We start from the raw sequence: 57,671 nt of genomic DNA on the forward strand, positions 1-57,671 counted from the left end.
CCAGGTGTCGACCATGGTGCCAGCTCCCACGAAGGCGCCGATGTTGACGTAGCCTGGCATGACCACGACCCCGGGTTCGCAATGGGCACCAAAACGGATCGCTCCCGGGGGCACCAGTCGGACCCCTTGCTGCTCAAGGCCTTTCTTGAGCGGGATCTTGTCGAAGTACTCGACCGCCCCGATCTAAAGTTTCAATCCGCGCCCCTGCGCGAGGGGCGAGGGCCAGTGTTTACGTTGACTTCCTGAAAATCACAAGGTTTCAATCCGCGCCCCTGCGCGAGGGGCGAGGGCGATCACCTGCGCCTCGGCAGCCGGCGCAGGCAGTTTCAATCCGCGCCCCTGCGCGAGGGGCGAGGGCGGCGAAGGCGGATAACGCCGAGCAGCTTGCCGAGTTTCAATCCGCGCCCCTGCGCGAGGGGCGAGTCGTCCCACAGCCCGGTTGCCTCGCTAAGCTGCTCGTTTCAATCCGCGCCCCTGCGCGAGGGGCGAGCCGCCACCGGAGCCATCACCATGCTGCAGCTCCAGTTTCAATCCGCGCCCCTGCGCGAGGGGCGAGCCAGGCGGTGCTCGATGTGGCCGCCGCCTGGTGGCGGTTTCAATCGGCGCCCCTGCGCGAGGGGCGAGCTGGAGGTGCTTGAGGTGTGCCCGGAGCGTCTCCAGTTTCAATCCGCGCCCCTGCGCGAGGGGCGAGGGCCCCATCGCCGACAAGGCCTTCGGAGTCAGCGTGTTTCAATCCGCGCCCCTGCGCGAGGGGCGAGGGACGTCGACTCCAAGATGGGCCCACCGGCAAGCGGGTTTCAATCCGCGCCCCTGCGCGAGGGGCGAGGTCGCCTTCGCCTATAAGGCGTTCTGAGTCAGGGTGTTTCAATCCGCGCCCCTGCGCGAGGGGCGAGAGGGTCCTTATAAGTGGCTTCTTTTCAGTGGCTTGCAGGGGCGTTTCCGCGAACCCCTGGTTGCCGTGCCTGACACGAAGGAGCCCAACGATGTCAGTCTAGCGTAAGTCTTCGGTTTTCAATGAGCTGGAGTGACCGCGAACCTCCCGGGGATTCTGTGGGCACTTCCGGTTCGCGCAAGGGTCAGACGATGAGCGGGGCGTCCGGATCCCGGGTCGGTTTGGCGCCATGATGCTCGACTCGCCGGCGCCAGTTCGAACCGAGGAAGTAGAAGCGCAGGCTGTCTTCCTTTGTCTCGATTTCGCTGAGCAAGTGGTGTTTGAGTTGAGCCCATTGGGCGGGATCGACGACGCACTCGAAGACCGAGTTCTGAACCCGCTGGCCGTAGTCGAGGCAACGCTTGGCGACGCGACGGAGGCGGCGGCGCCCGGCACGGTCGACGGTTGAGACGTCGTAGCTCACCACCACGAGCACGGCTTCAGCTCACTTCCAGATAAAGGGTGGATAGGCATCAAGATCTCCCCGCAGGTGGCGGGCGAGCAGTCGAGCCTGGAGATGGGGGACGAGGCCTATGGTGGTTCTCTCACCGAGGAATGGATGGGTGACTGCGGTGTTCTTACGTTCCTGGTAAGCGACGAGAAAGGCCTTGCGGATATCTTCGTCCATGACGACGCGGCCGGTTTCTTCGCGGCGGAAACCGCGTTCGTTGATCTGACGCCGGTTGATGAGGCTCAGGACAAGTCGATCCGCAACGATGGGGCGAAGCTCTTCAACGAGATCTAGGGCGAGACCGAAACGACCCGGTCGGTCGCGATGGAGGAAGCCGACGGCTGGGTCGAGGCCGACACCTTCGAGGGCGGCGGCGACGTCGTGGGTGAGGAGAGTGTAGGCGAAGGAGAGCAGCGCGTTGATCGGATCAAGGGGCGGTCTGCGAGAGCGACTGGAGAATCGGAAAGTGTCTCCACGGCTCAGAACGAGATGGTCTAGAACCGAGAAGTAGAGCCGGGCGCCCTCTCCCTCGAGGCCTCGTATCTGGTCGAGGTCGTGGGTGTTACTGAGTCGCTTCAGGAGGCTGCCGAGAGTGCCGGCGACCTGCTCGATATCAGCATTTCCCGTGGTCTGGGGGCGCTCGCGGAGAGCGCGTCGAAGGACCGTTCGAGCGTTGACTAGTTTGCCACCGATGAAGGTTGCCGCGAGGGCGGCGCAATGCTCGGGCTCGTCGGCGCGCCGGTACTGCTCCCGACGCAGAAGTACGTTGCCGGATACAGGTCCTTCGACTCGAGCCAGGAAGCGGCCGTAGGTTGACAGGAGGGAGAGAGTGACGCCATGGCGGCCGCACAGGCCGGCTAGGGATGGGCTGAATCCGATGCGGCCGAAGAGCACGATCGCGCCGAGCTGCAGAATGGGGACGCGTAACGGAGGCTGTTCTTCGCGGCGCACGATGACCTGCTCACCTTCACGGCCTACGTAGGCGCCCTCGCTGGTTACGAAGAGGGTATTGAGGTGACGTTTCATGGTGCTTTCGAGGAGTTCTCGGTTCTGAAGGCCGATCGAGCGCTGCCGAAGATCTCGCGTTTCAAATAGTCGGTGGCGGAGCGGTCTGCTGATATCGCGTGAGGCATGCAAAGCTCGAATAGCGAGCAGCGGTCGCATTTCGGCTCACGAGCAGCGGTCGGCGTGAGTCCGAGGTCGATCAATTCGTGAAGCCGGGAAGCTGCGGCCTCGACCTCGATCCGCAAGGGGGAATCGAAATCGACGTGCAGGCGGCGGCGAGTCTTGCCGTAGGTCAGAGCACCGGCCGGAACAGGGATACCGAAGGTCTCTTCGAGGCACATGCCTTGAGCGCAGAGCTGAACGCGGTCGGCATTGTGCTTCTTCGGGCGTCCGCGCTTGGCTTCGACCGGGAAAGGTCGCCAAAGACCGGTGGCGCCTGGCAGTTGCACTCCGGCTGAGGGATTGTCCTCGACGGGTAGGAACTCGACCAGATCGGCGCGACCGACGAGCCCTAACCGAGCCGAGCGTAGCCCAATGCCGCGCGCCAGTCGTGTCCCGTCGCGCACTTCCGTGCGCCGTCCGGTTTCGTCGAGGGATTGATGCATCAGGGTGCCCTCGACGGTGAGTCGGTTATCCGCCCACAGGCCTTCGATATGGATCAGGGCCGCCTGGCGCTCACAGAAGGCCAGGTGTTGCAAGGCAGATAACGGCAGCAAGCTGTCTTCGTCATACACCGCCGAATTCTTGGGTCAGACCATCTCGTGAAGCGTGACGCCCGAAGGTAGTCCTTCGCGCACGACCTCGATCGAGTAGTCCTCGAACTGGCGCGCCGGTTTCGACTCGTCGATGCGTTGGGCCTTGATGCGGCGGAAAAGAGCCTGGGCCGGAGCATTACCGAGGTGACTTTCGTGCTCGAAGACGAACAGTTTGCAAGTGGACATCTCGCCACGAGTGGCGGAACGGTCGTGCTCGAACATCAACGTGAGGGCTTGCCAGAGAAGCTCCATGTCGGAGTCCGAGAAGCCCGTGTCGCGGGCCAAGCTCGGCGAGTAGAAGCCGTGAGCGACATAGAGGGCGTAAGGCACGATCTCTTTGCGTCCCATGGTGCCGGTGACCTGACCATGATTGGTGAGCTGTTTCTCAGCGTCCTTCTCGGTGGTGACCGCCTTGCGCACGATCGATTGCTCGAGGGAGGCGATCGGGTCGACGGAGCGCGAGAAGGTGAGCTGTACCGGGCCGCGCACCTGGCCGCAGTTGATGCCGGTGGACATCACGGCCCCGAAGGTGCGGACGTCGAAGTACGTTTGGCACATCCAGGCGCGGGTGCGGTCGACGTTGCTGGCGTTCTCCTTACCCTTGGCCTTGGGGTCGAGGCCGAGGGCTTCGTAGGCCTGCCGGTGGTAGCGCTCGAGAACGCCGCGATGTCGAACGTAGATGTCGTATCCGGATTCCGGTTCGCCGGTTTCAGGATGGGTCTTGGCGAGGGTGACGAAGTCACGGATCTTGCGCTTCAGTGCGACGTCCGAAACCAGGCCGTGTCCGGTTTCGGGGTCGGTACGCGGGGCATTGCCGGCATCCGGGTCACCGTTGGGGTTGCCATGGGCGACGTCGAACAGCAGGACAAAGTCGTGGCGATGGTCGATTTGATTGGGAGTGTGGCTCATCTCATCTCTCCTCGTCTCGCAGCTGGTCTGAGAATGCGAGACGGATCATGCGATTCAAGGGTCGCAGAAACTCGTGCCTTGGGCGCTCGTTGTTGGGTCAGGTAGCTTTGCTGGCGGACGCTTCGAGCGCTTCGCGCTCTGCCTTGGGGAGGCGCAGCCAGTGGCGCTGCTGGTGGTAACCGAGTACGAAAAGGCCCTGCTGCTCGAGGTCCAAGTGGGCGGGAAAGCCGTTTTGCTTGGGGTCGAAGCTGGCAACCAGAGTGTCGATTTGGCGGTCGAGCCAAACGGCGAGACCTCCTTTGTCGGCCTCGTCCCGCAGCTTACGAACGTGGTGGCGAGCGCCCTTCAGGAGGCGTGTAAAGACCGCCTGTGGGGTTGCTGAAGCAGCGCCAAAGTAGCGGTCCACGACGCTGGCGTTGACGTCGCCCAGAGCGGCGGCTTGCAGGTTTTCGAGGACGGCCATCAAGCGACCGAGGAGGTAGCCGGGTTGGTGGTTGTTGGGATCCATGGCGGGGGTAATCTCCTGGTCGAGGGAAGAATTCTTGGCACGGCGTTGGCGGTTGAGAACCGCCTTGATGATGGCGGCGCGGGCGTCGCGGCGGGTGAAGGCGACCCAGTCATCGTCACCGATCTCGGCGCGAGTTCGAATCAAGGCGCGCTGCAAGAGAGACAGGGGAAAGGGCGTGCCCTGGAGGGCAGCCACCGCGAGTTGCGCCGCGAGTGGTCCGGGAACTCCTTCTCTTCCCTTGGGAGCGAGGGCGCTCAGCAGACTGCGTATCCCGAGGGCCGGAGGAAGCTGTCCCTTCTTCGGCGGAGGCGTGACGCGCACCATCTTGAGGTCGGCGAAGTGACGAGCGACGTTCTTCTGTGCTTGGTTGACGGTCGTTTCGATCCAATCTCGAACGCTCGCTCGCCCTTGGGCGCCGGCGAGAATGAGACCGTAAAATTGGACTTCGTCGCCGAGAGGGGTTGGGGGTTTTCCGGACCAGATCGAGTGATAGACCTCGGCGACGCCTTCGGGATTGGCATCGAGCACATCGCCGAAGGCGTCGGCGAAGCCTTGGTCGCCGGCATCGGCCCAGTAGCAGAGCACCGTGTCGTCGGCGAGTCGGCGATTTCGTCGCGCCAGGGTGGAGCCTGGCTCCTTGGGGTCGGGATAGGCCGGATGCAGGAGGCGATTGAGGGCGACGCCGTAGGTTTCGGCTGCCTCTTGGGAAACCGGGGCATTGTCGTTGCCCTTCCAGCCGTAAGACTCAAAGGCCGAATTGTTGAAGGACACGAGCGCGACGCCGGAGGTCGAGCCGCCGGGGACGTTCTTGAGTGAGGTGTGCTTCTTGGCCGGTGCCGACAGGGTACCGGTGACCAGGCAGCGAATCTGCTCATCCGCTTGGTCCTTGGTACGCAGCTGCCGCCAGTGGGCCTCGATCGCCGGCCGCTGGGTGACCAGACGTTCGGCTTCCCCTTGATAGATGAAGGCGAACAGGTCATTGCCGGCGCAGTCCTCGGGGAGCGACACGGCTTGCGAGCCGTCGGCGAGGTTGTCGAGCAGCTGCAGAACCGCTCGGGCGGCCGCATCGCCGGTGCTCTCGGCACAGGCGGACACTTTGTCGCGAAACAGGCTCGCGCGTTCCGCAAGTTGAGCCGCGGCGCGTTTCCCTTCGGGGTCGATGCCGAATACGTACTCGGCCTTGTCGTAGAAGAAGAAGGCTCGGGCACCGCTGGTGCGGGTCGGTTCACGCGGAACCGGAAAGCTCTTGGCGATGGCCTTGCCGGCCCTTTTGCCGGGTGCGGCCGGTGGTGCGGTCTTCGTGCTCACGAGGTTGAGCAGGCGACCTTCGTCGTCGACGAAAATCAAGTATGTGATCGGCTTGGGCTGAAAATCGAGATCCTGGCTCAGGCCCTCGGTTTGGGCCATCTCGTAAAGAGCTTGCAAGATCATGCGCTGGCTCCAAGCATGGCGAGAGTCGACTCCGGATCGTCCGGTACTTCCAGCACGCCGGCCTCGAGCCGAGCGGCGAAGAAACGCGGCCGATTCACTTTGCCGAAGTCGATGTCCCACAGCATCAGGCCGAGGTCGCGGCTGTCGTCGATGGGCTCGGGGGCGCCTTCCGGCGACAGGATCTCGGCGGCGAATTCGCGGCAGCCGAGGTATGGTTGCTGGAAGGCCTGCCCTTGCCGGACCCGACGGCGGAACATGTCGAGGAATTTGCCCATGTTGTCGTCCGCTCCCGCTTTGGCGGTGAATGAAAAGCGTGCCTCGATGACGTAGTCGACGTCCCGTAGAGCGATGGTGTTGCGCTGGGCGCGGTCTTGGTCGGCGTATAGGTGGGGTGCCGTACCGCCCTGGGCGATCACTTTGGCTGCCGGCGCGACAGCGCGGCTGTTGACCTCGTTGCGGCGGAAAGCGATCGAGCGAATTGGGGCCAGGACGCGGATGCGCTCGATGTGCCAGCGAATCGCCGGTTTCCAGAGGACGGCTTCGATCAGGCCGCGGGCGGCCGACGGCGTCGGAACGACGTACGAGACTCGCTCGGCTTTGAGCTCAGGCCTTGTGAAGCAGGCGAACGGTCCGCGAGCGCGCAGGGCGACGATCGGGCTACGGCCATCTCGTGTCATGCAATTTCCTCCCGAATGAATGACTCCTATTGGGGTAGATGCGTTTTCTGGTGAAACGTGCAAGATCGAGGACAAGAATCTTGCTTCTCGTCGCATCAACCGACCAGCGATGATGGATCTGGCTGGGGATTGTTCTGCGGTTGAAGACCGAAGTCCCTGTGGTATTGGCTGCGGAAGAACGGCTCGCTGAGCACCGGCAGCGTGTCGTGGAGATTGCGCAGGGCGCCGGCGTTCTCGAGGCGCCGAAAGATCCTGGGGGGCACCTGGACCAGAAAGGGGGCCAGGGCTCGAAAAGCTTTGCGCGAGGGCAAGCCGTACTCAAAGGCGTTGAGCCGTTGGCGGGCGGTTTCGTCGAAGGGAATCGCCACCGCCTGCATGAATTCGGGAATCATCTGGAACTGCTGGTCGACGGTCTGGAAGTCGAGCTGGCCGCGGTGGAGGAGGATCTGCCGCGGGTCGAGATCCTCGACCATGTACAGATCACGGAAGAACTGCTCGCAGCTCGCCGGGTCGAAAGGGTCGAATCCTTCGCCGTGCTGCTGCAAGATTTTCTCGGTGATTTTGAGCCCCTTCCGGGGCGTCCCCGGAGGCGGCTGGGTCGGTGCTCGGAAGACGACGACGCGGCCAACGTCGCGGCGTCCTTCGCGGTTGGCTCGGCCAGCTGCTTGGATGATGCTGTCCAGCCCGCCGAGGGCGCGGTAGACGACGGGAAAGTCGATGTCGACGCCGGCTTCGATGAGCTGGGTCGAGACCAGACGGCAGGCCTCGCCGTTCTGGAGCGCCTTGCGCGCTTGGTCGAGGACGGTGAGGCGGTGGGCACCACACATGGCGGCGGAGAGGTGGTAAGTGCCGTCCTGTGGGAGGAGCGAGGCCAACTCGACGGCGTCCCTGCGAAGATGAGTCACCACCAGGACCTGGTCGAGCTCGGCAACCTCATCGGCGAGCGCTTCCCAGGTGATTGGAGGCGCCGCGGGGTCGGGCCACTCGATGCGGCAGCGCCGCAAACCGAGAGAGAGGCCGGTTGGATCGGGCACGATCTCGCGCACCCCTTCGAGGCCGTGGGGCAGCGCCGGGCGGTGGCGCAGAGCGGGCGGGGTGGCGGTTGACAGGACCACCGAGCAGCCGTAGTGGTCGACAAGCTCGCGCAGCCCCTCGAGGCAGGCGAGCAGGAGCTCCGGCGGGAGCGCCTGGATCTCGTCCAGGATGATCACGCTCTGGGCGATATTGTGGAGCTTGCGGCAACGGGACGGTCGGCTAGCGAAGAGAGATTCGAAGAATTGAACGTTGGTCGTCAGCACGACCGGGGCGTCCCAGTTCTCGCAGGCCAGGAGCCGGCGGCGCTCCGCCTTCTGGGCATCCTCATCATGCTCTTCGGCCGGCTCGACCGCCGAGTGGTGTTCGATGACCTGATCTTCGCCGAGGGCTTGGCGATAGGCACGGGCGTTTTGATCGAGGATGGTGGTGAAGGGAATGGCAACGATCACTCGTCGCAGGCCGTGCTTCGCGGCGTGCCGAAGAGCGAAGGACATTCCCGAGAGAGTCTTGCCGCCGCCGGTTGGCACGGTGAGGGAGAAGATTCCGAGTGGTTCCTTGGCGCGCTCGCGGCAGGCGGTGAGGATGGCGGCACGTTGCTGGTTGACGCGGGTTGCATCGGCCCTGGTGGTGAGCTCGTCGATAGCTTCGTCTAGTCGGCCACCTAGGGCGGGAATGGGCTCGTAGGCGCCGCGCTCCGGCTGGCCACGGCCCTCCGCCTGGACGTAAAAAGCCTCCGTGTCGAGAAAGTCGGCATCTACGAGCGCAGAGAAGACAAAGCGAATCCACATCTCGAAGGAGCGGAGGAGCGGCTTGGTGCCTTCAGCTCGTGGCTGCAGGGTGCCATCGAATAGGGCGGTGAAGCGCTCCGGCAGGGGCGGTAGGGGATGATCTTTGAGCCAGCGAGGAATCGTGCGCTCGGCTTCGCTCAGCAGCGACTGGCGGGTGCGCTCGCGCTCTGTCCACGCGGTTCGACCGTCTCCCGGATTCCTGAGGTTGGGAAGTCCGCCGTGATGGCCCGCGATCGACAGACTCAAAGCGAAGGCTTGGCGCTCTCCGCGCTTCGCCGCCAACATTGCTCCCACCGTCGAGTGGTCCGAAGACGGCGCCTCGCCGCGCAGGTACTGCTGGAAGGCCGGCCGGTACTTGCCGACGTCGTGCCACAAGCCGGCGAGGTAGGCCCAATCTTCGGCGCCGAAGGCCCTTCCGCGCTCGGCGGCGAGAGTGGCGACGCCCTTCAGGTGCTGCTCGAGATCCTGCCAGTCGTCGGTGGGGCGATCTGGCAGGGAGTGGGCGAAGAAAGTCTTCGGCGTTCGAGGTTCCATCGCCCTCCGGATGATTCGATAATTCTCAGATGCTAGAGGGTTCCGGTTTTATCACGAGATATCGAATTGCCGAAGATTCTGTCGCCTCGAACTTGTCCCGTCGACGTCGCCAAACTCGAGTCCCCTTCCGCCCTCCTCAGCCGCCGATGTAGGACATTTCGATGCGTTCCCGCGGAGCGGTGGCTTCGGAGCGTTGTTCGGAGTAGCGGTCGGTGCGGCGGGTCCAGAGGGCGCGCAGGAAGTTGGCGATGTGGTCGTCGCTGGAGCCGTCCCGCAGCAGGCGCCGGAGGTCGGTGCCTTTGGTGGCGAAGAGGCAGGTGAAGAGCTTGCCTTCGGCGGAGAGGCGGGCGCGGGTGCAGGCGCCGCAGAAGGGTTCGGTGACGGAGGTGATGACGCCGATCTCACCGCCGCCGTCGCGGTAGCGCCAGCGCCTCGCGACTTCACCGCGGTAGGAGGGTGAGACCGCTTCGAGGGGCAGCTCGGCGGAGATGCGCTCGACGATCTCGCGGCCCGGCACGACTTCGTCGAGGCGCCAGCCGTTGGTGTTGCCGACGTCCATGAATTCGATGAAGCGCAGGATGTGCCCGGAGCCGTGGAAGTGGCGCGCCAGCGGCAGGATGGCGTCGGCGTTGACGCTTTTCTGGATGACGGCGTTGATTTTGACCGGGGTGAGGCCGGCGTCGGCCGCGGCGTCGATGCCGGTGAGCACCCGGGCGACCGGGAAGCCGACGTCGTTGACCGCCTGGAACTGGGCTTCGTCGAGGGCGTCGAGGCTGACCGTGACGCGGTCGAGGCCGGCTTGCGCCAAGCTCGGCGCCCAGCGCTCGAGGAGCGCCCCGTTGGTGGTGAGGGTGATCTCGAGATCGTCGATGGTGGCGAGCTGGCGGATGAGCTGGTCGAGGTCGCGGCGCAGTAGGGGCTCGCCGCCGGTGAGGCGAACTTTGCGCACCCCGAGGCGATGGAAGATCCGCACCAATCGCACGATCTCCTCGTAGTCGAGGATCGCCGTGCGGGGCAGGAAGGGAAAGTCCTTGCCGAAAATCTCCTTCGGCATGCAGTAGCTGCAGCGGAAGTTGCAGCGGTCGGTCACCGAGATGCGCAGGTCTCGGGGAGCACGGCCGAAGCGGTCCCGGGGGCTCTCCACAGCGAAGGTCATGGGGAGATGCTAGCAGTCGTGGGAGTCGCGGCGCCGGCGGAGGGCAAGGTGGCGAGGCGGGCGCGCGCCTCGCGGACCCGCGGCGCTTCGGGGCCGAGTCGGTGCTCCAGGTTTTGAATCGCCGTCGACAGCCACTGTCGGGCTTGCTCGGTTTCGCCGAGCTCGGCGAGCACCCGGCCGAGATCGTGCTGCATCTCGGCGACGAAGGTCACCTCTTCGGGCAGGGCACCGGCGGCGAGGCGGAGCCCGGCTTCGAGTCGCTGCCGGGCGGTGGCGAAGTCGCCCCGCTTGGCGGCGACCACCGCCAGTTGGCGCAGCGGCAGGGCTTGGCTGTGGTGGTCCGGATGGGTGGTGCGCAGGCGTCGCAGGCTGCGGTCGAGAAGTTCCTCGGCGCGGTCGAGGTTGTCGAGGGCGAGCTCGATTTGACCCAGGCCGAGAAGGCAGGCGGCGGTGTCGCGATGCTGCGGCCCGCGGGCGACGGTGAGAATCGAGCAGCCTTGCTCGAGGGTTTCCCGGGAAGTCGTCAGGTCGCCTTCGGCATGCAGCCATCGTGAGTACTCGAGGAGCGTTTCGCCAAGCAAAGGGCTGTGCTCGCCGTAGGCCTCGCGGCGTAGCTTTAGAGCCTGTTGCAGGCTTTCGCCGGCTTCTCGTCGCGCGCCGCGATCTTCCTGGACGCGGGCGAGGAAGATGAGGGTCTGGGCGAGGGCGGGATGGTCGCCGCCGAGGGCTTGCTGCTGTGCGGCGAGGGCTTGCCGGTGGAATGGCTCGGCGGCCGGTGCTCCGTCTCGCAGGGAGGCGACCAGGCCGAGCCGATTGAGGGTGAGGGCCCGGAGCTCGGCTGCCTGCGAATCTCGAGCCAGTAGGTTCAGGGCCCGCTCCAGGGGCAGGGTGGCGGCCTCGAGGTTGCCGGCATAGAGGTGGGTGACACCCAGTCCGCTGAGGTTCCGGGCGCGCTCGCGCGGCGCCAGTCGTGGGTCGGCGAGAGCGTTGCGATAGAGCTCCTCGGCGCGCCGGTAGTCGCCGCGCTCGGCGAGTGCCGAGGCCAACCAACCGTCGGTCTGCGGCTCGCGGGGCGAAGCGGTTTCGCGGTAGAGGTCGCGGGCTTCGGTGAGCAGGTCCGCGGCCAGATCGGGCCGGCCGAGGCGCAGCTGCAGTCGACCGACGGTTGCGAGGAGGTCGGCTCGCTGCAGGGGGTGATCGCGTAGCCGTTGGCGGATCTGACGGGTGGCGAAGGCCAGGGTCTCGGGTCCTCCACCACCGGTGCGCGATGGGTCCGTGTTCTCGAGGATGTCGACCAAGAAGGAGACAGTCTCGTTGGCGCGGCGCGACTCGACCAGGGCACGGTCGCGCTGGCGCGCGATCTCCGTCGCCTGCATGGTGCTTTGACAGAGGGACGCGATAGCGGTGAGCAGAAGCAGGGCGGCGGCGGCGGTGCGCAGCCGGTGACGCCGGATGTAGAGGCCGACGCGGTAGGCCAGGCGGGCCGGGCGGGCTGACACCGGGCGTCCGGCGAGAAAGGCCCGCAGGTCGGCGGCGAGGTGCTCGGTCGTGGGGTAGCGCCGTTGGGGATCGGCTGCGATGGCGCGCGTCACGATGGCGTCGAGGTCGCGGCTCGATCGACGGGGACCCGCGGCGGTCGCTTCGGCGGCGAGTCTGCTCGGTGCCGGCGGCTCGGCGGCGAAGGCGCGGTCGAGGCCGGCCGGGTCGAAGGCGGTGATGCGGCGCGGCAGCTCGCCGGTGATCAGGCGATAGAGGAGAACGCCGAGGGAGTAGAGATCGCTCGCCGTCGAGACCGGCTCCCCCTGGAGCTGCTCGGGGCTGGCGTAGGAGGGCGTCAAGGGGCGCTGGCCCAGCTGGGTCGGTGGCTCGGTGGTGTCGGCGGTGAGAGCCTTGGCGATGCCGAAATCGAGCAGCTTGGGCTCACCCCGGTGGGTGACCAGTATGTTGGCCGGCTTGAGGTCGCGATGGACGACCAGGGCCCGATGGGCGAAGCCGACGGCATCGCAAACCTCGAGGAACAGGGCGAGCCGTTGCTCGAGGGAGAGCTGGTGGCGTTGGCTGTAGTCGTCGATCGGCAAGCCATCGACGAACTCCATGGCGAAGTAGGGCACCCCCTGCCAGGTTCCGCCGTCGTAAAGACGGGCGATGTGAGGGTGCTCGAGGCGGGCCAGGATCTGCCGTTCGCGACGCACCCGCCAGCGCAGCTCGTCGTCCCAGGCCGCGCGATAGGCGACCTTGATGGCCACTGGCTTGGCGAACTCGCCGTCGCTGCGTTCGGCGAGGTAGACGGCGCCCATTCCACCCTCCCCGAGCTTGCGGACCAGGCGGTACCGCCCCAGGGTCTTGCCTTCCCAGGTGGACTCCGCGGGCGAGGGCGGGCTCTCGATCGCTGGATCTTCGAGGAAGCCGTCCGACGACGCTTCGGCCGCCAGCAGGGCGCGCGCCTCGGCGAGCAGCTCGGGATCGTCCCTCAGGGCTCGGCGCAGGCTGGCTTCTCGCGCCTCTCCGGTGAGCTCGAGGGCTGCCTCCGCGGCTTGTCGCAGGCGCTGGAAGCGGGTGCGGTTCACGGCTCGGGAACTGCGCCGCCGAGGTCGCGAAAGAGGAATCCGCGGGCGAGTCGCCAGCGTCGCTGAACGGTGGCCGTCGAAAGTCCCAAGACGGTGGCGATTTCACGGCCGGACATACCGGCGAAGAAGCGGTACTCGACCACCTGGGCGAGCTCCGGATCGAGCCCCTGCAGCCGCTCGAGGGCGGCGTCGAGGGCGATCAGGTCGTCCGATCGACGGCCGGCGGGATCGGGAACTCGCTCGGCGAGCTCGTCGAGGGGCTCCGGTCTCAGCCCGTCGCCGCGCCGCTGAGCTCCGGCGCGCCGGGCATGCTCCACCAACAAGCGCCGCACGGTGCGGGCCGCAGCGGCGAAGAAGTGGGCCCGGTTCTCCCAGGATGCTCCCGGCGAGCCGACCAAGCGCAAGAAGGCCTGGTGGATCAGCTCGGTGGCTTGCAGGGTGTGGTGGGCGCGTTCGTGGGCCAAGGTGCCGGCCGCGATCTTGCGCAGTTCCGAGTAGATCATCGGCAGCAAGTGCTCGCCGGCCTCCCGGTCACCAGCGGACCAGGCTTGCAGCAGGCGGGTCACTTCGCCGCGGGGTTCGGGGCTCTGCTGAATCGCTTCCATGGCTGATCTCCTCTACGCAAGCGGACTGGGCACGGTTGGGCTGCGCGGGCAATTGATCAAGCTAGGCGCCTTTGTGCGCATGACTGGCAGTCCTCCTCTCCCGGATTTCGGTCGCGGTCTCTCGCGGCCGGGTCCGGGGGTGCTTCTCGACGATTGACCCGCGCCGGTGTTGGCCGGCGCGAGAAGGGAGACTCCTTGAAGACTAACCTCTCGCGACGGGAGATGGCTGTACCGGATCGCAGTGGCCTGGTCCGGTTCGATGGCGAAATCCACCGGCATCCCACCAGTCTCGCCGGCAGAGCTTGGACGATGAAGCGATGGGCGCGTGGACTCGTGCTCGTCGCCGTGATGGCCTGCGGCGGGCTTGCGCCGGAGCTGGTGGCACAGGACTTGAGCTCGGCGCGAGTGGAGTTCGCGGCCGCCGCGGAGAGCGTTGAGCTGCCGTTCGAGCTCTACCACGGGTTGCCGGTCGTCGACGTGCAGTTGGTGGGCCGGGAAGAGCCGCTGCGGTTGATCCTGGATTCGGGGGCGGCGGTGATGGTGCTCACCGATGGCGCGCTGGTCGACGAGCTCGGCTGGCCGGTGCTGGCCCAGGCCAACGTGCAGGGTCATGGCGACGGCCAGGCGCAGACGGCTCCGCTGGTCGGCGGGGTGGCGCTGCGCCTGGGGGAGGTCCTCGTCTCCGAGGCCTTTGCGGTCGTCGGCGTGCTCGGCGACGTCATTCCGGGGGTCGACGGTGTGCTCGGGCGGGCGGTTTTCACGGACCTGGTGGTCGACATCGATTGGGCCGGGCAGCGCCTCGTCCTGCACCCCGCCGAGAGCTTTGCTTACCCCGGTCACGGCACGATCCTGCCGATCACCGTCGATTCCGAACGGGGCGCCTATGCGGTGCCGGCCTGTGCTGTGGTCGACGGCGGAGCCGAGAGCTGCTTCGAGCTCGTTCTCGATACTGGGGCGCGGCAGGCGGTGGGTTTTCGTGAGAGCGCTCGTGGCCGGCCGGCGCGGCCGGCCACGGGGCTCGACGACATCATCGTCGGCTGGGGCAGCCAGGGACCGGCTCGGGGATTCGTCGGTCGCCTCGAAGAGTTGCGTTTCGAGGACATCGCCCTCGAGCGGGCGGTCGCCGGCTTCGTCGCGTCGGACACTTCGTCCTTCGCCGATGGCTGGTTGGGAGTGCCCGTTCTGCAGCGCTTCCGCACCATTTTCGATCTCCCGAATCGGCGATTGATCCTGGAACCCAACGAGCGCTTGCGGGAGCCCTTCGAGTTCGACACCACGGGCCTGCAGGTGGCGCCTCCGGGACCCGGCGCGCAGCACCTCGAGGTGGCGCACGTGATTCCAGGCTCGGCCGCGGCCAGGGCCGGTGTGGAGGTCGGCGACCGAATTGTGGCGATCGACGACCAGGCGGTTGCCGACCTCGACCTCGGTGCCTTGCGGGCGGGGCCGCTGGTGCCGCGCAGCGGGGTCGAGATCCGGTTGCGTTTGCTGCGTCGGGGCGAAGAGATCGAGCGCTCCTTGCAGACCGAGAGGTTGATCTGAGATGGCTCGGTGCTTGGGACTCCTGCTGTCGGCCTTGACCCTGCTGGCGGGGGCGGATCCGATCGACAACCTGGTTCACGACGAGGGTTACCAGACGGCTCCCCTCGGCAGTCTGGGCAAGGTTCTGGAGCTCGGTGAAGGCGAGCGTTCGATCATCTTGGTGTCGGGATTCGGCTTCGGTGCCGAATCCTTGCTGCCCCTGGCCGAGGAGCTGGCCGAGGACTGGCGGGTGCTCGCGGTGACGCCGGCCGGCTTCGGAGGTACGGCGGCACCGCCGATGCCGCCCGTCGGCACCAGCTACGGTGACCAGACCTGGACCGGCGGCTTGGTCACCGGCCTCCTCGACCTGATCGCCGAGCGACGGCTCCGCCGCCCGATCCTCGCCGGCCATCTCGGGCCGGCGTCGCAGGCCGTTCTGCGGCTGGCGCACCGGCATCCGGACCGGGTGGCGGGAGTGGTCTTTCTCGCCGGCGAGGTGGCGCGGCCGTTGGTGCCGGGGCAGGCCGTCGAACCTGCCGAGCGTCGCCGCGCCGTGGATGGGATGTGGGCGCCAAGCTGGTTTCGTACCGTCTCCCGTGAGACCTGGAACGACGGCATGTGGCCGGCGGAGGTCTACAGTCGGAGTGTGGTTCGCGGTCGCGAGCTCTGGCAGGAGATGGTGCGGGTGCCGATTGCGGTGATGGTGCGCTATCTCTGTGAGTTTCTGGCCGGCGACCTGACCGCCGAGCTGGCCGAGCTGCGGGTGCCCGCCCTGGCGGTGGTGCCGGGTTGGAGTGAGGGCTTTGCGGACCATCCCTCCCGGGGCAATGCCGATCTTTTCTTCGTCGATAGCTGGCGCTCGCCGCCGCTGGGGGTCGAGGTGGAGACGCTGCCCGGAAGCCACCTCTTCCTCGGCGACGATCAGCCGCGAGGACTGGTCGATCGGCTCGATCGCTTCTGGCGCTCGGTCACCCAGAGTGGCACCGGAGCAGAGTCTCGGGGGGAGCCGTGAGCGGTCTGCGCAAGGGGTGCTCGTGGGTGATCTTCGTCTCTTTGGTCGTCCTGTTCGGGCTCTACGGACTGGGCCGTCTGATCGAGACGGATCGAGGCGGCGGCGAAGCGGTCGAGCTGACGGCTGCCGAGCGAGCCGAACGGGAGGCCGAGAAGGAGGCTCTGGAACGGGCCAATCGCCAGGATCTGGCGGCGGCGCGGATGGCCATGGCGACGGGAGATCTGGCGGCGGCCCGGGAGGCCGTCGGCCAGGTGCGGCAGCGAGCTCCGGCCGACAGCGCGGCGATCGCCCTGGAAGCGGAGATCCGTCGAAGCAGCGCGCAGCGCCGTGAGGTCGATGCCGCCGATCGAGAGCGCGAGCTGCTGGCCGAAGTGGAGGAGGCGAGCTTGGATCGACGCGCCAAGATCTACCGTGAGCTGGCCGAGCTAAGACCCGAGAACCGCGACTATGGCGAGCAGGCGGAGGCCTTGCGGCGGCAGGCTCGGGTCGATCGACAACGGCAGGCGGAGCGCGGCCGGGCGGAGCTCGAAATCCTCGATTGGCGGTGGTCGAGTGCCCACGGCTATGCCACCGCGAGCGGGCGGGTGCGCAACCTGACGGAGAAGCCGCTCAAGAACGTCGAAGCGGTGGTCACCTGGACGACGTCGTCGGGGCAGACGGTCACGATTCGGTCGGCCATCGTGGAGTTCAACCCGATCATGCCGGGTCAGGTGTCGCCGTTTCGGGTGATGGCGCCCCACAATCCGCAGATGGGTGGTGCCAGCCTGAGCTTCAAGCGGATGTTCGGAGGCACCTTGCGGACTCGCAAGGCGGAGTGAAGTCGGCCGCGCTCAGCCCTCGGCCAGCCAGTCGCGGGGCTTGAGGTAGCGCTCCGTGAGAAGAGCCTCGGGGCTCCCCGGCTCGGCGACGAAGCCGTACTGCCAGCGCACCAGCGGCGGCAGCGACATCAGGATCGATTCGGTGCGGCCGTCGGATCGGATGCCGAAGAGGGTGCCGCGGTCCCAGAGTAGGTTGAACTCGACGTAGCGGCCGCGCCGGTAGAGCTGAAACTGGCGCTCGCGCTCGCCGAAGGAAGTGTTCCGGCGGCGTTCGACGATGGGCTCGTAGGCGGGCAGGAAGTGATCGCCGACGGAGCGCAGGAAGGCGAAGGAGCGCTCGAAGCCCCAGGCGTTGAGATCGTCGAAGAACAGGCCGCCGACGCCGCGGGTCTCGCCGCGATGGCGCAGAAAGAAGTACTCGTCGCAGCGCTCTTTGAAGCGTTCGTAGACGCCGTCGCCGAACGGTTCGCAGGCCTGGCGGGCGGTGCGATGCCAGGCGATGGCGTCGACATCGAAGCCGTAGTAGGGGGTGAGGTCGAAGCCGCCCCCGAACCACCAGACGGGCTCGGCGTCGGGCTTCTCGGCGATGAAAAAGCGCACGTTGGCGTGGGTGGTGGGGACGTAGGGGTTGTGCGGATGGAGGACCAGAGAGACGCCGAGGGCGCGAAAGCGCCGGCCGGCGAGGTCCGGACGCAGGCGAGTGGCGGCGGCCGGCATGTGGTCGCCCTGGATGTCCGAGAAGGCGACGCCGGCCTGCTCGAAGAGGGCTCCCTGGGCGAGCACCCGGGTGCGTCCGCCACCGCCCTCGGCCCGGCGCCAGTCGTCTTGATGAAAGCTCTGCTCGCCGTCGAGCTCCGCCAGGCGGTCGGTGATGCGGTCCTGCAATCCGCGCAGGTAGTCGGCGATGGCAGGGATGTCGAGGCTCATGGGGTGGGCTGGTCTTGTCGCGCGTTGGCCCGTTAGGTGTCCCGACTCAGCGGAGCGAGATCGGTCGCTTCGTCGGCGCTGGGCTGGAAGAGGGTGGCGCCGACGGTGCCGGGGCCGACGTGGGCGCCCACCACCGGTCCCATGTCGCCGATCACGAATTCCTGCACCTCGAGCTCGCGGTGGATCAGGGAGCGCAGGCGGTCGGCCCAGACCGGCGCCGAGGAATGAGCGATGCCGGCGATCACCGGCCGTGCCGGATCGATGCTCGCGCGCAGCAGCTCGAGGATCTTGGGGTGTGCTTGGCGGCCGCCACGCACCCGCGCCACCGGCACGATCTGGCCGTCTTCGAGGCCCAGAATGGGTTTGATGTTGAGCAGGCTGCCGAGCAGGGCCCGGGCCTTGCCGATGCGGCCGCCGCGGGCCAGGTAGTCGAGGGTGTCGACGACGAAGAAGGTGTGGAAACGGGGCGCCATGGCGCGCACTCGCCGGACGATCACGTCGCTCTCGAAGCCGCGCAGGGCGAGGCGGGCCGCGAACAGGGTGAGCAGGCCGAGGGGCATGCTGACGAGGCGGCTGTCGATCACCGCGGCGGAATCACCCGGACGGTCAGCGGAGCGGGCGTTGCGATAGGTCTCGGACAGGGCCGACGAAATGTGCAGCGAGAGGATCTGGCGCGACTCCGGTTGGGCCGCGAAGCGGCGCGCGAACTCTTGCCTTGGCGGCGGCTCGGTGGTGGGGTGCTCACGAGTCTTCGGCAGCAGCTCGTAGAAGGAGCCGGGTTGCAGATCGACGCGGTCCTTGAAGCTGCGGCCTCCCAGGTGAACGGTGAGGGGAACGATCTCGATGCCGTGTTCGGCCGCCAGGTCCGGCGGCAGGTCGCTGGTCGAGTCGGTCATCACGTGGAGGGCCGTCGGCGCCGTCTCGCGAAGCAGGAAACCGGCGTCCTCGAGGCTGATCATTTCGCGCAGGATGGTGCCGTCGGTCTCGGCGATGCCGTCGAAGGTTTCCTGCACCGTCGCCTGGCGGTGGGCGTAGGCCAGGATGTCGCGCTGCAGGCGATTGAAGGAGGTCTCGAAGAAGCCATCGCGCACCGAGAGGCTGAGCAGGTCTCCCGGCGGAGGGTAATCGCCGAGGCTGTCTTCGATGGCCAGGACCAGGGCGCTGCTCAGGTCGCCGGGCAGTGAGCTCTCGCCCGGCGGGGGGTCTTCGAGGGTGACCCGTAGCGGTCCTTCGGTGAGGCGGCCGAGGCGGCAGAAGGCCTTGAGGTCGTCGGAGTTGCCAGCCCGCGCCGAGTGCAGCTGGCCGCCGTCGAGGCGAATCGCGCCGCGGCCGACGAGCTCGAGGCGAGCGCTCAGGCGCATGCGGCTGAGCACCTGGACGAGCTCCAGCAGGGGCACGCGGGTGAGGTCGCCGATCAGGGCTTCGAAGCGAACGTCGCTTTCGATGCCGGCTTCGCGCGCCAAGAGCACCAGCCGGATCTTGCGGATCAGGTCCTCGCGCGCCAGGCCGTGGGCTGGCAGCAGCAGAGCATGATCCGGGAAGTCCTCCTCTTCGCTGGGATCACCGGATCCGAGGAGGACGAGGGTCTGGTCGTCGCCAGCCTCGGCAAAGGCCCAACCACCGGCGCTGCGCGCCAGGGAGGCCGGCATCACCACCACCGCGGGGCCGAGGTTGTGGGCGTAGAGCTGGCCTTCGGCGGCGTCGACCGCCGGCACCACCTCGTAGGAAGTGGCGAGGGCGTGGCTGAGGGTCCGCCGCCGCTCGGTGATCGGGTCCACCACCAGCAGGGCCGGCCGCTCGCCGCGTCGGCTCACGTCTCGGCCCTCAGCAAGCGCAGGACGGCGAGCAGGCTGCGCGGCGGATGCGGCGTCGACCGCCAGTGCCGAGCTCGCACGAGGAGCTTTCGGACCGCGGCCTGGGCTTCGTCGGTGGGTGCGATCACCACGCCCGTGGGTTGCTTGCCGCCGCTTCCGGAGAGGCGTCGCACGGCGCTGCGGACCGAGTCTTCAGCGTTCCCCTGGGCGAGCCAGATCATGATGCCGGCGCAGGCCGGCGCCACCACCTCGATCTGCGGTTTGGCGGCCGGTGAGAGGGCCTTGAAGTGGAACGACAGGGTTCCGCTTTCGTGCTCTAGTGTCGTGCTGCCGCTGCGCCGGCTGGCGAGCTGGCGGCCGAGGCGATGGAAGGCCTGGTTCTCGGGAGTGTCCGGCAGGTTGGTGAAGAGGCCGTCGAGCTGCTCGCCGACCTCCGGCTCGAAGAGCACCAGATAGGGCACCGTCTGGGCGTCGAAGCCGCGGTCGCGGGCGGTTGCCAGCAGGTCGGCGACGGCAACCTCCAGCAGCAGCGACGAGCTCAGCGCCTGGGTGGTCGGGAAGGCCTCTTCGCCGAGGCGGGAATTGGGCTCTTCGAGGCAACCCTCTTCGGCCAGCCAGGCGGTGGCGAGGCGAATCGCGAGGGGGGCGTAGGGCAGCGCCTTGAGGAAGTCGTAGATGCGGCTTTCGGGGGCTTGGCGGAGGTGTTCCAGGATGGCTTCGGTGGGCAGATCCTGGTGGCTCGCGAGCTCCTCGGGAACCTCGTCGCGGAGCCGTGACAGCGGGGCTCCGGTGACCGGCAGCCAATGCCGCCGGCGTTCCAGCTCATCCACCATCCAGCGGCTGCGCAGCAACACCTCCTGGCTGGCGAGGGGCGTCTTGCCGCTGGCGCCTTCACCGGCCACGAAGCGGAAGCGACCCTCGCTGGCGCTGGCGGCGGCGAGCAGCGCCTGCTCGTCCCGCAGGGCTCCCCAGGTGGCTTCCACGATCTGGCCCTCTTCGAGGGTCAAGCGTCCGCCGTCGGCGGTGCCCTGAATGCGCAGCACGCCGGTGCGTCGTCCGTAGCGCAGCGATTCGAGGATCTCCCACGGGGCATAGGTCGCCAGATTGCCTTCGAAAATGTCGTCGGGACTGCCGGCCAGCCGGTCGACGCGCAGGGTCAGCTCCTCGAGGTCGACCGGCTTGGTCATGAACTCGAGGGCCCCGGCCTTGAGGGCGGCGAGGCGGTGCTCGCGGTCTTCGCTGGCCGACAGGGCGATCAACGGCAGGCGACCGGCGAACTGGTCGAGGAGCTGCGCCACGGCTTCGGGGCGGGGCTCGTCGCCGCGGTCGATGCCCAGGATGATGGTGCCGACGCTGCCGGCCGGTGGCTTGGCGGTGAGTTGCTCGGCGGCCTCGCGGAGGTCGATCGAATGGCCGGCGGCGCGCAGACGATCTTCGATCGCCGTCGCCAGCACTCGATCCTTCTCGACGATCAGCACATGTGCCATGCCAGGGCCCCTTCTGCCTTCACCATCTCGAAATCTCTTCCGTCGTCCCCGCCTCGTCACGGCGCGGGCGCTCGTTCGAGGTCTCCAGCGGCTGTCTCAGGGTGTTCCGGTCCCGAGGTCCGCAGGTCCGTCTGCAGCGTTTTTTGCAGGGAGGCCTTGTCGCATCGAGACCTTGTGCTCTCGCGCCGAGCCCGCCGCTGCGAAGGGCGCGCTGGACTGTCCCTGGATTGGCCCGCGGAAGGCGAATACTAACGTAATTCCGCGAAAGTTGGTGCGCCCTCACGGCAGCAGGGCGGTACCGGGCCGCGCCGCCTGATCGAGATTCGGCGTGGCATTGACCAGGCGAACGGTGGGTGATTTTCCCCAGTCGATGATCTGAACCGAGGCCGGGTCGAGCATCATCCGGCGGGCGTTGGCGAGGGGCGTGCCGAGGGCGGCATAGAGCAGTGCCTTGATGGGGCCGATATGGGTCACGAGGGCGATGGACTCACCGCGATGACGCTGGACCAGGTTGTCCGCCAAAGCGGTCAGGCGGCGCTGCACGGCGGCCAGCGACTCACCGCCGGGCGGGGCGAGCTCCGGGTCCGCCAGCCAGCGGCCGAGCAGATCGCCGTCGTCGCGGGCCCGGATGTCGGCCATGTGGAGGCCTTCCCAGTCACCGAAGGCCATCTCTTTGAGCTTCGGCTCGGTCTGGACGACCAAACGGCAGGCCTGCCCGAGGGGGGCGGCGGTGCTCTGAGCCCGACGCGCCGGGCTGGCGTAGACGGCGCTCAGGCCGACGGCTTCGAGCATGCCGGCCAGGCCCGTCGCCTGGCTCTCTCCCTCTCGCGTCAGGGGATCGTCGCGGTCGCCGACGAAACGCATTTCGCGGTTGGCGGCGGTGATGCCGTGGCGAACCAGGTAAAGGCGGGTGCTGGGAGTCATGGCCAACGCTCCTCGACGGCCGTCGCCACCGCATCGCGCAGCTCACCGCGGGCATAGATGCGGTAGCGGTCGATGCGCGCCAGATGGCGCAGGAAGTGGCTGAACTGCTCGACCGGCTCGAGAGCACCGCTCTGGCGGCGCACCAGCATGCGGCTGGCGGCCATGCGGTGGGGATCCTTGGCCGAGTGAGAGATCAGCAGGTTGCCCGGCCCGAAGCGGGCCGAGAGCTCCGGGAGCAGGCCTTCGAAGCGCTGCCGTTCTTCGTTCCGCAGGTGCTCGCGGGTCTCGAAGGCGAGGGGGAAGTGTCCGCCGCGGCGGATCGCGGCGCGGGCGTGGGGATCCGATGACGTTCGCATGCGGGTGATGACGGTGACGTCGTCTTGCTCGAGGAAAGCCCGCGGCTCTGCCGGCCATCGCCAGCCCTCGGACTTCAGCCAATGGTTGAGGTGCAGCTCGAGGGCCTTGCTGACCACCGTGTAGTAGACCTGAGCGAACATGTAGTAGCGCGCCATGATCAGGGCTTCGAGGGCGTGGACGCCGCCCTCTTCGACCCCCAGGCCCCAGCGCTCTGTCTCCGGATCGCGCACCGGCACGATGGTGTCGAGCAGGCGCTCGAGGTCGAAGTTGCCTTAGCGCACGCCGCAAAAGAGACTGTCGCGCAGCAGGTAGTCCATCTTGTCGACGTCGAGCTCGCCGCTGATGATCTGTCCCAGCAGCGGGTCTCCGCGGCCGGCGAGGAGCTCGTCGACGTCGGCCGCCGTCAAGCCGTCGCCATGGCGCTCGAAGGGCACCTGGAGCTCGTCCAGGCGCAGCAGCCGGCGGGTCATCTCCTCGTGATCGATGCCTTCCTCGAAGAGCTCTTCGGCGGAATGGCTGAAGGGGGCGTGGCCGATGTCGTGGAGCAGGGCGGCGGCGCGCACCAGGCGGCGCTCCCGGCAGGTTCGGCTCTCGGGCAGCCGGCCGCCGCTCTTCGCGGCTAGCGAGTCGTAGGCCCGGCCGGCCAGCTCCATGGCGCCCAGGGCATGGCTGAACCGGCTGTGCTCGGCTCCCGGAAACACCAAATGGGTGAGTCCGAGCTGGCGGATCGAGCGCAGCCGCTGGAGGGGTGCGCTGTCGATCAGCGCCGCTTCGAGGGAGTCGGCACGGATGAAGCCATGGACTGGATCTCGCAGGGAGAGCATCGGGCGGTATGCTATCGCCCTGCCATCCATGACTGCGGAGGGAGCATGAACGATCGCCACAACACCATCATCCTGATCGGCATCGTCGCCGGCATCGTGCTGGCCTTTGTCGGAGTGCAGCTCTTCGGTGAGCGCATGACGATGTTCGACTGGATGGGAACGCTCTTCCTGCGCGCCCTCAAGATGATCATCGTTCCCCTGATCATGGCCTCGATGATCGTCGGCATCACCGGATTGGGGGACGTTCGCCGGCTCGGCCGAGTCGGCCTTCGAACGGTCGGTTACTACGCCGCCACCACCGGCATCGCGGTCTTCCTGGGCATCGTGATGGTGAACCTGATCAGGCCCGGCATCGGCGTGCCCTTCAACGTCGAGTCGATCCCGGAGCAGGTGGCGGCGAAGCGTGACCTCGGCTTCGCCGACATCATGCTGTCGTTCCTGTCGGACAACATCTTCGGGGCGATGGCCAACCTGCAGATCCTGCCGGTGATCGTCTTCTCGCTCGTTCTGGGGGGCGTTCTGACCACCATCGGCAAGCCCGGAGCGCCGGTGATCGCCTTTTTCCACGGCCTCAACGAGGCGATGATGAAGATCGTCTACCTGGTGATGTGGATGGCTCCCCTGGGCGTCTTCGGGCTGGTGGCCGGGCGTTTCGGCGAGGCCGGCGATCTCGGCACCCTGATCGGTGGCTTGGGCAAGTACATGCTGACAGTGATTCTCGGCTTGGCGGTGCACGCCCTGGTGGTGCTGCCGCTGATCCTGTGGCTGGTCGGCCGGCGGAATCCCTTGCCCTACCTCTACAACATGGCGGCGCCTTTGCTCACCGCTTTCTCCACCGCGTCGTCGTCGGCGACCTTGCCGCTGACCATCGAGGCGGTCGAAGACAACAACAAGGTGTCGCGTAAGGCGACCTACTTCGTGCTGCCCCTGGGCGCCACCATCAACATGGACGGCACCGCCCTTTACGAATCGGTGGCGGCGATCTTCATCGCCCAGGCGGTGGGTATCGATCTGACGGTGGGTCAGCAGGTGATGATCTTCCTCACTGCCACTCTCGCCGCCATCGGCGCGGCGGGCATTCCCCAGGCCGGCCTGGTGACCATGGTGATCGTGCTGCAGGCGGTGGGCCTGCCGCTCGAGGGAACGGCTCTGATCTTGGCCGTCGATTGGTTGCTCGACCGTTTCCGCACCACCGTCAATGTCTGGGGCGATGCCTGCGGTGCGGCGGTGATCGATCGCTACATCGAGCCCGACCCGGCCTAGAATGCCGGCCATGCGCCGGCTCTCCGTTCTCTGGGTTCTGTACTTCGTCCAGGGGCTGCCGTACGGTTTTCAGATCCTGGCGCTGCCGGTCTACCTGCGGGGCGAGGGGGTCTCCCTCACCGGCATCGGCCTGGCCTCCGCCCTCGGTCTGCCCTGGCTGCTGAAGTTCCTGTGGTCACCGCTGGTCGATCGCTATCGCCATGGCCCCCTCGGGGCTCGCCGGTCTTGGATCCTGCCGCTCCAGGGAGGCCTCGCCGCCACCTGTTTCCTGGCCGCGACGCTGTCGGCGACGGATGGGCTGACGGAGCTTCTGTTGCTGGTCTTGGCGATGAACTTTTGCGCCGCCACCCTCGATGTCGCGGTCGACGGCCTGGCGGTGGATCTGCTGCGGCCGGAAGAGCTCGGCTACGGCAACATCGCTCAGGTGGTGGGCTACAAGATCGGCATTCTCACCGGCGGTGGACTACTCGTCTGGGCGAGCCAGTGGGTGGGCTGGAAGGGACTGTTCCTGGCGATGGGAGCGCTGGTGTTGATCGCCGGGATCCGGGTTCTCGCCTTCCGCGAGACGCCGCCACCGAGTGCCCTCGATGCGCCTCGTCTGGGAGCCATTCTGCGCGCTCTCGGAACCTCCTTGAGGGCTCCCGGGGGGCTCTGGCTGTTGCTGGTGGTGCTGACCTACAAGACCGGCGAGTCCTTCGCCGACGCCATGTTCAAGCCCTTTCTGGTGGACGCCGGCTTCGAACAGGCTCAGATCGGTCTCTGGGTCGGCACCTGGGGAATGGTGTTCTCGATTGCAGGCTCGGTGCTGGGAGGAGTTGTGGCCTCGCGCCTCGACCCCCTGCGGGCGATTCTGTGGGCCGCGCTGTTCCGCATTCTGCCGCTCGCCGGTCAGTGGCTTCTGGCGGTCGTGGGCACCTCTGCCGAGGCCGTCATCGTGGTGACCTGCGGTGAGCAGTTCTTCGGGGGTGCTCTCACCACGGCGATGTTTGCTTACATGATGAGCCGCGTCGACAAGCGCATCGGTGCCACCCATTACACCCTGCTGGCCTCTCTCGAGGTGGTGGGCAAGATGGTCGCGAGCTCGACCTCCGGCCTGCTTGCCGATGCCACCTCCTATGCCTTCCTGTTCGCCGTCGCCACCCTGCTCTCGGTGCTCTTCCTCGGCCTGGTGCTGGCGGTCCGTCGTCCTCTGCTGCGACCTCCAGGCTAGCCGGACTCGCTCGCCGGTTCTCTGCTGCCAGGCCATACAGCCTCTCGCGGAGAAGGCCGAGGCAAAAAAAAGTGGCCGCCTCCTGACGGAGGCGGCCCAGAGAAGTGCCGTGCCCGATGAGGGGATCGGGCGCCGGCTGCTCTAGAGGTCGCTGGCGCGACGGCGGAGGAGCCCGCAGCCGGCAAGCAACAGAAGAGAGGCCAGGAGGAAGAGGCCGACCTCGCCGACGGTGGGAATCTCGAGCACCGAGATGGTGACCCCGAAGGTCGTCGGCTCATCGTTGTCGCGGGGGTCGCCGTTGACGTCCGGATCAGATTCCGGACCTTCCTGGCTGACGTCCATCACCTCGGTGCCCTCGGGGCTCGAAGCGGTGCCGATGCTCGAGCAAGCGTAGGGCCCCGAGTTGTTGCCCGGATCGAGCTCGAAGCTGACCAGCACGCTGCCGCTTTCGCCGACCTCGATGGCATCGCTTCCGGACAGGATCCGCGGATCCCCGTCGCCATCGAAGGCGCCGTTGACCGTCAGGTCGTCGCTCGACACCTCCAGTACGGTGTAGCCGACGGCCTCGGACAGGCAGTCCGCCAGCTCCGAGTCCACCTGCACCGTCGTCAGCGGCACGTTGCCGAAGTTGTCGACCTTGATCTCGAAGGTGATCTCGTGCAGCACGCCTTCCGTGCGCTCGAGGGACTTGACCTCCTGGGCGATGCCGATCACCGGGTCTTCGACGCCGATGGCGATCGGATAGTCCTCGATCTCACCGTCCATCGCCAGACCCGTCGGGGTCAGGCCGCCGGCGCTCGAGATGCGGAAGCGCGAGCAGGTCTCGCCCATCGGCGATCCCGGCGGCACGGCGAAGGTGAGGTCGAGGGAGGCACCGGCCGCCAGCGCCACGGAGGTGGCGATCTGCTCGCCCGGATCGCTCCAGTCGCCGTCGGCGTTGAAGTCGATCCAGGCATCCACCAGACCGCCGGTGGCACCGCCGGTCAGGGTGACCGTGGCGTCCGTTCCCGGCACCACGACGCCCGGGTTCGAAACCCCGTCCTCATCGTCCGTACCGGCGAGGTCGTCGCCCATGTGGCTGGTCGAGGGCACGCCGTCGGGCTCCGTGTCGACCGCGACACCGAGGGTCGGATTGCCCGTCGCCAACACCACATGGCGCGCTCCGTCGTCGCCGAGGGTGGTCGGATAGGGCGCCGGGGCATCGCCGAGGTCGATTCCCTTGACGCTGATCCGGTAGTCCTCGATCTCGCCGTCCATCGCCGGGCCTTGGGGGCCGAGGCCACCAACGCTCGACAGGCGGAAGCGGGCGTAGGTGTCGCCGACGGTGGCGTCGCAGGGAACGTCGAAGGTCAGCGGCGTGCCGCCGGCGGCCACCGCCTGGTCGCTGAACACCTGCTCGTCCGGCTGGAAGACGCCGTCCGTATCGAAGTCGATCCAGGCGTCGAGACGGCCGCTGGCGGCGGCGGTGACGGTGAGATCCGCTGAGGCGCAGGTGATCACCATCGAGTCGAAGACGATGCCGTCCTCGTCGTCGTTGCCGCTGCAGGTGCCGAGGGTCGAGGTGCCGATGCCGAGGTCGTCGCCGTCGGCGCCGCTCCCCACCGGCTGGCCGTCGCTCTCGGTGTCGACGCAGGCGCCGAGGTAGAGAGCGGTTGCCGGATCGACGGCGTGACGCGGACCGTTGGCGGCCACCGTGGTGCCGTAGGAATCCGGCGCGTCGCCGAGGTCGAGGCCCTTGGCGGTGACGTCGTAGTCCTCGACCTCGCCGTCCATCGCCACTCCGTCGGGGCCGAGGCCACCGGCGGAGGAGGCGCGGAAGCGAGCGTAGGTGACCCCCGAAACGACCTCGCAGGGGACGTCGAAGCTCAGCGGTGTCGTACCCGGTGCCAGCGCCTGGTTGGCGAAAATCTGCTCGTCGCCCTGGAAGGCGCCGTCGCCGTCGAAGTCGAGCCAAGCGTCGAGGAGACCGGCCTGGGAAGCCACGACGGTGAGATCCGTCGAGCCGCAGGCGATCACCATCGAGTCGAAGGTGACGCCGTCCTCGTCGTCATTGCCGGCACAGGTGCCGAGCTCCGATAGGCCGGCATTGCTGTCGTCGCCGTTCGCCGAATCGCCGGCGGTGGCGGCCGGCTGGCCGTCGCTCTCGGTGTCGACGCAGGCGCCGAGGTAAAGCGGCGTCGCCGGATCGACCGCGTGCTGGGCACCGCCGGCAGCCATCGTGGTGCCGTAGGAGTCCGGCGCGTCGCCGAGGTCGATTCCCTTGGTGGTGACGTCGTAGTCCTCGACCTCACCGTCCATCGCCGGGCCGGTGGGGCCGAGGCTGCTCGAGTTGGAGATTCGGAAGCGGGCGTAGGTGTTGCCTGATTCCGTCTCGCAGGGCACGCCGAAGCTCAAGTTGAAGGAGCCGGCGGGCACCGCCTGGTTGTCGAAGATCTGTTCGTCCGCCTGGAAGACGCCGTCGCCGTCGAAATCGAGCCAAGCATGGAGCTGACCCGACTGCGAGGCGGTGACGGTGATGTCCGCCGAGCCGCAGGCGGCGATCATGGAGTCGAAGGTGACGCCGTCCTCGTCATCGTTGCCGACGCAGGTCCCGATCGTCGACAGGCCGGCATTGTTGTCGTCGCCGTCCGCCGGGTCGCCGGCGGTGGCCGGCTGGCCGTCGCTCTCGGTGTCGACGCAGGCGCCGAGGTAGAGCGGCGTCGCCGGATCGACGGCGTGCTGGGCTCCGCTGGCGCCGAGCGTGGTGCCGTAGGAGTCCGGGGCGTCGCCGAGATCGATTCCCTTGGTGGTGACGTCGTAGTCCTCGACCTCACCGTCCATCGCCGAGCCGGTGGGGCTGGCGATGCCGCTACTCGATAGCCGGAAGCGGGCATAGGTGGTGCCGGATTCGGCGTCGCAGGGGACGTTGAAGCTCAGCGCGTTGCTGCCGGCCGCGAGGGCCTGGCCGCTGAAGATTCGCTCGTCCGCCTGGAAGGCGCCATCGGCGTCGAAATCGAGCCAGCCATCGAGGATGCCGGCGGCGTTGGCGGTGACCGTGAGGTTGCTGGAGGCACAGGCGATCACCATCGAGTCGAAGGTGACGCCGTCCTCGTCGTCGTTGGTGACGGCGCAGGTGCCGACGGTGGCGGTGCCGGCACCGCCGTCGTCGCCGCTGGCCGGATCGCCGGCGGTCGCCGGCTGGCCGTCCATCTCCGTGTCGACGCAGGCGCCGAGGTAGAGCGGGCTGGTGGCATCGACCCCATGGCTCGCTCCGCCGACGCCGGCGGTGGTGCCGTAGGAGTCCGGCGCATCGCCGAGGTCGACCCCCTTGAGGGTCACCTGGTAGTCCTCGACCTCGCCGTTGTCGGCGCTGCCGGTGGGCGTCAGTCCGCCTTCCGAATCGACCCGGAAGCGGGCGTAGGTGGCCCCGGCGGTGGCGCTGCAGGGAACCATGAACTGGATCGTGTCGCTACCGGTGAGGGTGCGGTCGTCGACGATCCGTTCGGCCGGGTGGTCGAACTGGCCGTCACGGTCGAAGTCGATCCAAGCGTTGAGGCTGCCGCCGCCGGCCGAAGCCACCGTCACCTGGGCCATGGCGCAGGCGATGATCATGGTGTCGAAGGTGACGCCGTCCTCATCGTCGTTGCCGCTGCAGGTACCGAGGACGGCCGCGGGGCTACCGGCGTCGTTGGCATCGTCGCCATCGGCGGCGGTACCGGCCGGAGCCGGCTGACCGGCCGACTCGCTGTCGACACAGGCACCGAGGTAGATCCCGGTGGTGCCGTCGAGACGGTGGCTCGGGCTGGCCGTAGTGGTGTAGGAATCCGGCGCATCGCCGAAGTCCTCCCCCAGATCGAGGGGTGTGTCCGTCGGGTCGGTGCTGCCGGTGGGATCGTCCGGATCGTCCGTCGGTGTGGTCGGGATGTTGCTGCCGGTCACCGAGCCTTGGCAGGTGGCCTCGGAGGCTCCGGCCGGCAGCGGCGAGTCGACCACCGCATCGAAGGTGATGGTGACGGAGCTGCCGGCTCCGGCGAGGGTGCCGATGTCGACCGCCACGCTGGTGTCGCCGGCGGTGTTGCCGGTGGTCACCGTGCCCTGGCTGGTGGTCACCGAGCCGACCACCAGGCTGGTGCTGGCGTCGACCGCGGTGGTGAAGACGGTGGCGAGGGCGCTGGCGTCGCCGTCGTTGCGCACCTCGACGGTGTAGCGGATGGTGTCGCCGGCATCGGCGCGGCCGTCGAAGTCACCGTCGACCTGTAGTGCGTCGATCTTGCTGGCGCTGACCTCCGGTGCCGCGTCGACGGGGGTGTCCGTCGAATCCGTGGAGTCCGGGGTGTCGGGGTCATCGGTCGACACCGGGGGATGGTTGGTGGAGGTCAGGGAGCCCTGACAGACCACCTCGGTGACGCCGTCCGGAATCGGGTTGGCGAGGGTCACTTCGTACATCACCGTGACCGTCGTACCGCCGGCGGCGACATCCCCGAGGTCGATGGCGATGCTGCTGTCGCCGGCGGTGTTGCCGGTGGTGACGGTGCCCTGGCTGGTCATCACCGATCCCACCACCAGGCTCGTGCTGGCGTCGATCGAGCTGGCGAAGTTGGCGGCGGTGGCGACGCCATCGCCGTTGTTGGTGATGGTGACGGTGTACTTCAGGGTGTCGCCGCCATCGAGCATGCCGTCGCCATCGCCGTCGCCGCCGACCGGAATGGCGTCGGTCTTGACCGCCGTCAGGAGCGGCTGCGGCGGGGTGCGGAAGCCGAAGTCGTAGCTGTGATCGTTGGCTCCCGGGCCGCCGACGGTGACCGGAACCTCCACCTGCGAGGCCATCGGAACGCCGTCGTTGTCGCGCAGGTCGCTGCCGGGATCACTCGGCGAGCCGACGTTGGCGAAGGCCGGATCGACGCAGCCGCTGGGGAAGCCCGGCATGGTCGAGGGATCGATCGACAGGGTGCAGATGGCGCCGGGAGGAATCGGGTTGGCGCCCAAAGCGCTGAACAGGTAGTTGCCGTCGCCGCTGGTCATGGCGGTGGCGCTACCGTCGGCGCCGCAGTCGAGGCGGACAGTGACGCCGTTGATGCCGGCCTCGCCGGGATCCTGGATGCCGTTGCGGTTGACGTCGTCACACCACACGCGGTTGCCGACCTGGATCGGCGCCGGCGGGCAGAGCAACTCCATGTCGCCCAGGCCGCCGGCCTTCGAGAAGTCCGTCGAGGTGGTGTCCAAGAAGACCTCGAGGGAGCGGTCCGAGCTGCCATCGGCGAGGTCGAAGAAGGCCATCGAGCCGGAGAAGGGGCGCACCTGGTCCGAGGAGGTGGCCGCCACCTCGCCGCTGCCCTTGCGCATCAGCAGACCACCGGCGCCGACGTCGTGGGAGAAGAAGGCGGCTTGATCGCCGGCGACCCAGTCCGGAAGGTCGTCGAAGAACTCGCGACCGCCGGGACCGAAGGGGTTGGCGCCGGAGCCGCCGACGCCGTTCTCGATCACCCAGTTGGCGCCGGAGCGGGTGGCGCGCAGGGTGTCGCCGGCGGGCCAGTAGGAGATGTCGATATCGCCGGCACTGGTGTCGTCCGGCTCGGGGGTTTCATAGCCGTACTGCAGGCCGCCGCGATCCATGAAGCCGAGGGTCATGATGCCGCCGGGCTCGACTTCGAGGTCGGCGAGAATGGCCTGGGGAATGGCGTAGTCGATGTTGGCCGGAGTGGCGCTGGCGTTGGTGTCGACCTCGCTGCCGGTGTAGGTGAAGGTCCAGGGGCGCCAGAAGTCGGTGGCGTCGGGGGTGCGGTCGCTGAGCTGGCGCTGATAGGTCAGCGGCACCGGGCTGGCAAAGGCGGTGCTCCAGGCCGTGCCGTCCCAGATGTAGACCTGGAAGGCGAGGGGGGCAGCGTCCGACACCACGCCGACGTAGAGCAGGCCGTCCTGAACGTCGAGGCCCCAGGCCCGGGCGGTGCCGCCGCCGGGGTTGGTGGCGAGCCAGGGAGCCCCGGGAATGGCGCTGGCGCTCACCGTGCCGGAGGTGTTGAGGCGGTAGACGGTGCGGTCCGCCAGGTTGGTGACGAATAGCGTGGCACCGTCCTCCGAGAGCTCGAGATCGCCGAAACCGACGGTCGCCGCCTGGCCGAAGGTGGAGGGATCGATGTTGTCGCCGAAGCGGTCCGGGGTCGAGCCCGAGCCGGCCGGCATGCTGAAGCGGGTAGCGTTGTCGAGCACGCTGCCAGCGCTGGCCCCGAAGTCGAAGAAGGGGCTGGCATCGGTCACGCCGGTGGCGAGGTTGGTGCGGTAGATGGCGCCGATGCCGCCGGGGCCGAGGCCGACGTGACGCTTGAGCAGGGCGGCGCTGTAGAGGAACTGGCGGTCGCGGTCGTAGGCCAGACCCCAGACCGGTCCGAGGGCCGCTTGGGCGACCTCCGTCTGTTTGTCGCGGTTGATACTGGTGTCATCTCCTTCGTCGTCATACTCGAAGGAGACGATCACCGGCTCGGCGACGTTCGAGGGGTGCATCGGATCGCCGTTGGTGAAGCAGCTCACCACGAAGCGAGGATTGGTGGGGCAGAAATCGGCCGGATTGTTGAAACCCACCTCGACCGTGTCTCCGCCGCTGGCGAAGGCGACCGTCGACGGACCGGCGGCGCCGGGAGCCAGAAAGTCGAGCCCGCCACCGCTCGGCAGAGTGAACTCGAGGCGCACGCTGCCGCTGACGCCGGTCAGAGTGAAGGAGCCATCGGCGGCGGTGATGCGCGGGGAATCACCGGCGGCGGCTCCGCTGGCGTCGAAGGCATCGACGCGGACTCCGGCGATGCCGGGCTCGAGGGAGCCATCGCAGCTTCCGCCGGTGGAATCGCAGGTGCCGTTGGCGTTGTAGTCGCGGAAGACCGTGCCGTCGATGGTTTGAGCGGCGGCTGCGGTCGGCAGCGCGAGCGAGACGATCAGGATCGAAATCCAGCGCTTCATGTGAACCCTCCTCTAGAGCAAAAAAGATCTCTGCCATACAGAGGGTAAGAATTTTAGTGTAAAAAGTAATTAATGTAAATCTTATATGCGATCGGGAGAAGATCCCGGCGGTTGGGGAGCTCCTTGGGTGGTGATGCTCAGACGGCCGTCGGCCGGCCCTTGGGGGCGCCCAGCCAGGCGGCTGCGATCGCGCTGCCGAGGGCGGCGAGGAGCATGCCGAGGAGGAAGCGCCGCGGGCGATAGAGCAGCTCCAGGGAGTGATCGCCCGCCGGCAGCCAGGCCGCCAGCAGCGGGCCGTTGGCGAGCTGGGTGGGGTGTCGGCGTCCATCGACCAGCAGGCGCCAGCCGCCGTCCTGGTAGATCGAGCTGGCCATCAGCCGCTCCTCCGCGAGGTCGATCCGGGCCGTCAGCCGTTGGTCGTCGACGGCTCGGAACTCGAGAGCGGATGCTGCGTGGTGGCTGGCCTGCCAGGGGGTATCGCGTTCCGGGCCGGCACGGACCAGAGCCGTCCGATGGGGATCGAGGCTGGCCAGGCGCTGAGCCCAAGGCTGGTCGCCGACAAGCTCCGTCGCCGGTGGCAGGAAGAGCCGGGGCAGGGGATTCGGGCGTTCCCAAATTTGCCCGCTGGCATCGCCGAAGGAGGGCTCGCCGGGGAGATCGGCGTCCGGTGCGGTGAGCAGCCAGCGCACCCCGAGGAGGTCGAGACGAGGGTCGTCGAGGTCGACCTCGGGTGCCGATAGAAAGCCGGCGAGGCGCGCGTAGATCTCGGGCTGGAGTCGACCCGGGCGCACGTCGCCGAGGCCGTAGATGCTGGCCATGCGCGGTAACAGGACGCGGTGGGTGGCGGCGAGGCGGCTGCCGGGCTCCTGTTGGCGGGCCTGCTGCAGGAACTCGATCGTCGGCGGCGTCGGGAAGTAGAGGTGTCGCGGCATGGCCGGATTGGCGCCGCCATGGAGCAGCAGGAGCTCCGCCGTGAGCAGGATGCCGAGGGCGAGGGCGCGGTAGCGTCGCGGGCAGCCGAGGAGCAGCGCCCAGGCCAGGATCAGGACTGCCAGCGCTGGCCACATCGCCTCGCCGGCCGGAGTACCCCACCAGATCGCCAGCCCGAGACCACCCGCCACCAGCGTCGCCCGGCCGCGGGACCGGTCGAGGCGATCGAGGGCGTGGGCGGCGAGGGCTGCCGTCGCCAGCGCCAAGAACAGGGCGAGGCGGCGATGGAAGCTCGCCGACGGGCCGAAGGGCCAAAGTCCGTCGAGCAGTTGGGGCAGCGGTGGCAGCCCCAGGATGGCGCAGAACGCCAGGGCGCCGGAAGCGATCCAGAAGCCGTTGCCGCGCCGCGCTCCGCCGGTCACGACTACCAGCAGAGCGAGCAACAGGCTGGTCGTGCCGACGAAGGCGGCGGCATCCTCGTTGCGGTTGACGGGGCCGGGATAGAGGGCCTGGCGGTGCTCCTGATAGGCCCCGGCCGCGACCAGCGGCTTGAGGCGGGCGGTGGCCTCTTGGAAGGCCTGGCGACGCTTTTCCGCGGTGCCGAGGGTGGTGAGCCCGAGAGGATCCTGCTGCTGGGCGTTGCGGCTGCGTTCTCGCACCACGTGGGCTTCGGTGGTCTCCGAGGTCCAGTGGGACTGCGGGAGCAAGAGCGGAGCGGTGATGGTGGCCGCCAGGAGTCCGGCGAAGAGGGCTCGCCGGCCGATCGCTGGGCGCGCCGCCGGAGCCGAGTGGGCGAGGCGGAAGATCAACCAGCCGATGGCGGCGACGAGGGCGTAGCCGGCGACCTCCGGGTCGCCGGCGCCCAGAATGCCGAGCACCGTCACGATCAGCAGGGCGTGGTCGCGGCGACTGCCACGATCGCAGATTCGCAGCACGGCGTAGAGCACGGCCGGGAGGAGGGCGCCGACGGCGCCCCGGGGCCAGCCGAGCCAGAGCTGAATGAAGCCGCCGAGGCCAAAGGCGAGGGCCGCGAAGGTGGCGGCGGACGGAGAGCTGCCGAGGCGGCGGAAGAACAGGAAAGCGAAGCTCAGGGCGGTGAGTACCTGGAGGCTGGCGACGACGCCGGCGGCCCGCTCGAGGGGCAGCGGCAGGGCGATCAGCCGGAAGGGGTGGAAGAGCTGGGTCTCGGGGATCGCCAGCAGCGGCAGGCCAGCACCGCTGTCGGCATCCCACAGCGGCCAGCGTCCTGCCGCCAGGGCCCGGCGCGCGCTCGCCGCCAGTGGAGTGAAGAGGGCGATCTGGTCGCCTTGGAGGTGATTTCCGGGAGGATCCGCGGGGGTGAGCTGGCGAAAGGGGTGGAAGCCGCGCAGGTTGTCCACCGGCAAGAGGATCTGGCCGCCGAAGAGTTCTTGTCCGAAGAGCGCCAGCACCAGGGCGAGAAAGAGTCCGGTGGTGGCTTTGGGAAGGGCGTCGAACCAGCGCTTCAAAGCCCACAGGCCGGCAGCGGCACAGGCCGCGAAGTAGAGGCCCGGAACGAGATCGAGAAGCGACCAGGGTGGCATCGGTGACCGAGTCTAGCCCGACCTTCTCAGACCAGGTGGTGGAAGGCCGGGCTGGCCCTCGGCGGTGCTATCGTCGCGGGGTGTCGGCTTTTTCTCTAGCCCGCCCTTCTCACGAGCTTTCCGCTGCGCGTCCGTATGTCCGTGAATCTGCTGCGTTTTCCGTCGCCTGCTCTCCTCGCAGTACGTCGAGTACGGCTGCGTCGTGGCAGCGACGGAAGCCTTGCATCTTCAAGAACCTACGGTCTCTCGCGAGGAAACCTCGTGAGAAGGGCGGGCTAGCGCAGCCTCGACGGCGACGAGTTTTGGGACGGATTCCGATCCTGGTGCTCGCCGTTCTCTGTTGGACGACTGCGGCCTTCGCGCAGCCGGTCTCACCCGCCGCTGACCTCGACTGGCAGTCAGTGCCCCTCTTCGGGGCCGATGTGCGCAGCCTCGCCCTCCATCCGGAGGAGCCGGAGACGCTGTGGGCGGGTACCTCTTCGGGGCAGATCTACCGCTCCCCGGACGGCGGCGACTCGTGGCGTGAGCTGGGCGTCGCGACGCCGTTGGGCGGCTGGGTGGTCGGCGACCTCGTCGTCGAGACGTCGGATCGCCTGTGGGCCGCTCTGTGGGGCGTCTGGGGCGGTGGCTCGGTGGTGCTGTCGGACGATGGCGGTCACACCTGGCGCAGCCGCAGCGAAGGACTGCCGGGAGAGCAGATCTACACCCTCGCCCGGGCTGCAGGCCGCCTCTATGCCGGCACTCGCAGCGGTGTCTACGGGTCGCGCGACGACGGCGCGAGCTGGCAGCCTCTGACCGGCCAGGTGCCCGAGATCCAGAAGGTCACCAGCCTGTGGATCGATCCGGCGGACCCGGAGCGGGTGATCGCCGGTACCTGGCGGCGCGCCTATCGCAGCCTCGATGGCGGCCGTAGCTGGCAGGGAGTGTTCGAAGGCATGGCTCTCGACAGCGAGGTCTTCCGCCTGGTGCCGGTGCCGGAGCAGCCGGGCACCCTGTGGGCCTCGACCTGCGGCTGGGTCTATCGCAGCCGCAACGGCGGCACTAGCTGGACCCGCTTCCGCGAGGGGCTGGCCTGGCGTCGCACGCCTTCTTTCGCGGCCCTCGCCGGCGGCGATCTTCTCGCCGGGACGGTGGGTGGCCTCTACCGCAGTCGTGATGGTGGCGAGAGCTGGCAGCGGCGCACCAGTGCGCAGCTCGCCGTTCTCGACATCGCGCACCGGGGCGAGAGAGTCTGGCTGGCGACGGAAGGCTCGGGAGTCTGGCGCTCGGACGACGGCGGGGCGTCCTTCGAGCGCTCGGCCCGCGGCATGACCAACGTCCGCATTGCGGCACTGGCGGTTTCCGGAGAGCAGGTTCTGGCGGCGGTGAACCACGCCGGGCCGGCCTCCGGGATTTACTCGAGCAAGGACGGATTCCAACGGCCCCAGCGAGGCCTGCCGTCGGTGCTCGATCTGGCGGTGGCGGGCCCGCGTTTGCTCGCTGCCACCGAAGATGGGCTCTACGAGCGGATCGGCGCCGATTGGCGTGTGGTGCGGGAGGTCGGGGAAGGTCGCTTCGAGGAGCTGGCGACGGTGGGCGAACGGGCCGTGGTGCGAAGTCGCAACGGCCTCTTCGAATCCGCCGGAGGCGTCTTCCGGCCGCTGCCGGAAGCTCTCGCCGAGGGCCAGGGCCTGGCCTTGACGCCGAGTGGCCTGTGGCTGAGCGCCGGAGCTCGGCTCCTGCGCTGGTCGAATGGCGAGGTGACCTCCGTGGCGGCACCGGCCAGCAGCGGCCGGGTCGCCGCCGGCGGCAGCCTGCTCTACGCCAGCGAGGACGGACTTTGGCACCGCGCAACGGGCGACGAGCCCTGGCGGCGGCTTCTCGACCAGCCGGCGCGGGCCTTGGCCACCGGCCATCGCCGCTATGGCTCACTGATCCTCGGCGAAAAATCCGCCCGTCTGTGGGACCGCACCGCCGCCCGCTTGATCGAGGTCACCCTGCCGGTGGCGGCGTCGCGGGTCTCGGCCGTCCGCACGGTCGGCGATCGGCTCTATCTCGGCACCATCGACCGCGGCCTGTGGTCGAGCGATCTCCCGGCAGCTTCTTCGCCTTGAGCTGAAGTCCCCCTAGCAGGCTGCTGAAAAGCTCATCGGCAACCTGTTTCCGGGCCGAAGCAGCCTTTCTCAGCTAGCCTCCCTGGAAGTCCTTCAACCCGGCTTTCTTGGCGTAGTAGCGGAAAGAGCGGAAGCTCATTCCCAGCAGCTCGGCGGCCTGGGTCTGGACTCCGCCGCAGCGCTCGAGGGCCTGCGCCATGAGCTGGCCGCGCACCCGCTCGAGGTAGCTCTCGAGGTCGAGGCCGTCCTCCGGTAGCTGGACCGTCGTCGGGTTCGAGCTGCGGTGGCTGAAGATGGCGTCGGGCAGGTCCTTCGAGGTCAGGGTCGAGCCGGTGGTCAGGGCGAGGGTGCGCTCGACGACGTTCTCGAGCTCGCGCACGTTGCCGGGCCAGTCGTAGCCCTCGAGGGCCTTCATCGCCTCGACGGAGACCTTCTTCGGCTCCATGTCCATCTGCTCGCTGTACTTGGTGATGAAATGGTCGACCAGCAGCGGGATGTCCTCGCGGCGCTCGCGCAGCGGCGGCAGCTCGATCGGAATCACGTTGATGCGGTAGAAGAGGTCCTCGCGAAACTCGCCCTCGGCGATGCGCTCCTCCAAGGCCTGGTTGGTGGCGGCGATGATGCGAGCGTCGACCGGCTCCTCGCTGTTGCCGCCGACCTTGCGCACCACCTTCTCCTGCAGAGCGCGCAGCAGGCGGACCTGCATGGTGGGGGTCATCTCGCCGATCTCGTCGAGGAAGAGGGTGCCGCCGTCGGCTTCCTGGAACAGGCCCTTCTTTTCCCGCACGGCGCCGGTGAAGGCGCCCCGTTCATGGCCGAAGAGCTCACTCTCGAGCAAGTTCTCGGGCAGGGCGCCGCAGTTGATCGAGAGGAAGCGCCGGCTCGAGCGCTGACTCCCGAAGTGGATGGCCCGCGCGATCAGCTCCTTGCCGGTGCCGCTCTCGCCGCGAATCAGCACCGTCGACGAGGTCTTGGCGACGCGGTCGACGACGGAGAAGATGGCCTGCATGTTGGGGCTGCGGCCGATGATGTTCGAAAAGGTGTACTTCTGCTCGAGCTCGCGCCGCAGGTAGACGTTTTCGTCGACCAGCTCGGCGGTGGCGAGGGCCTTCTGCACCAACACCTTGAGCTCTTCGACGTCGAAGGGCTTCGAGATGTAGTCGTAGGCGCCCAGCTTCATGGCCTCGATCGCCGACTTGGTCGAGGTGTAGGCGGTCATCATGATCATCGAAGTGTGAGGGTCGCTCTCCCGGAACTCGCGCAGCAGGTCGAGGCCATTGCCATCGGGCATCATGATGTCGCACAGGCAGAGGTCGAAGCTGCGCGGTGGGTGCTGCCGCGCCTCGCCGACGGAGCCGGCCGTTTCGACCAGGAATCCCTCCTCCTCGAAAAGCAGCTTGAGAAAGCTGACCACGCTTTCTTCGTCGTCGACGATGAGCAGACGGTGGGTCATGGAGCGCTCCCTACGCTGATCGGTTGACTGCCGGTGCCGCCGAGGGGCAGCTCGACGGTGATGGTGGTGCCGCGCTGCGGTTCCGATTCCACCAACAGGTGGCCGCCGTGCTCCTGCACGATGCGGTAGACGATGGCCATGCCGATGCCGGTGCCGCTGCCGAAGAAGGACTTGAAGGGATGGAAGAGGTTGGCCTTCTCCTCGGCGGTCATGCCGTGGCCGGCGTCGGCGAAGCCCATCCGGTAGCGGTCGTTCTCGATCTTGCCGAAGACGCGCAGCAACCCCCCTTCGGGCATCGCCTTGAGAGCGTTGCGCGCCAGGTTCCAGAAGATCTGGCTGATCAGGTCGGGGTCGGCCACCACCATCGCCTGGGGTGGGTCGAGCTCGAGCTCGAGCTGGTGCGTCGGCAGCAGCTCCGGGCTGTTGCGCAGCAGCTCGACGTTCTCGGTCAGCAGGCGACCCATGTCGAAATGGATGCTGCTGCGCTCCTTCGGCCGGGCGAAGCGCAGGAACCCTTTGATGGTGCGGTCGAGGCGCTGGCTCTCCTTGAGCAGGATCTCGAGCAGCTTGCTCTCGGAGGACCCCGCTTCGACCTTCTGGCCGAGCATCTGCACCGAGCCGGAGATCGCCGCCAGCGGGTTGCCGACCTCGTGCGCCAGGCCCGCCGCCAGCTCGCCGACGGCGGCCATGCGGTCCTTGAGACGAACTTCGTCCTGCAAGCGGCGCCAGCGGGTGAGGTCCTGAAAGATCACGATATAGCCGCGCAGCGTTTCGTCGGCGTCGGACAGGGGCGAGAGGGAGAACCCGACCACCGCCTCGACGCCATCGCGCTCGAGCTTGGCCTCGACCCGCAGCTTGTTGCCGGTGCCGGGTTCGGCGAGGGCTTGCTCCCACTGCACCGTCGACAGCAGACCGACGTCGTGCACCGGTCGGCGCAGCAGCTCCCCCTCGCGCTTGCCGAGGATCTCTTCGCCGGCGCGGTTGATGCTGGTGATCAGGCCCTCGAGGTCGGTGGTGATGAGGCCGCTGCTGATCGATTGGATGACGTCGCGGTGAACGACCCGCAGATCGGCGAGGTCCTCGCGCTTTTCTTCGAGCTCGAGCTCGGTGCGGGTCACTCGGCTGCGCAAGGCCAGGTAGCTGGTCAGCAGCGCCACCGAGTAGAAGGCCACCAGGTTGACGGTGAGGTTGTAGGCCAGGCGGCTGCCGGAGGCGCGTTCGTCGGTCATGGTCCCCGAGGGCGACGGGAACCAGCCGAAGAAGAGGCCCAGCAGCAGAGTGCCGTAGAGCAAGTAGGCGAAGACCGCGATGGCGAAGCGGTTGCGGCGGCCGAGGAGGAACGAGGCGACGGCGATCACCAGCAGGTAGATGATCGAGAAGGGGCTGTTGACGCCGCCGGTGTAGTAGACCACCGCGGTGACCAGCAGCAAGTCGCCGCAGAGCTGGAGGAAGGCCTGACGCGGATAGCGTCGCCCGGTGCCGAGCAGCACGATGTAGAGCAAGCTGGCGAGGTAGACCGCCCCGGCGAGGGTGAGCAGCTTGCGCTGGGTGAAGCCGGGCGCGATCAGGCCGCCATCGAGCTCGAGGCCCTCCGAGGGCAGGGCGGTGGTCGGAATCTCCGGCCCCATCACCTCCGGCGGCGGATCCACCGGCGCCTGGGGCACCAGGTTGAGCAGGCCGAAGGTCACCAGGATGCTGGTGACCACCACCAAACGGAGGCCGATCAGCCAGCGGAGCTGGCGCGCCAGGCTATTCATGGGAACGGCGTCTCGGGCCCAGGCAGGACCGCGGAACCGGCTGCTGCCGGGAGCTCGGGTCGGGTGTTGGGTGCAAGCGGAACGAAACGCTGCCACCGCCGGAGCGGCGGTGGCCAGTCGATCTCGAGCTCAAGTGTTGCTAGCCGATCTGCGACAGCACCGAGTAGAGGGGCAGATACATGGCGGTCACGATGGTACCGATGATCGCGCCCAGGATGGTGATCAGCAGCGGCTCGATGAGCTTCATCAGGCCGTTGACGGCGGTATCGACCTCTTCTTCGTAGAACTCGGCGATCTTGGAGAGCATCTGATCGAGGGCACCGGTCTGTTCACCGACGTTGATCATCTGCACCACCATCGGCGGGAAGACCTTGGTCTCCGCCAGCGGCTCGCTCAAGGTCTTACCTTCCTCGACGCTCTTGCGCACCGCCATGATGGCGTCTTCGATGATGGCGTTGCCGGAGGTCTTGGCGGTGATTTCGAGGCCATCGAGGATCGGCACGCCGGAGGAGGTCAGAGTCGCCAGGGTCTGACAGAAGCGGGCGACGGCGATCTTGCGCAGCAGCATGCCGATGATCGGCGTCTTGAGGAGAAGCCCGTCGAGCACCCGGCGACCACGATAGGTCTTGTGGTAGCGATTGATCGCCACGCCGAGCAGGATGAAGGCCGGAATGATGAAGATCGAGTATCGCCCGACGGCGTTGCTCGCCCCGATCACCACCTTGGTGATGAAGGGCATTTCGCCGCCGACGCCGGCGAAGAGCTGCTGGAAGACCGGAATGACCTTCCACAGGATGATGTAGACCACGAAGGCGGCGATCAGGATTACCGCGACCGGGTAGATGAGGGCCGACTTGACCTGGTTGCGCAGCTTGACGATCTTTTCGATGTAGGTCGCCAGCCGCTGCAGGATGACGTCGAGAATACCGCCCGCCTCACCGGCGGCGATCATGTTGACGAAAAGGTCGTCGAAGGCCTTGGGATGCTTGCCCATGGCGTCCGCCAGGGAGGCACCGGACTCGACGTCGGTGCGCACCTTGTCGATGATCTCGGCGAAGGTCTTGTTCTCTTCCTGCTCGCCGAGGATCTCGAGGCACTGCACCAGCGGCAGGCCGGCGTCGAGCATCACCGAGAACTGCCGGGTGAACACCGCCAGGCGCTTGGTGCCGACCTTCTGGGGCAGCCGCGGCAGGAGCGGGATCTCGCGCCCCTTCTGGCGAATGTTGGTGACCTGGATCTGCTGGCGCTTGAGGGTGGCGACGGCGGCATCGCGGCTGTCCGCCAGCAAAACCCCCTCTTGAACTCCACCGGTGCGGTTGCGGCCTCTCCAAGCGAACTGGGGCATGGTCTAGCTCCTCGCGGCCTGCTGCCTGGGCTGAAGGGATGGATTCAACGCCGAGGGCCCACGGTTGATGATGTCCTGCAGCTCATCCGGATAGGAGGAGCGCGCCATCGCCGTGGGCAGGTTGATCATGCGGCGGAAGTAGAGGGCCGCCAGCGACTGGTTGAAGGTCTGCATGCCGTGGCGGGCCTGGCCGGCCTGCATCATGCCGTAGATCTGGTGGATCTTGTCTTCCCGGATGAGGTTGCGGATCGCCGAGTTGGGCACCAGCACCTCCATCGCCAGGGCGCGACCCTTGCCTCCGGCTCGCGGCAGTAGGGATTGACACATGATGCCTTCGAGGACGAAGGAGAGCTGCACCCGAATCTGGCCCTGCTGGTGGGCCGGGAAGATGTCGATGATGCGGTTGATGGTCTGCGCCGCCGAGTTGGTGTGCAGGGTGGCGAAGGTGAGATGGCCGGTTTCGGCGATACGCAGCGCCGCTTCCACCGTCTCGAAGTCGCGCATCTCGCCGATCAGGACGACGTCCGGGTCTTGCCGCAGGGCCGAGCGCAGGGCATTCGAGAAGCTGTGCGTGTCGGCGTGCAGCTCGCGCTGGTTGACGATGCACTTCTTGTGAGTGTGCAGGTACTCGACCGGATCTTCGATGGTGACGATGTGCTCGCTGCGCTCGCGATTCACCTTGTCGAGCATCGCCGCCAGGGTGGTCGATTTGCCGGAGCCGGTGGGCCCCGTCACCAGCACCAGCCCACGCGGCTTTTCACACAGCTTCTCGGCGACCTGCGGCAATCCGAGCTCGCGGAAGGTGCGAATCTCGTAGGGGATGCGGCGGAAAGCCGCCGCGATGGCGCCGCGCTGATGGAAGACGTTGGCGCGGAAGCGGGCCAACCCCTTGATGCCGAAAGAGAAGTCGATCTCGAGGTCTTCCTCCAGACGGTGCTTTTGGTTGTCCGTCAGGATGGAGTAGGCCATCTTTTTGGTTTCGGTGGGGGAGAGGGGCGGTGCGTTGAGCGACTTGAGCACGCCGTCGACGCGAATTTGCGGCCCGATGTTGGTCGTCACGTGGAGGTCCGAGCCTCCTTGGTCGACCATCGCTTTGAGAAGCTGGTTCAGGGTCGGTGCAGCCATGTCGAATCACTCCCTCCAGGAAACGAGAGTTTGAGTGTACACCATGCAGGAGATAGATGAAAAGCGATGGGTCGCACCGGGGTGGTGGGCGCCGGGCCACCAATGACGGGCGATTTCGCCTCCCGGCAGGGGCTCGCGGGGGACCCCTGCGGGAGGGTCGGCGGTGCCCGCAAGGGGCCCTTCGAGGCTTCCCGAGGCGGGTGACTGGGGTATGGTTGCGGCCGTGAGCGAAGCCCACGAAGAAGAGGTCCTCGGCAAGGCCTACGACGCTCGCCTGATGGCGCGCTTGATGGCCTACGTGCGGCCCTATTGGGGGCGTGCCCTGGGAGCCGTCGGGCTGATCATCCTGTCGTCCTTCCTGCAGCTCATCGGACCGTTGGCGACGGCCACCGCCATCGACCTCTATATCCGTCCCGCCGAGGGTGCTTCCGCCGACGAGGTGTCGACGGCGGCGCGTTGGGTCGAGGAGCGTCTCACCGCCTGGGGACTGGAGCTCTCGCCGGCCGAGGGCATCGCCGCCATGGCGGCGATCTATCTGTCGGCTCTGCTGCTGGCCTTCGTCGTTCTCTACGCCCAAGGCCGAGTCATGTTGATGATGGGCCAGCTCATCATGCGCGATCTGCGCAACCAGGTGTTTCGACGCCTGCAAGAGCTGCCGGTCTCCTACTTCGACCGCAATCCCATCGGTCGCCTGGTGACCCGGGTGACCACCGACATCGATGCCCTCAATGAGCTCTTCACCTCCGGTCTGGTGTCGATCTTCGGCGACCTCTTTCTCCTCGCCGGCATCGTCGGGGTGCTGTTCTGGCTCAACTGGCAGCTCGCCCTGGTGACCTTCTGCATCTTGCCGCTGCTGCTCTTGCTGACCTTCTGGTTTCGCGTCCGGGCGCGGCAGAGCTATCGCGAGGTGCGGGTCAAGATCGCGCGCATCAACGCCTTCCTCCAGGAGCACGTCACCGGCATGTCGGTGCTGCAGCTCTTCAACGGCGAGCGCCGCGCCTTCGACGACTTTTCGGAGATCAACGAGGATCACCGGGTGGCCAACGTGCGGGCGATCTTTTTCTATGCCGTCTACTACCCGACGGTGGAGCTGATCACCGCCATCGGCATCGGCCTGATCATCGGCTACGGCGGCAACCGGGTGGTTGCCGGGGTCGTCTCCCTGGGTGCTCTGGTGGCCTTCGTGCAGTACGCCCAGCGCTTTTATCAGCCACTGTCGGACCTGTCCGAGAAGTACAACATCCTGCAGGCGGCGATGGCGAGCTCGGAGCGCGTCTTCGCCTTGGTCGACCGTCCGGTCGAGATCGCCTCGCCGGTCGATCCCTGGCGGCCGCTGGAGGAGGCCGGCGAGCGCCCTCCGGGGGCGGCCGTCGCCTTCGAGCAGGTCGATTTCTCTTATCTCCCGGACGAGCCCGTTCTCAAGAACGTCTCTTTCACCATCAACCCCGGCGAAACGGTGGCGGTGGTCGGCCACACCGGGGCCGGCAAGTCGACCCTCACCAATCTGCTGCTGCGCTTCTACGACGTCGATGCCGGACAGGTCACCGTCGACGGCGTCGACGTGCGCTCGTGGGACCTCGCCGCCCTGCGCTCGGCGACGGCGATGGTGCTCCAAGACGTCTTTCTGTTCTCCGGCACCCTGGGCCACAACATCCGCCTGGGCTCCGACCGGATCGACGACGAGGCGCTGCGCCAGGCGGCGCGCGAAGTCCACGCCCTGCCCTTCATCGAGCGCAGCGAGAAAGGCTTCGAGACCGAGGTCAAAGAGCGCGGTGCCGGCTTGTCGGTGGGGCAGAAACAGCTCGTCGCCTTCGCCCGCGCCCTGGCCTTCGATCCCCGCATGCTGATCCTCGACGAGGCCACCTCGTCGATCGACACGGAGACCGAGCAGCTCATCCAGCGCGCCCTCGAGCGTCTGCTCGAGGGACGCACCAGCCTGGTCATCGCCCATCGCCTGTCGACCATCCAGAAGGCCGACCGCATCCTGGTGCTGCACAAGGGCTGCCTACGCGAGCAGGGCACCCACCAGGAGCTCCTCGCCCAGCGCGGGATCTACTACCGCCTCTATCAGCTGCAGTACAAAGACCAGGAGGTCGCCCGGGCGGGTTAGGGACCTTCGTCGAGAGCCGGCGAGAAGGCCGGACTAGGGGGTCGAGGGGTTTGGTTCGTTAGCGGCGGACTCGACTCGCCGCGGAAATCCCTGATCCCAGCGGTGCCACCAAGCGGTGCCTTGGGAGTCGCGGGCGACGAAGTGGGGCGACAGCCCGAGCTCGAAGTGACCGCGATAGCAGTGGCCGCGGCTGTTGTAGATGACGAAGCCGTTGATGTATGGCACCACGCCTTCGGCCCAGGTGGGGTAGGTGTCGGGCCGCCGGTAGGGCTGGGCCGCGTCGATGATGATCGAGTCGAGCCACTGGCGCACTCTGGCGGTGGCCGCCTCGGGGGTGGCGGCGTCCGCCGTAAAGCCCGGAGAAATTTCCGTGATCGTGACCTTCTCGATCGGCCCGAGCAACTCGGCGACGGTCATGGTGCCCTGAGGATCGATGCGGGCTTCGAGGTTCGCCTTGGCCTGCTCATGGGAGGGCGGCTGGCAGGAGTCGAAGCCCCAGCCGAAGGGTCGGGACCAGCTCTCCAGGACCTCGATCGGAGGAGATTCGGGCTCGCTGGCCAGAGCTCCCGGGCAGAGCGCCAGGAGGCTGATCAGCAGGATCGGGGAGAAGCGCTTCATGCGTTCAAGATACGGTCCCGGCCCAGAAAAAGGTTGATTTCGCTGACGCCCTTCGGCGCGCCGGTCGTCAACCGGCCGGCTCGAGCTCGGAGAGCACCACGGCGGTGCCGCAGCACAGCAGCTCGGCCGCTCCCGACATCACCATCGAGGTCGAGAAGCGCACGCACACGATGCCGTTGGCGCCGAGGGTCAGTGCTTCGGCCACCATGCGGTCGAGGGCTTGCTCGCGGGTTTCGGCGAACAGCTTGGTGTACTCGCTGACCTCACCGCCCACCAGGCCGCGCAGCACGGCCATGATGTCGGTTCCGATGTGGCGCGCCCGGATGGCGTTGCCTCGCACCAGCCCGAGGGTGCGCTCGATTCTTCGCGGCGGTGCCGCGTCGGCGGTGATGACGATCATTTCTGGACCCTCCGATAGCGGTCGCCCGGAAGGGTGCGGAGACGATCGAGCAAGACCGAGAGAAAAAGAAACAGGCCTCCGGCGAGGGCGCCGAAGACCAGGAGTTTTTGCCACAAAGTCTCGTGTCCTGTGGCGAGCTGCCAACCCAAGAAGGCGGTCACGGCAACGGCCCAAGCGATCAGCATGGTCCAGCCGCCGGTGCGGAGCCAGCGGCTTCCGGAGCTCTTCGGGAGCTCGTTCCACTGGCCGTCATCGGGAACCAGGAAAGCGGTGTTGGCGGCGGTGGCGCGCAGGGCATTCATGCCCTCGACCAGGCCACGACAGTGGGCGCAGTCTTCGAGATGAAGGCGCACTTGCTGTCGATCAGCCTGGGTCAATACGCCGTCGAGGTAGCCCGAGAGCATTTCCTCGGCGAAGGGCCGGCCGCACCCCTGGGGCTCATCAGTCGGCATCACATTCCTCCGGACATCGAAATCTCCCCGGCTTCGTCCAGGTCGCTCAAGGTGCTGCGCAGAGCTTTCCGGGCTCGGTGCAGCCGCGACATCACCGTGCCTTGGGGAATCGAGAGAACCCGCGCAATCTCCTGATAGGAGAGATCTTGGTAGTCCCGCAGGATCAAGATCTCGCGCTGACCGTCGGTCAATTGGTTGACGGCCTGCCACAAACGGGCCTGCAATTGGCGCTGCTCGGCGGTGCCTTCGGGGCCCGGCGAAAGGTCGACGATTTCGGGCCGATCCTCTCCGGTGAGCCCGTCGAGGGGCTCGTGAAGGCGCACCCGCCGCCAGCGCTTGAGGTCGCGGACGCGATTGCGGACGATGGCGAACAACCAGGGCTTGACCGCCCGGCCGGGTTCGAAACGGTGCAAATTGGAGAAGAAGCGCAGGGCCGAGTCCTGAGCCACGTCGAGCGCATCCTCCGGGTCACGCAGGAGCTGCAAGGCGAGAAGATATGCCGCACGCCGGCACCACGTAGCGAGCTCCTCCCGGGCGATCTGATCGCCCCGGCGGGCCCGCTCCACCCTCTCGCTCAATGGGTCGCCAGCAGCGATGGGGAGCCGAGCTGCCGCGCTCGGTTGCCGTAAAGTCATTTCCGTGTTCACGCCCCTGGGTACGAACTGCGACCGTATCTATTCCCCGACCCCCAGAAAATCCCACCCGAATTCCCGTCATGTCCCGTGCCGAAGGGGTGCCCAGAGGCTACCGCATCGTTTTCCGCCGCCGGATTCGGCCCCTCCGTCGAGGTGGGGAGGATGCCGTAGGGGGGCGGTCCCATTCCGGGATAGGCTCCGGCCATGAGCGTCGAGCTGTCGGTGGTGATTCCCACCTACAACCGCATGGACACCCTGCCGGAGGTGCTGGCGGCGGTCGAGGGTCAGAGGGCCGACTTCGAGTTCGAAGTCGTGGTGGTCGATGATGGCTCGACCGATGGCACCGCCGAATGGCTCGCAGAGCGCGCCTTTCGGCGTTCGGCGCAGGTGCTGCGGCAGGACAATGCCGGACCGGCGAGGGCGCGCAACCGCGGCGTCGAGGCGGCGCGCGGTCGCTGGGTGGCCTTTTTGGGGGACGACACCGTCCCTGAGGCAGGATGGTTGCAGAACCATCGCCGGGCCCATCGCGAGCGCGGTGACGCTCGCGAGCTGGCGGTCATCGGCTATACCGGCTGGCACCGGCGCATGCGCCTCAACCCGTTCCTGCGCTACATCAACGACTACGGTCTGCAGTTCGGATACCGGTTGATCGACGATCCGGAGAAGGTGCCGTTCAACTTCTTCTACACCTCCAATCTGTCGCTGCAGCGCGAGCTGCTAGTGGCGGAACCCTTCGACCTGCGGTTCCCCTATGCTGCCTGGGAGGACATCGAAACCAGCTACCGGCTGCACCAGCGTCAGGGCCTGCGCCTGATCTACGAGCCGCGGGCCGAAGTCGCCCACGACCATCCCACCAGCCTGGCTCGCTTCGCCGAGCGGCAGGAGAAGTCCGGCTACTCGGCGGTGGTCTTCTACCGTTTGCACCCGGAGCTCGGCGCCTTCCTCGGGGTCGGCCCGGAAGGACCACCGCCGCTACCGCCGGCGGCGCCGCAGCGATTCTGGGAACGCCTGGCCCGCGCCTTGCAGGGATTACCTCTGAAACTACCCGGCCTCTGGGAGAGGACATTGAGGTTCCACTACATCCGGGGCCTTCACCGCGCCTGGCAGGATCAGCAGGCCGTGATAAAGGAGGGTGCCTAATGGTTAGGCAAATTTTTCGACGTGGGGGGATCGCCGCCCTTGGGGCGGGCGCTCTCTATCTCGCTTTGATGGCGCTGATGGCGGCGCCGGCGGAGGCCCAGGCGGCTCGCACCCGTCCCGGCGGTTCGTCGGGCGGCTCCGTGAGCGGCGGTTCGTCCGGTGGCTCGAGCTCTTCCGGTGGCTCGTCATCGGTGCGCAGCACGCGACCCTCAGGGGTGAGCAGCGGCTCTCCGACCGTGATCGAGCGCCGTCGCCCCTACACGCGCAGCCGCGACCGCTTCCGCTACTACGGCAACCACGGCTACAACGATTACTACTTCTACGGTGGCCGCTACTACCCGAGCTACTACTGGAGTCCCTTCGGCCTCGGTTGGTGGTTCGGCTACTCGAGCTACTACCCCTACAGCTACGCCCGTCGGCCCGGGGTGGCGGTCTACGGCGGCCGCTTGACGGAGGAGATGGGTGCTTTGGACACCGACGTCTGGCCCGGCCGGGCGGAGGTCTTCGTCAACGGTCAGCGGGTGGGCACGGTCGACAATTACGACGGTTTCCCGCGCTATCTGTGGCTCGAAAAGGGGGTCTACGACGTCGTCTTCTACCTCGACGGCTTCAAGACCATCGCCCGGCAGTACACCATCGATCCGGGAGTGGTGGTCGATGTCGAAGACCGCATGCAGCGCGGTGAGTCGGTGCGGCCGGAGGATCTGGCCTCGAAGTCGACGGCGGTGCGCGATGCCCGCCTGGCGGCTCGCCGCGAGCAGCAGCCGGCACCCACCGAGTGGCGTCAGCGGGTGCGCGCTCAGCGCGCCGAGCGGCGCCAAGCGGTGGAAGAGTCGGACTCGGTCGAAGACTTGCGTGGTGAGCCGGCCCGGCTGGTGCTCTCGATCGAGCCCGCCGACGCCGCGGTCTATCTCGACGGGGAGTTCCTCGGCATCGGCAACGAAGTGGCCCGCGAGCTGATCGTCGATCCCGGCCGCCATCGCCTCTCGATCGTGCGACCGGGCCACGAGTCCCGCAACGTCGAGGTCGAAGTCGCCGCCGGCGATGAGACCGAGGTCGACGTCACCCTGACCAAGCTCGAGTAGGGCTGCGGCAGGACGCCGAGTGAATCGAAGGCTCCGATCCCTCGCGGGTCGGAGCCTTTGCCATCAAGGTGCTCAGGACCTTGGGCAAGAAGATTCGCGGCTCTTGTTGGGACTCCGAGCCCGATCAGGGCGAGGCGGCGGCAAAAGCCGCCGAGGATAGGGGTGAGCCCGCGCGACATGCGCGTGCGGGCGAGGGGGGCGCCTTTAGCCCCCCCTGGAACAGACAGCAGGCTGCTAGCGTCCCTGTTCGCGGCGCTTGAGGGCTTCCTTCTCCATATCGATCAGCCAGCGCTTGCGCTCCTGGCCGCCGATATAGCTGCCAATGCCGGATTTGTTGGTCACCACCCGGTGGCACGGGATGACGATCGGCATCGGGTTTTCCACCAGCGTCGCCAGCACCAGGCGGTAGGCGTCCGGTTTGCCGGCGCCTTTGGCGATCATGCGGTAGGTGCGGGTCTTGCCGAAGGGAATTTTGCTGGTCTCGCGCAGGACACGGCGCGCGAAGCCGGTGATCGCCGAGGGCCCGAAGTCCCAGGCCAGGCGAAGATTGAGGCGGGCGCCTGCAAAGTACTCCGAGAGACTGCCGAAGAGCTCTTCGAAGTACTCCGAGTCGGGAAGATCCATGAACGAATCGAACCCTGCCGACTCCTCTTCCGAGGGGTCGATCAAGACCCGGGTCACCACTCCCTTACGCAACTCCATTCCGATCTGACCGATCGGCGACGGCATTAGAAAGCGGACCAACTCGGGCGCGCCCTCGGGAGCTACCGAGGAGCTAGTCTGCATGGGCCGAGCGTAACACGTTGGCGGCGCCCTCGGGGGTTGTTCGATGCGCTTTCGAAGGTGATGGAGCACTCGCCTCCGGCCCGGTCAGGGCTCGGTGGCGGCGCCTTCGAGGACTTCGGCTCCGGCCCAGGGCGCAACCCGTACCTTGAGCTCTTGCCAGCGGGCCGCCGCCAGCTCGCCTCCGAGATCGGCGTCGCCCTCGTAGCGGCGCTGCGGAATTCGCCGCACCGGGATGTCGAAGGTGGTGGCGCCGGCGAGGGGAAAGGGGTGGAGATAGACGGCGTTGATCTCGGGATCGAACCGTCCGCGCAGGCCGTGGCGCTCGAAAGGATCGGTCCAGCGGTTGCAGACCGTCAGCGAAACCAGATCCGTGAGGTCCACCAGCCGGTAGTCCTGCTCCGCCTCGTCGCCATCGAGAGCCACCGTTTCTTGCAGTCGCTGGCGGCGTTCGGAGAGCTCCGTCAGCAGCTCTTGCCAGCTTTCGTCGTCGCAGCGATGGTCGATCAGGTTCTGGGCGTGGAGGGTGATCAGCAGCGCCGGGTAGGGGCGCTTGTCCTCGAAGCGCGCGGTGCCGCGGCGCCAGATCTCGCGGCGCTCGCCCTCCGGCAGGGTGAGGAAGTCATGGGGTTTACCAGTCTCCCGGTCACAGCTCGGCGCTGCGTCCGCCTCGCGCCAGCCGTTGTCGTGCTCGCGGACGGCGAAGATCAGGTCGGCGCGTCGGGGATGGTCGGGCACGTCGTGGCCCTTCCACAAGGAGAGCAGCTCTCCGGCGAAGCGAGCGTGGTCGGTCTGGGTGAAGACCAGGAGCTCGCGGTATTCCTCGGCGACGATCATGGCGCAAGACTACCAGGGGCATGGCGGCCGCGGGGCGAAAACTCGGGTCTGCCGGGGGTGCGGGGTAACATTCCCCGAACCCTCTCTCCAAAACCGAGGAGCCATGAAGACGCCTCTACCGGAAGACGCCCTCGAGTACCACGCGCGCGAACCCAAGGGAAAGCTGAAGGTCGTTCCGACCAAGCCCACCAGCACCCAGCGGGATCTTTCTCTCGCCTACTCCCCGGGGGTGGCGGAACCCTGCTTGAAAATCCAGCAGGATCCGCTGCTGGCGTACGAGTACACCGCCCGCGGCAATCTGGTGGCGGTGATCAGCAACGGCTCGGCGGTGCTCGGCCTCGGCAATATCGGAGCCCTCGCCGGCAAGCCGGTGATGGAAGGCAAAGCGGTTCTGTTCAAGCGTTTTGCCGAGATCGACGTGTTCGATCTCGAGGTCGATACGGCCGATCCCGAGGAGCTGATCCGAACCGTCGAGCTGCTCGAGCCCACCTTCGGCGGCGTCAATCTGGAAGACATCAAGGCGCCGGAGTGCTTCGAGGTCGAGCGCCGGCTGCGGGAGTCGCTGCGCATACCCGTGTTCCACGACGACCAGCACGGCACGGCGATCATTTCAGCGGCCGCCCTGCTCAATGCCCTCGAGCTGGTGGGCAAGGACATTTCCGAGGTCAAGCTGGTGTTCTCCGGTGCCGGCGCAGCGGCCTTCGGCTGTCTCTGGCTCTATCTCGAGATCGGGGTGCGGCGCGAGAACATCGTGCTGTGCGATAGCAAAGGGGTGGTCTATCGCGGCCGCGAGCAGGGCATGACGGCGCAGAAGGCCGAGTTCGCCGCCGCTACGGAGGCTCGGACGCTGGCCGAAGCGATGGCCGGAGCCGATGTCTTCGTCGGCCTCTCGGTGGCCGGAATCGTGTCGGCGGAGATGGTGCGATCGATGGCCGATCGCCCGATCGTGTTCGCCCTCGCCAATCCCGATCCGGAGATTTCCTGGGACGAAGCCAAGGCCGCCCGCGACGACGTCATCATGGCCACCGGTCGCAGCGATTTCCCGAACCAGGTCAACAACGTCCTCGGCTTCCCCTTCATCTTCCGCGGCGCCCTCGATGTGCGCGCCACGGACATCAACGTCGCCATGAAGCTGGCCGCCGTTCAGGCCCTGGCGGAGCTCGCCAAGGAAGACGTTCCCGACTCGGTGCTGCGCGCCTACGGCTTGCAGGAGCTGCGTTTCGGTGGCGACTACTTGATCCCCAAGCCGTTCGATCCGCGAATCTTGCTGCGCGTCCCGCCGGCGATCGCCCAGGCGGCGATGGAGAGCGGCGTCGCGCAGCGTCCGATCGACGATTTCGAGGGCTACCGACGGCGCCTGGAGACTCTGATGTCGCGTCGCCGGGAGGTGATGTTCGGGGTGATCGATCGCGCCAAGCGCGATCCCAAGCGCATCGTCTTTCCGGAAGGCGAGCACGAGAAGATCCTGCGGGCTTCGAAGGAGCTGGTCGAGGAGGGCATCGCCCACCCGGTGCTGTTGGCTCGGCGAGAAAAAGTCGCCGCCCATCTCGAGCGACTGGGTTTGGGGCCGGAGCAGGTAACGATTGTTCATCCCGATTCGTCTCCTCTTCTCGAGACCTATGCGGATTCCCTGCACCGGCTGCGGCGGCGGGATGGCGTGACGCCGCGGGACGCGTTGCAGCTGGTGCGCTCGCGCAACTACTTTGGGACCCTGATGGTGGAACACGGCGATGCGGACGGTTTGATCTCGGGTTTGACCCACCACTACCCGGAGACCATCCGGCCGGCGCTGCAGGTGTTCGATACCCGGCCCGGGGTGAGGCGCGTCTCCGGCACCTACATCCTGGCCCTCGAGGAGCGCCTGTTCTTTTTCGCCGACACCACCGTCAACATCGATCCCACCGCCGAGGAGCTCGCCGAGATCGCCCTGCTGACGGCCGACTGTGCCCGTCGCTTCGGAGTGGTGCCGCGGGTGGCGATGATCTCGTTCTCCGACTTCGGCTCCAACGACCATCCCGCGGCTCGCAAGGTGCGGCGGGCCGTCGAGCTGGTCCAGGAGCAGGCGCCGGAGCTCGAGATCGATGGCGAGATGCAGGCCGACACCGCCGTGCTGGAGTCGATCCTGCGCGAGGCCTATCCCTGGAGTCGGCTGCGGGAGCCGGCCAACATCCTGATCTTTCCGGAGCTGCAGTCGGCGAACATCGCCTATAAGCTGGTCTGGCGCCTGGCCCGGGCCGAGGCCATCGGTCCGATCTTGCTCGGCCTCGCCAAGCCGGCCCACGTCCTGCAGCGCGGTGTGGAAGTCACCGACATCGTCAACATGGCGGCCCTCTGCGTGGTGGACGCGCAGGAGGCCGAAGACCGCCGTCGCCAAACCGGAGCGGGAATTTGATCGCTTGCCGCTCTTGTTCTTGGAGACGTACAATCAGAAGTGTTCGTACGTACGATCCGAGGCCGCAAGGCCCTTGGAAAATATTCGCTGATGCGTGAAGGAGGATCTCCCCATGAAGAAACTCACCATCCTGTCCCTCTGCCTGGCTCTCTTCGCCCTCGCCCTGGCGCCGGCGGCGTTCGCCGACAAGCCGCGGATCGCCGTGCTCGAGTTCCAGAACAAGGCCGATAACCAGTACTGGTACCACGGCGGTGCCGAAGCCGCTCAGGACGTTTTCGTCACCGAGCTGGTCAAGAGCCGCAAGTTCCGCGTCATCGAGCGCGAGCAGATCAACGCCATCATGAAAGAGAAGGGCTTGGCTCTCTCCGGTGACGTCAGCGCCGCCACCGCGATGAAGATCGGCAAGCTCCTCGGCGTCGAGTACATGCTCGCCGGTGCCGTCACCGAGTACGGCATCACCGATACCGGGGCCCACGGCCGGCGCGTTGGCCGCGTGCCCGGCTTCCGTGCCGGCAAGCGCAACTTCGTGGCCGCCATGAACGCCCGCATCTTCAGCGTCAACACCGGCGAGATCCTGTGGGCCGACGAGGCCCGGGCCGAGGAGTCGAGCGTCAAGGTCTCCGTCGGCGGCTTCGGCGGCGGTGCCGACGACAAGCGCATGTTCGACAAGGTGATGAAGCCGGTCATCCAGGAGCTCACCGCCAGCATCAAGGCTTCCGACCTCTAGGCGTCGGTTCTCTCGGAAGTTCCAAAAGGCCCGGGAGAGATCCCGGGCCTTTTTCGTGTTGGAGCGTCGCCGGGGCCGGAACTTCCCGCGGTGATTCGCGTTCTAGGAAGAGGCTCGCAGGCCGAGCTCGCTGGGATCATCGATCAATTCACGAGGAGGAAGGCACCGATGGCTCACTCCAATATCAACCGCCGCTTCGCCGCGGGCCCCGCCGGGGCGGGGACCAGGCTCCTCGCTGCGCTCGCCGTCAGTGGTCTGCTGCTGGCCGCTTGCTCCACCTCGCCGGCGCCCGAGACGCCCGCCGACGAGGGCTTTCGAAGCTGGCTCGAGGGTGCCGTTCCGGAGCTCCTCGATCAGGCCTTGACGCCCGGTGTCGGGGTCGCCTTGATCGAGAAGGGAGAGCTCGCCTGGGTCCAGGGCTGGGGCCACGCCGACGTCGCCGCCGATCGTCCGGTGGAGGCCGATACCGGCTTCAACATCGGCTCGATCTCGAAGACGGTGGCGGCCTGGGGGGTGATGAAGCTGGTCGAGGAAGGGCGCCTCGATCTCGATACGCCGGTGTCGCAGTACCTCACCCGTTGGCAGCTACCGCCGTCCGAGGAGTTCGATGCCGACGGCGTGACCATTCGCCGGCTGCTCAGCCACACCGCCGGTCTTTCCCTCCATGGCTATCCGGGCTTCGGCCCGGACGCCGAGCTGCCGAGCGTCGAAGAGTCTCTGTCCGGGGCCACCAACGGTTCCGGAGACGTGCATCTGATGTTGGCGCCGGGGACCGAGTTCGACTATTCCGGCGGTGGCTACACCCTCTGCCAGCTACTGGTCGAGGAGGTCACCGGGGAGAGCTTTCAGGACTACCTGCGAGCCACCGTGCTGCGCCCCCTCGGCATGGAGCGCAGCGACTACGAGCTGACCTCCGAAATTCTCGCCGGATCGGCCACCGCCTACGACAACTGGGGCGACATCACCCCCAATCCCCGCTTCACGGCCCAGGCGGCGGCCGGGCTCCACACCACCACCCGCGATCTCGCCACCTTCGCTCTCGCCGCCCTGGCGGGGCCCGCCGGCGAGGTTCCGGGGCGCGGCATCCTCGCGCCCGAGACCATCGCCGAGATGATCGTTCCGGCGCCAGCATCCGGCGACAACTACGGATTGGGCTACAGCGTCGCCGAGGGTCCCGGAGGGCGCCAGGTGGTCGGCCATGGCGGGGCCAACCGTGGCTGGCAGTCGGTGTTCTGGATCGAGCCCGAGAGCGGCGACGGCTTGGTGGTGGTGACCAACGGCTCGAACGGGCGCTGGGTGGTTTCGCAGATCGAGAACGCCTGGTTCAGTCATCCCTCCGGTGACGCTGCGCCCCCGAAGCTGTCGTCGCAGCTGGCGGTGATTCGCGCCTTCAAGGGCGGCACCGGCGCCGAGGCCGTGGCCCGCTACCGTGAGCTGCGCGAAAACGCTGCGGATGAGGTCGACTTCGCCGAGTTCCACCTCAACAACGTCGGCTACGCCCTGCTCGGCCGCGATCGCCTCGACGACGCCATCGAGATCTTCAAGCTCAATGTCGAGATGTACCCGGAGGCCGCCAACCCCTACGACAGCCTCGGCGAGGCCTACTTCGAGCAGGGCGACCTCGACCTCTCCGAGGTCAACTACCGCAAGTCCCTGGAGCTCGACCCGGAGAACACCAACGCCGAGGAGTTCCTGGCTCGCATCGCCGAGCGACGGTAGTGAGGTGATGCCCTTCGCGGCGCGAGGGCGGCAGATCTCGTCAGGCTGTTGCTCGCGCCCGTCAGGGCGCCGACAGGGATTGCGTGAAGAACTGCTCGAGGGCTCGCCAGCTTTGCTCGCGGGCGGCCGCGTTGCCAGCGGCTGATCCACCGAGGCGCGCCGCGACGTCGGTCGTCGGCTCACCGGGCGGTGCGGCGATGCCGTGACCCGCTTCCGGGAAGGCGAGATGCTGGACGCGGTGCTCGAACTCGGCGAGGTAGAGGCGCGCGACGATCTGTTCGGCCATCGCGGTCGCTGGCCAGATGCGGTCGTCGACGCCGCTCACCAAGAGGATGTCGCCGGCGATCTCCTCAACCGGGATGGCGGCTTCTTCCACCGCCTCATGCTGGGCCAGGGTGCGGTACCAGAGGTACATGCCGTCGAAGGTCTCGAAGAACTTCTGGTCGTAGGCGTTGGGAACGAAGGGCAGGTCGACACCATCGATCGTCCACGAGGAGAGGGTCGGGAACTTGGGAGGCTTGAATCCCTGGAACACCGAGGAGCCGGGAGCGATCGCCGCCACTGCCTTGATTTCGGGGCGCCGCGAGGCCACCAAGAGGGCGAGCTCGGCGCCCTTCGAGTAGCCCATCAAGGCGAGCCGCTGGTCGTCGATGCGAGGGTCTTTTTGCAGGCCATCGATGGCGGAGAAGACGGTTTCGACGGGAACCTGAGCGAGGTGCTCGGGGAGGCCTTCCGAGCGAAAGTAGGCGACCGCGAGGGCGGCGTATCCGCGCTGGGCGAAGAGGCCCGCCATGCGCGTTGCCCAGCCCCGACCACCGCCGGAGCCGCCGAGAAAGACGATTGCTGGAAGCGGTGTCGCCGGCCGCTGCTGGGGCAGGAACAGCTCGGCCGAGGAGCTCTCGCCCCACCCTTCGCTGTGGATTCCGGGAGGGCGGATCCACTGCCGGACGGTGCACGCAGCGGCCTCTTGTCGATCCGCCGTTTCGACTCGTAGGTGAATTTCACTGAAGTCTCGCGGTGGCGGCGGTTGCCAGTCGTCGGGTGTCGGCTCGGCGAGGCTGGCGGACCACAGCAGCCCGAGTCCGTCGAAGTCTCGATAGGCTCCTTCGGCGGGGCGCTGCCGTGCGGGCTCGATCATGCCGGTGGCGTCGGCCTCGAAAGTCGCCCGGGAAAGCCATCGACGGCCCAAGCTGTCCTCCCTGTCGGCGACGATGGTGTAGGCGCCGCCAGGCATCATTCCACGGGCTCGTACCGCCAAGGGTTCGCCGAGCACCATGGCCTCGGGGCAGTCGAGCTGGATGTTCTCCTCGCCGGCGGTGCAGGCGAGGAGAGCGACGACCGGGACTCCGAAGGCTCGCAGCAGGTTGGTTCGCAACAAAACGGCGCTCCTGGCAGTTCGAGGATGAGCTGCTGACTATCTTCGCCGCCAGGCACGGCTTCGGATGCGATCCGAGGGTTGCCGCCTCAATCGCGGCGGAGGGCGACGACCGGGTCCACCCGGGTCGCGCGTCGCGCCGGCAGCCAGTTTGCCGCCAGCACGATGACCAACAGAAGGGTCGTGCCGGCGAGGAAGGTCAACGGGTCGAAGGGCGTCACCTTGTGGAGCGATCCGGCGAGCAGGCGAGTCGCCAGGAGCGCCCCGGCCAGCCCCAGGGCGATGCCGATGGCCGCCAGCCAGGTTCCGGAGCGCAACATCATGGCGAGGACGTCTCGTTGCTGGGCTCCAAAGGCCATCCGCACGCCGATCTCCCGCGTGCGGTCGCTGGCGGCGAAGCTGGTGAGGCCGAAGATGCCGACGGCGGCGAGGCCGACGGCACCAAGGGCGAAGGCGACCAACAGCGCCAAGAGCAAGCTACGCTCCTGGACCGAAGCACCGGCGAGCTCGGCGAGGGTCCGCTCGCTGTACACCGGGATCGCCGGGTTGACGTTCCAGAGCTCTTGGCGAATCGCCGCCTGCAGCTCCTCGACGGGTCGATCGCTCCAGGTGACGAAGGCGTTGGCGCCGGTCGGCTGTTGGGCGTGGGGTAGATAGACCGCCGGCGGTGCGCTGTCCTGAAGCGCTCCGTGACGCACGT

The 57,671-nt window shown here is 67.3% G+C and carries 42 protein-coding genes and 1 CRISPR repeat array (1 of these 43 running past the window's edge); of the genes, 12 read left to right on the forward strand and 30 right to left on the reverse strand.

The window, feature by feature from the left end; genetic code table 11:
* Window positions 1–188 precede the first annotated feature (188 nt).
* A CRISPR array of direct repeats spans window positions 189–893; the repeat unit is 32 nt; unit sequence GTTTCAATCCGCGCCCCTGCGCGAGGGGCGAG.
* 183 nt (window positions 894–1,076) lie between these two features.
* The 10 genes from cas2 to AAF604_14370 all read right to left on the reverse strand — a co-directional run bounded on the left by cas2 (window position 1,077) and on the right by AAF604_14370 (window position 13,352).
* A complete protein-coding gene (gene cas2 / locus AAF604_14325) occupies window positions 1,077–1,367 on the reverse strand; it encodes a CRISPR-associated endonuclease Cas2 (GenBank protein MEM7050840.1) in 291 nt (96 codons plus the stop codon).
* A 9-nt stretch (window positions 1,368–1,376) separates the two neighbouring features.
* Window positions 1,377–2,408, reverse strand: a complete 1,032-nt coding sequence (gene cas1c / locus AAF604_14330; GenBank protein ID MEM7050841.1) for a type I-C CRISPR-associated endonuclease Cas1c — start codon at window positions 2,406–2,408, stop codon at window positions 1,377–1,379.
* Window positions 2,405–3,121 carry a CRISPR-associated protein Cas4 gene (gene cas4 / locus AAF604_14335; GenBank protein ID MEM7050842.1) on the reverse strand — a complete coding sequence of 239 codons (717 nt, stop codon included), beginning with the start codon at window positions 3,119–3,121 and terminating at the stop codon, window positions 2,405–2,407. Before cas4 ends, cas1c begins: the two co-directional genes overlap by 4 nt.
* A gap of 15 nt (window positions 3,122–3,136) precedes the next feature.
* Window positions 3,137–4,051: a type I-C CRISPR-associated protein Cas7/Csd2 gene (cas7c, locus tag AAF604_14340; protein MEM7050843.1), complete on the reverse strand. Its 915-nt coding sequence runs from the start codon at window positions 4,049–4,051 to the stop codon at window positions 3,137–3,139.
* Between the two features lie 97 nt (window positions 4,052–4,148).
* Window positions 4,149–5,990, reverse strand: coding sequence for a type I-C CRISPR-associated protein Cas8c/Csd1 (gene cas8c / locus AAF604_14345; GenBank protein MEM7050844.1), 1,842 nt, complete (start codon window positions 5,988–5,990; stop codon window positions 4,149–4,151).
* Window positions 5,987–6,667, reverse strand: coding sequence for a type I-C CRISPR-associated protein Cas5c (gene cas5c, locus AAF604_14350; protein MEM7050845.1), 681 nt, complete (start codon window positions 6,665–6,667; stop codon window positions 5,987–5,989). The genes cas8c and cas5c overlap by 4 nt, the downstream gene beginning before the upstream one ends.
* A gap of 95 nt (window positions 6,668–6,762) precedes the next feature.
* On the reverse strand, window positions 6,763–9,024 hold the full coding sequence (locus AAF604_14355) for a CRISPR-associated endonuclease Cas3'' (protein ID MEM7050846.1): 2,262 nt from the start codon (window positions 9,022–9,024) through the stop codon (window positions 6,763–6,765).
* A gap of 136 nt (window positions 9,025–9,160) precedes the next feature.
* Window positions 9,161–10,180, reverse strand: coding sequence for a GTP 3',8-cyclase MoaA (gene moaA, locus AAF604_14360; GenBank protein ID MEM7050847.1), 1,020 nt, complete (start codon window positions 10,178–10,180; stop codon window positions 9,161–9,163).
* Window positions 10,177–12,747: a tetratricopeptide repeat protein gene (locus tag AAF604_14365; protein ID MEM7050848.1), complete on the reverse strand. Its 2,571-nt coding sequence runs from the start codon at window positions 12,745–12,747 to the stop codon at window positions 10,177–10,179. The genes moaA and AAF604_14365 overlap by 4 nt, the downstream gene beginning before the upstream one ends.
* Window positions 12,744–13,352 carry an ECF-type sigma factor gene (locus AAF604_14370; GenBank protein MEM7050849.1) on the reverse strand — a complete coding sequence of 203 codons (609 nt, stop codon included), beginning with the start codon at window positions 13,350–13,352 and terminating at the stop codon, window positions 12,744–12,746. Before AAF604_14370 ends, AAF604_14365 begins: the two co-directional genes overlap by 4 nt.
* Before the next feature lie 195 nt (window positions 13,353–13,547).
* On the opposite strand from AAF604_14370, the gene AAF604_14375 reads away from it, so the two are divergent.
* From AAF604_14375 to AAF604_14385, 3 genes are read left to right on the forward strand one after another with little or no spacing between them, the layout of a single operon-like run.
* Window positions 13,548–14,891: a PDZ domain-containing protein gene (locus AAF604_14375; GenBank protein ID MEM7050850.1), complete on the forward strand. Its 1,344-nt coding sequence runs from the start codon at window positions 13,548–13,550 to the stop codon at window positions 14,889–14,891.
* Between the two features lies 1 nt (window position 14,892).
* Window positions 14,893–15,882, forward strand: coding sequence for an alpha/beta hydrolase (locus AAF604_14380; GenBank protein ID MEM7050851.1), 990 nt, complete (start codon window positions 14,893–14,895; stop codon window positions 15,880–15,882).
* Complete coding sequence (locus tag AAF604_14385; GenBank protein MEM7050852.1) at window positions 15,879–16,700, forward strand: FxLYD domain-containing protein; 822 nt, start codon at window positions 15,879–15,881, stop codon at window positions 16,698–16,700. The genes AAF604_14380 and AAF604_14385 overlap by 4 nt, the downstream gene beginning before the upstream one ends.
* A 12-nt stretch (window positions 16,701–16,712) precedes the next feature.
* On the opposite strand, the gene hemF is transcribed toward AAF604_14385, so the two are convergent.
* The 6 genes from hemF to AAF604_14415 all read right to left on the reverse strand — a co-directional run bounded on the left by hemF (window position 16,713) and on the right by AAF604_14415 (window position 23,033).
* Entirely contained in the window at window positions 16,713–17,627 is a 915-nt protein-coding gene (gene hemF / locus AAF604_14390; GenBank protein ID MEM7050853.1) for an oxygen-dependent coproporphyrinogen oxidase, read from the reverse strand.
* A 32-nt stretch (window positions 17,628–17,659) separates the two neighbouring features.
* Entirely contained in the window at window positions 17,660–19,441 is a 1,782-nt protein-coding gene (locus AAF604_14395) for a DegV family protein (GenBank protein ID MEM7050854.1), read from the reverse strand.
* Window positions 19,438–20,928, reverse strand: coding sequence for a DUF4388 domain-containing protein (locus AAF604_14400; protein MEM7050855.1), 1,491 nt, complete (start codon window positions 20,926–20,928; stop codon window positions 19,438–19,440). Before AAF604_14400 ends, AAF604_14395 begins: the two co-directional genes overlap by 4 nt.
* 279 nt (window positions 20,929–21,207) lie before the next feature.
* Window positions 21,208–21,852 carry a histidine phosphatase family protein gene (locus tag AAF604_14405; GenBank protein ID MEM7050856.1) on the reverse strand — a complete coding sequence of 215 codons (645 nt, stop codon included), beginning with the start codon at window positions 21,850–21,852 and terminating at the stop codon, window positions 21,208–21,210.
* Window positions 21,849–22,460 carry a hypothetical protein gene (locus AAF604_14410; GenBank protein MEM7050857.1) on the reverse strand — a complete coding sequence of 204 codons (612 nt, stop codon included), beginning with the start codon at window positions 22,458–22,460 and terminating at the stop codon, window positions 21,849–21,851. The genes AAF604_14405 and AAF604_14410 overlap by 4 nt, the downstream gene beginning before the upstream one ends.
* A 21-nt stretch (window positions 22,461–22,481) precedes the next feature.
* Window positions 22,482–23,033, reverse strand: a complete 552-nt coding sequence (locus AAF604_14415; GenBank protein MEM7050858.1) for an HD domain-containing protein — start codon at window positions 23,031–23,033, stop codon at window positions 22,482–22,484.
* Window positions 23,034–23,078: 45 nt separating this feature from the next.
* Here AAF604_14415 and AAF604_14420 point away from each other — a divergent pair, with 45 nt between their 5' ends.
* Window positions 23,079–24,296: a dicarboxylate/amino acid:cation symporter gene (locus AAF604_14420; GenBank protein MEM7050859.1), complete on the forward strand. Its 1,218-nt coding sequence runs from the start codon at window positions 23,079–23,081 to the stop codon at window positions 24,294–24,296.
* A gap of 10 nt (window positions 24,297–24,306) precedes the next feature.
* The gene (locus AAF604_14425; protein MEM7050860.1) at window positions 24,307–25,506 is read left to right on the forward strand and encodes an MFS transporter; all 1,200 of its coding nucleotides are present in this window, start codon (window positions 24,307–24,309) and stop codon (window positions 25,504–25,506) included.
* A gap of 141 nt (window positions 25,507–25,647) precedes the next feature.
* Here AAF604_14425 and AAF604_14430 read toward each other — a convergent pair whose 3' ends face one another.
* Both AAF604_14430 and AAF604_14435 read right to left on the reverse strand, forming a co-directional pair.
* Entirely contained in the window at window positions 25,648–32,433 is a 6,786-nt protein-coding gene (locus tag AAF604_14430; protein MEM7050861.1) for a GEVED domain-containing protein, read from the reverse strand.
* 137 nt (window positions 32,434–32,570) lie between these two features.
* Window positions 32,571–34,925, reverse strand: coding sequence for a YfhO family protein (locus AAF604_14435; protein ID MEM7050862.1), 2,355 nt, complete (start codon window positions 34,923–34,925; stop codon window positions 32,571–32,573).
* Between the two features lie 302 nt (window positions 34,926–35,227).
* Between AAF604_14435 and AAF604_14440 the strand changes: the two genes are divergently transcribed.
* The gene (locus AAF604_14440) at window positions 35,228–37,018 is read left to right on the forward strand and encodes a hypothetical protein (protein MEM7050863.1); all 1,791 of its coding nucleotides are present in this window, start codon (window positions 35,228–35,230) and stop codon (window positions 37,016–37,018) included.
* 73 nt (window positions 37,019–37,091) lie between these two features.
* On the opposite strand, the gene AAF604_14445 is transcribed toward AAF604_14440, so the two are convergent.
* The 4 genes from AAF604_14445 to AAF604_14460 form a co-directional block, all read right to left on the reverse strand.
* Window positions 37,092–38,471 (reverse strand): sigma-54 dependent transcriptional regulator, encoded by a 1,380-nt coding sequence (locus tag AAF604_14445; protein MEM7050864.1) that lies wholly within the window; start codon window positions 38,469–38,471, stop codon window positions 37,092–37,094.
* Window positions 38,468–40,228, reverse strand: a complete 1,761-nt coding sequence (locus AAF604_14450; protein MEM7050865.1) for an ATP-binding protein — start codon at window positions 40,226–40,228, stop codon at window positions 38,468–38,470. Before AAF604_14450 ends, AAF604_14445 begins: the two co-directional genes overlap by 4 nt.
* Window positions 40,229–40,367: 139 nt before the next feature.
* Window positions 40,368–41,573 (reverse strand): type II secretion system F family protein, encoded by a 1,206-nt coding sequence (locus AAF604_14455; GenBank protein ID MEM7050866.1) that lies wholly within the window; start codon window positions 41,571–41,573, stop codon window positions 40,368–40,370.
* Between the two features lie 3 nt (window positions 41,574–41,576).
* Window positions 41,577–42,698 (reverse strand): type IV pilus twitching motility protein PilT, encoded by a 1,122-nt coding sequence (locus tag AAF604_14460; GenBank protein MEM7050867.1) that lies wholly within the window; start codon window positions 42,696–42,698, stop codon window positions 41,577–41,579.
* Window positions 42,699–42,921: 223 nt separating this feature from the next.
* On the opposite strand from AAF604_14460, the gene AAF604_14465 reads away from it, so the two are divergent.
* Window positions 42,922–44,808 carry an ABC transporter ATP-binding protein gene (locus AAF604_14465; GenBank protein ID MEM7050868.1) on the forward strand — a complete coding sequence of 629 codons (1,887 nt, stop codon included), beginning with the start codon at window positions 42,922–42,924 and terminating at the stop codon, window positions 44,806–44,808.
* Window positions 44,809–44,841: 33 nt separating this feature from the next.
* Here the strand turns inward: AAF604_14465 and AAF604_14470 are convergent, their stop codons facing one another.
* The 4 genes from AAF604_14470 to AAF604_14485 form a co-directional block, all read right to left on the reverse strand.
* A complete protein-coding gene (locus AAF604_14470; protein ID MEM7050869.1) occupies window positions 44,842–45,426 on the reverse strand; it encodes a hypothetical protein in 585 nt (194 codons plus the stop codon).
* Window positions 45,427–45,493: 67 nt separating this feature from the next.
* Window positions 45,494–45,826, reverse strand: coding sequence for a YbjQ family protein (locus AAF604_14475; protein MEM7050870.1), 333 nt, complete (start codon window positions 45,824–45,826; stop codon window positions 45,494–45,496).
* Window positions 45,823–46,278 carry a zf-HC2 domain-containing protein gene (locus AAF604_14480; protein ID MEM7050871.1) on the reverse strand — a complete coding sequence of 152 codons (456 nt, stop codon included), beginning with the start codon at window positions 46,276–46,278 and terminating at the stop codon, window positions 45,823–45,825. The genes AAF604_14475 and AAF604_14480 overlap by 4 nt, the downstream gene beginning before the upstream one ends.
* Entirely contained in the window at window positions 46,278–46,913 is a 636-nt protein-coding gene (locus AAF604_14485; protein ID MEM7050872.1) for a sigma-70 family RNA polymerase sigma factor, read from the reverse strand. Before AAF604_14485 ends, AAF604_14480 begins: the two co-directional genes overlap by 1 nt.
* Window positions 46,914–47,117: 204 nt before the next feature.
* Between AAF604_14485 and AAF604_14490 the strand changes: the two genes are divergently transcribed.
* Both AAF604_14490 and AAF604_14495 read left to right on the forward strand, forming a co-directional pair.
* The gene (locus tag AAF604_14490; protein ID MEM7050873.1) at window positions 47,118–48,053 is read left to right on the forward strand and encodes a glycosyltransferase family 2 protein; all 936 of its coding nucleotides are present in this window, start codon (window positions 47,118–47,120) and stop codon (window positions 48,051–48,053) included.
* Window positions 48,053–49,138, forward strand: a complete 1,086-nt coding sequence (locus tag AAF604_14495) for a PEGA domain-containing protein (protein MEM7050874.1) — start codon at window positions 48,053–48,055, stop codon at window positions 49,136–49,138. The genes AAF604_14490 and AAF604_14495 overlap by 1 nt, the downstream gene beginning before the upstream one ends.
* Before the next feature lie 234 nt (window positions 49,139–49,372).
* Here AAF604_14495 and AAF604_14500 read toward each other — a convergent pair whose 3' ends face one another.
* Together AAF604_14500 and AAF604_14505 are read right to left on the reverse strand one after the other, a co-directional pair.
* On the reverse strand, window positions 49,373–49,840 hold the full coding sequence (locus AAF604_14500; GenBank protein MEM7050875.1) for a methylated-DNA--[protein]-cysteine S-methyltransferase: 468 nt from the start codon (window positions 49,838–49,840) through the stop codon (window positions 49,373–49,375).
* A 168-nt stretch (window positions 49,841–50,008) separates the two neighbouring features.
* Complete coding sequence (locus tag AAF604_14505) at window positions 50,009–50,758, reverse strand: DUF3891 family protein (protein ID MEM7050876.1); 750 nt, start codon at window positions 50,756–50,758, stop codon at window positions 50,009–50,011.
* 103 nt (window positions 50,759–50,861) lie between these two features.
* On the opposite strand from AAF604_14505, the gene AAF604_14510 reads away from it, so the two are divergent.
* The 3 genes from AAF604_14510 to AAF604_14520 all read left to right on the forward strand — a co-directional run bounded on the left by AAF604_14510 (window position 50,862) and on the right by AAF604_14520 (window position 55,596).
* A complete protein-coding gene (locus AAF604_14510; GenBank protein MEM7050877.1) occupies window positions 50,862–53,150 on the forward strand; it encodes an NADP-dependent malic enzyme in 2,289 nt (762 codons plus the stop codon).
* Window positions 53,151–53,262: 112 nt separating this feature from the next.
* On the forward strand, window positions 53,263–53,877 hold the full coding sequence (locus tag AAF604_14515; protein ID MEM7050878.1) for a CsgG/HfaB family protein: 615 nt from the start codon (window positions 53,263–53,265) through the stop codon (window positions 53,875–53,877).
* Window positions 53,878–54,045: 168 nt separating this feature from the next.
* Window positions 54,046–55,596: a serine hydrolase gene (locus AAF604_14520; protein ID MEM7050879.1), complete on the forward strand. Its 1,551-nt coding sequence runs from the start codon at window positions 54,046–54,048 to the stop codon at window positions 55,594–55,596.
* 61 nt (window positions 55,597–55,657) lie between these two features.
* Here AAF604_14520 and AAF604_14525 read toward each other — a convergent pair whose 3' ends face one another.
* Together AAF604_14525 and AAF604_14530 are read right to left on the reverse strand one after the other, a co-directional pair.
* A complete protein-coding gene (locus tag AAF604_14525; GenBank protein ID MEM7050880.1) occupies window positions 55,658–56,974 on the reverse strand; it encodes an acyl-CoA thioester hydrolase/BAAT C-terminal domain-containing protein in 1,317 nt (438 codons plus the stop codon).
* A gap of 86 nt (window positions 56,975–57,060) precedes the next feature.
* Window positions 57,061–57,671: the final stretch of an ABC transporter permease gene (locus tag AAF604_14530; GenBank protein MEM7050881.1), read on the reverse strand. The gene runs 2,020 nt beyond the window's last position; the window shows 611 of its 2,631 coding nt (coding positions 2,021–2,631); its start codon lies beyond the right edge, outside the window; its stop codon occupies window positions 57,061–57,063.

Source organism: Acidobacteriota bacterium (assembly GCA_039028635.1).
GTDB lineage: Bacteria > Acidobacteriota > Thermoanaerobaculia > Multivoradales > JBCCEF01 > JBCCEF01.

Bases quoted from the DNA above. Each gene is read 5' to 3' on its own strand.
- AAF604_14430 (MEM7050861.1), bottom strand. From the start codon at position 32,433: ATGAAGCGCTGGATTTCGATCCTGATCGTCTCGCTCGCGCTGCCGACC.
- AAF604_14380 (MEM7050851.1), top strand. From the start codon at position 14,893: ATGGCTCGGTGCTTGGGACTCCTGCTGTCGGCCTTGACCCTGCTGGCG.
- AAF604_14460 (MEM7050867.1), bottom strand. From the start codon at position 42,698: ATGGCTGCACCGACCCTGAACCAGCTTCTCAAAGCGATGGTCGACCAA.
- AAF604_14355 (MEM7050846.1), bottom strand. From the start codon at position 9,024: ATGGAACCTCGAACGCCGAAGACTTTCTTCGCCCACTCCCTGCCAGAT.
- AAF604_14505 (MEM7050876.1), bottom strand. From the start codon at position 50,758: ATGATCGTCGCCGAGGAATACCGCGAGCTCCTGGTCTTCACCCAGACC.
- AAF604_14425 (MEM7050860.1), top strand. From the start codon at position 24,307: ATGCGCCGGCTCTCCGTTCTCTGGGTTCTGTACTTCGTCCAGGGGCTG.
- AAF604_14495 (MEM7050874.1), top strand. From the start codon at position 48,053: ATGGTTAGGCAAATTTTTCGACGTGGGGGGATCGCCGCCCTTGGGGCG.
- AAF604_14445 (MEM7050864.1), bottom strand. From the start codon at position 38,471: ATGACCCACCGTCTGCTCATCGTCGACGACGAAGAAAGCGTGGTCAGC.
- moaA (MEM7050847.1), bottom strand. From the start codon at position 10,180: ATGACCTTCGCTGTGGAGAGCCCCCGGGACCGCTTCGGCCGTGCTCCC.
- cas8c (MEM7050844.1), bottom strand. From the start codon at position 5,990: ATGATCTTGCAAGCTCTTTACGAGATGGCCCAAACCGAGGGCCTGAGC.
- AAF604_14485 (MEM7050872.1), bottom strand. From the start codon at position 46,913: ATGACTTTACGGCAACCGAGCGCGGCAGCTCGGCTCCCCATCGCTGCT.
- AAF604_14455 (MEM7050866.1), bottom strand. From the start codon at position 41,573: ATGCCCCAGTTCGCTTGGAGAGGCCGCAACCGCACCGGTGGAGTTCAA.
- AAF604_14400 (MEM7050855.1), bottom strand. From the start codon at position 20,928: ATGGCACATGTGCTGATCGTCGAGAAGGATCGAGTGCTGGCGACGGCG.
- AAF604_14515 (MEM7050878.1), top strand. From the start codon at position 53,263: ATGAAGAAACTCACCATCCTGTCCCTCTGCCTGGCTCTCTTCGCCCTC.
- AAF604_14415 (MEM7050858.1), bottom strand. From the start codon at position 23,033: ATGCTCTCCCTGCGAGATCCAGTCCATGGCTTCATCCGTGCCGACTCC.
- AAF604_14480 (MEM7050871.1), bottom strand. From the start codon at position 46,278: ATGCCGACTGATGAGCCCCAGGGGTGCGGCCGGCCCTTCGCCGAGGAA.
- AAF604_14405 (MEM7050856.1), bottom strand. From the start codon at position 21,852: ATGACTCCCAGCACCCGCCTTTACCTGGTTCGCCACGGCATCACCGCC.
- hemF (MEM7050853.1), bottom strand. From the start codon at position 17,627: ATGAGCCTCGACATCCCTGCCATCGCCGACTACCTGCGCGGATTGCAG.
- cas5c (MEM7050845.1), bottom strand. From the start codon at position 6,667: ATGACACGAGATGGCCGTAGCCCGATCGTCGCCCTGCGCGCTCGCGGA.
- AAF604_14510 (MEM7050877.1), top strand. From the start codon at position 50,862: ATGAAGACGCCTCTACCGGAAGACGCCCTCGAGTACCACGCGCGCGAA.
- AAF604_14470 (MEM7050869.1), bottom strand. From the start codon at position 45,426: ATGAAGCGCTTCTCCCCGATCCTGCTGATCAGCCTCCTGGCGCTCTGC.
- cas1c (MEM7050841.1), bottom strand. From the start codon at position 2,408: ATGAAACGTCACCTCAATACCCTCTTCGTAACCAGCGAGGGCGCCTAC.
- AAF604_14520 (MEM7050879.1), top strand. From the start codon at position 54,046: ATGGCTCACTCCAATATCAACCGCCGCTTCGCCGCGGGCCCCGCCGGG.
- AAF604_14475 (MEM7050870.1), bottom strand. From the start codon at position 45,826: ATGATCGTCATCACCGCCGACGCGGCACCGCCGCGAAGAATCGAGCGC.
- AAF604_14450 (MEM7050865.1), bottom strand. From the start codon at position 40,228: ATGAATAGCCTGGCGCGCCAGCTCCGCTGGCTGATCGGCCTCCGTTTG.
- AAF604_14500 (MEM7050875.1), bottom strand. From the start codon at position 49,840: ATGGAGTTGCGTAAGGGAGTGGTGACCCGGGTCTTGATCGACCCCTCG.
- AAF604_14435 (MEM7050862.1), bottom strand. From the start codon at position 34,925: ATGCCACCCTGGTCGCTTCTCGATCTCGTTCCGGGCCTCTACTTCGCG.
- AAF604_14420 (MEM7050859.1), top strand. From the start codon at position 23,079: ATGAACGATCGCCACAACACCATCATCCTGATCGGCATCGTCGCCGGC.
- AAF604_14370 (MEM7050849.1), bottom strand. From the start codon at position 13,352: ATGGAAGCGATTCAGCAGAGCCCCGAACCCCGCGGCGAAGTGACCCGC.
- AAF604_14490 (MEM7050873.1), top strand. From the start codon at position 47,118: ATGAGCGTCGAGCTGTCGGTGGTGATTCCCACCTACAACCGCATGGAC.
- cas7c (MEM7050843.1), bottom strand. From the start codon at position 4,051: ATGAGCCACACTCCCAATCAAATCGACCATCGCCACGACTTTGTCCTG.